The 43,771-nt window shown below is 39.6% G+C and carries 46 protein-coding genes, 3 tRNA genes, 1 rRNA gene and 2 pseudogenes; 33 read left to right on the top strand and 19 right to left on the bottom strand.

Annotated features, from left to right (window positions below; genetic code table 11):
- Nucleotides 1-634 (top strand): 4'-phosphopantetheinyl transferase family protein (locus J536_RS19805; protein WP_032063710.1); only part of this gene is annotated, 634 nt, incomplete at its 5' end.
- 167 nt (nucleotides 635-801) lie between these two features.
- Here the strand turns inward: J536_RS19805 and J536_RS19800 are convergent.
- From J536_RS19800 to J536_RS19790, 3 genes are all read right to left on the bottom strand, one after another.
- Nucleotides 802-877 (bottom strand) — tRNA-Gly (locus J536_RS19800).
- A gap of 45 nt (nucleotides 878-922) precedes the next feature.
- Nucleotides 923-998: transfer RNA gene (locus J536_RS19795), tRNA-Gly, on the bottom strand.
- A gap of 45 nt (nucleotides 999-1,043) precedes the next feature.
- Nucleotides 1,044-1,119 (bottom strand) — tRNA-Gly (locus tag J536_RS19790).
- A 230-nt stretch (nucleotides 1,120-1,349) separates the two neighbouring features.
- On the opposite strand from J536_RS19790, the gene J536_RS19785 reads away from it, so the two are divergent.
- The 5 genes from J536_RS19785 to J536_RS19765 all read left to right on the top strand — a co-directional run bounded on the left by J536_RS19785 (nucleotide 1,350) and on the right by J536_RS19765 (nucleotide 4,183).
- Complete coding sequence (locus tag J536_RS19785; protein ID WP_002114074.1) at nucleotides 1,350-1,658, top strand: BolA family protein; 309 nt, start codon at nucleotides 1,350-1,352, stop codon at nucleotides 1,656-1,658.
- Nucleotides 1,659-1,669: 11 nt separating this feature from the next.
- The gene (locus J536_RS19780; protein WP_005071964.1) at nucleotides 1,670-2,062 is read left to right on the top strand and encodes a SirB2 family protein; all 393 of its coding nucleotides are present in this window, start codon (nucleotides 1,670-1,672) and stop codon (nucleotides 2,060-2,062) included.
- A gap of 76 nt (nucleotides 2,063-2,138) precedes the next feature.
- Entirely contained in the window at nucleotides 2,139-2,981 is an 843-nt protein-coding gene (locus J536_RS19775) for a ParA family protein (RefSeq protein WP_005071966.1), read from the top strand.
- A 10-nt stretch (nucleotides 2,982-2,991) separates the two neighbouring features.
- Nucleotides 2,992-3,378, top strand: coding sequence for a hypothetical protein (locus tag J536_RS19770; RefSeq protein ID WP_005071968.1), 387 nt, complete (start codon nucleotides 2,992-2,994; stop codon nucleotides 3,376-3,378).
- A 214-nt stretch (nucleotides 3,379-3,592) separates the two neighbouring features.
- Nucleotides 3,593-4,183, top strand: coding sequence for a LysE family translocator (locus tag J536_RS19765; RefSeq protein WP_005071969.1), 591 nt, complete (start codon nucleotides 3,593-3,595; stop codon nucleotides 4,181-4,183).
- 8 nt (nucleotides 4,184-4,191) lie between these two features.
- On the opposite strand, the gene J536_RS19760 is transcribed toward J536_RS19765, so the two are convergent.
- Nucleotides 4,192-4,833 (bottom strand): DedA family protein, encoded by a 642-nt coding sequence (locus tag J536_RS19760; protein ID WP_005071971.1) that lies wholly within the window; start codon nucleotides 4,831-4,833, stop codon nucleotides 4,192-4,194.
- 194 nt (nucleotides 4,834-5,027) lie between these two features.
- Here J536_RS19760 and J536_RS19755 point away from each other — a divergent pair.
- Nucleotides 5,028-5,463: pseudogene (locus J536_RS19755) on the top strand (DoxX family protein).
- Nucleotides 5,464-5,530: 67 nt separating this feature from the next.
- Here the strand turns inward: J536_RS19755 and J536_RS19750 are convergent.
- Nucleotides 5,531-6,748, bottom strand: coding sequence for a DUF445 domain-containing protein (locus J536_RS19750; protein WP_170815250.1), 1,218 nt, complete (start codon nucleotides 6,746-6,748; stop codon nucleotides 5,531-5,533).
- A gap of 385 nt (nucleotides 6,749-7,133) precedes the next feature.
- On the opposite strand from J536_RS19750, the gene guaA reads away from it, so the two are divergent.
- The 6 genes from guaA to J536_RS19720 all read left to right on the top strand — a co-directional run bounded on the left by guaA (nucleotide 7,134) and on the right by J536_RS19720 (nucleotide 12,040).
- A complete protein-coding gene (guaA, locus tag J536_RS19745; RefSeq protein ID WP_002114136.1) occupies nucleotides 7,134-8,702 on the top strand; it encodes a glutamine-hydrolyzing GMP synthase in 1,569 nt (522 codons plus the stop codon).
- 190 nt (nucleotides 8,703-8,892) lie between these two features.
- Nucleotides 8,893-9,384, top strand: a complete 492-nt coding sequence (locus J536_RS19740) for a PadR family transcriptional regulator (RefSeq protein ID WP_032013147.1) — start codon at nucleotides 8,893-8,895, stop codon at nucleotides 9,382-9,384.
- Nucleotides 9,385-9,444: 60 nt separating this feature from the next.
- The gene (locus J536_RS19735; protein WP_002114086.1) at nucleotides 9,445-9,750 is read left to right on the top strand and encodes a DUF3861 domain-containing protein; all 306 of its coding nucleotides are present in this window, start codon (nucleotides 9,445-9,447) and stop codon (nucleotides 9,748-9,750) included.
- 156 nt (nucleotides 9,751-9,906) lie between these two features.
- A complete protein-coding gene (locus J536_RS19730) occupies nucleotides 9,907-10,854 on the top strand; it encodes a pirin family protein (protein ID WP_032013149.1) in 948 nt (315 codons plus the stop codon).
- Nucleotides 10,851-11,258, top strand: coding sequence for an OsmC family protein (locus tag J536_RS19725; RefSeq protein ID WP_002114081.1), 408 nt, complete (start codon nucleotides 10,851-10,853; stop codon nucleotides 11,256-11,258). The genes J536_RS19730 and J536_RS19725 overlap by 4 nt, the downstream gene beginning before the upstream one ends.
- A gap of 113 nt (nucleotides 11,259-11,371) precedes the next feature.
- Nucleotides 11,372-12,040 (top strand): glutathione S-transferase family protein, encoded by a 669-nt coding sequence (locus J536_RS19720; protein ID WP_032013151.1) that lies wholly within the window; start codon nucleotides 11,372-11,374, stop codon nucleotides 12,038-12,040.
- A gap of 35 nt (nucleotides 12,041-12,075) precedes the next feature.
- On the opposite strand, the gene J536_RS19715 is transcribed toward J536_RS19720, so the two are convergent.
- Nucleotides 12,076-12,690, bottom strand: a complete 615-nt coding sequence (locus J536_RS19715) for an SPOR domain-containing protein (RefSeq protein WP_032063709.1) — start codon at nucleotides 12,688-12,690, stop codon at nucleotides 12,076-12,078.
- A gap of 155 nt (nucleotides 12,691-12,845) precedes the next feature.
- Nucleotides 12,846-14,636, bottom strand: a complete 1,791-nt coding sequence (argS, locus tag J536_RS19710) for an arginine--tRNA ligase (protein WP_032013153.1) — start codon at nucleotides 14,634-14,636, stop codon at nucleotides 12,846-12,848.
- Between the two features lie 494 nt (nucleotides 14,637-15,130).
- Here argS and J536_RS19700 point away from each other — a divergent pair, with 494 nt between their 5' ends.
- Nucleotides 15,131-16,828: an NAD-dependent malic enzyme gene (locus J536_RS19700; protein ID WP_032063706.1), complete on the top strand. Its 1,698-nt coding sequence runs from the start codon at nucleotides 15,131-15,133 to the stop codon at nucleotides 16,826-16,828.
- Nucleotides 16,829-16,872: 44 nt separating this feature from the next.
- On the opposite strand, the gene J536_RS19695 is transcribed toward J536_RS19700, so the two are convergent.
- Entirely contained in the window at nucleotides 16,873-17,793 is a 921-nt protein-coding gene (locus tag J536_RS19695) for a Dyp-type peroxidase (protein ID WP_005071991.1), read from the bottom strand.
- Between the two features lie 158 nt (nucleotides 17,794-17,951).
- On the opposite strand from J536_RS19695, the gene J536_RS19690 reads away from it, so the two are divergent.
- Complete coding sequence (locus tag J536_RS19690) at nucleotides 17,952-18,578, top strand: LysE family transporter (RefSeq protein ID WP_005071994.1); 627 nt, start codon at nucleotides 17,952-17,954, stop codon at nucleotides 18,576-18,578.
- 1 nt (nucleotide 18,579) lies between these two features.
- Here the strand turns inward: J536_RS19690 and znuB are convergent, their stop codons facing one another.
- From znuB to J536_RS19675, 3 genes are read right to left on the bottom strand one after another with little or no spacing between them, the layout of a single operon-like run.
- On the bottom strand, nucleotides 18,580-19,389 hold the full coding sequence (gene znuB / locus J536_RS19685) for a zinc ABC transporter permease subunit ZnuB (RefSeq protein ID WP_032013082.1): 810 nt from the start codon (nucleotides 19,387-19,389) through the stop codon (nucleotides 18,580-18,582).
- 3 nt (nucleotides 19,390-19,392) lie between these two features.
- Nucleotides 19,393-20,181 carry a zinc ABC transporter ATP-binding protein ZnuC gene (znuC, locus tag J536_RS19680; protein ID WP_014208124.1) on the bottom strand — a complete coding sequence of 263 codons (789 nt, stop codon included), beginning with the start codon at nucleotides 20,179-20,181 and terminating at the stop codon, nucleotides 19,393-19,395.
- Nucleotides 20,154-20,651, bottom strand: a complete 498-nt coding sequence (locus J536_RS19675) for a transcriptional repressor (RefSeq protein WP_032013083.1) — start codon at nucleotides 20,649-20,651, stop codon at nucleotides 20,154-20,156. The genes znuC and J536_RS19675 overlap by 28 nt, the downstream gene beginning before the upstream one ends.
- Before the next feature lie 127 nt (nucleotides 20,652-20,778).
- Between J536_RS19675 and J536_RS19670 the strand changes: the two genes are divergently transcribed.
- The 10 genes from J536_RS19670 (at nucleotide 20,779) to J536_RS19625 (ending at nucleotide 28,955) form a co-directional block, all read left to right on the top strand.
- Nucleotides 20,779-21,618, top strand: a complete 840-nt coding sequence (locus tag J536_RS19670) for a metal ABC transporter solute-binding protein, Zn/Mn family (protein ID WP_032013085.1) — start codon at nucleotides 20,779-20,781, stop codon at nucleotides 21,616-21,618.
- Nucleotides 21,619-21,788: 170 nt separating this feature from the next.
- Nucleotides 21,789-22,187: an ATP synthase subunit I gene (locus J536_RS19665; protein WP_005072004.1), complete on the top strand. Its 399-nt coding sequence runs from the start codon at nucleotides 21,789-21,791 to the stop codon at nucleotides 22,185-22,187.
- Between the two features lie 104 nt (nucleotides 22,188-22,291).
- The gene (gene atpB / locus J536_RS19660; RefSeq protein ID WP_002114072.1) at nucleotides 22,292-23,167 is read left to right on the top strand and encodes a F0F1 ATP synthase subunit A; all 876 of its coding nucleotides are present in this window, start codon (nucleotides 22,292-22,294) and stop codon (nucleotides 23,165-23,167) included.
- A gap of 84 nt (nucleotides 23,168-23,251) precedes the next feature.
- The gene (gene atpE / locus J536_RS19655; RefSeq protein WP_000424060.1) at nucleotides 23,252-23,497 is read left to right on the top strand and encodes a F0F1 ATP synthase subunit C; all 246 of its coding nucleotides are present in this window, start codon (nucleotides 23,252-23,254) and stop codon (nucleotides 23,495-23,497) included.
- A gap of 38 nt (nucleotides 23,498-23,535) precedes the next feature.
- Nucleotides 23,536-24,006 (top strand): F0F1 ATP synthase subunit B, encoded by a 471-nt coding sequence (locus J536_RS19650; RefSeq protein WP_001024691.1) that lies wholly within the window; start codon nucleotides 23,536-23,538, stop codon nucleotides 24,004-24,006.
- A gap of 12 nt (nucleotides 24,007-24,018) precedes the next feature.
- The gene (locus tag J536_RS19645; protein ID WP_002114070.1) at nucleotides 24,019-24,555 is read left to right on the top strand and encodes a F0F1 ATP synthase subunit delta; all 537 of its coding nucleotides are present in this window, start codon (nucleotides 24,019-24,021) and stop codon (nucleotides 24,553-24,555) included.
- Nucleotides 24,556-24,601: 46 nt separating this feature from the next.
- Nucleotides 24,602-26,146, top strand: a complete 1,545-nt coding sequence (gene atpA, locus J536_RS19640; protein WP_002114049.1) for a F0F1 ATP synthase subunit alpha — start codon at nucleotides 24,602-24,604, stop codon at nucleotides 26,144-26,146.
- Between the two features lie 77 nt (nucleotides 26,147-26,223).
- The gene (atpG, locus tag J536_RS19635) at nucleotides 26,224-27,093 is read left to right on the top strand and encodes a F0F1 ATP synthase subunit gamma (protein ID WP_002114131.1); all 870 of its coding nucleotides are present in this window, start codon (nucleotides 26,224-26,226) and stop codon (nucleotides 27,091-27,093) included.
- A 30-nt stretch (nucleotides 27,094-27,123) separates the two neighbouring features.
- On the top strand, nucleotides 27,124-28,518 hold the full coding sequence (gene atpD / locus J536_RS19630) for a F0F1 ATP synthase subunit beta (protein ID WP_002114045.1): 1,395 nt from the start codon (nucleotides 27,124-27,126) through the stop codon (nucleotides 28,516-28,518).
- Nucleotides 28,519-28,535: 17 nt separating this feature from the next.
- The gene (locus J536_RS19625; protein ID WP_002114076.1) at nucleotides 28,536-28,955 is read left to right on the top strand and encodes a F0F1 ATP synthase subunit epsilon; all 420 of its coding nucleotides are present in this window, start codon (nucleotides 28,536-28,538) and stop codon (nucleotides 28,953-28,955) included.
- A 58-nt stretch (nucleotides 28,956-29,013) separates the two neighbouring features.
- On the opposite strand, the gene J536_RS19620 is transcribed toward J536_RS19625, so the two are convergent.
- The 4 genes from J536_RS19620 to J536_RS19605 form a co-directional block, all read right to left on the bottom strand.
- Nucleotides 29,014-29,610 (bottom strand): hypothetical protein, encoded by a 597-nt coding sequence (locus J536_RS19620; RefSeq protein ID WP_005804755.1) that lies wholly within the window; start codon nucleotides 29,608-29,610, stop codon nucleotides 29,014-29,016.
- Nucleotides 29,611-29,751: 141 nt separating this feature from the next.
- A complete protein-coding gene (locus tag J536_RS19615) occupies nucleotides 29,752-30,297 on the bottom strand; it encodes a glutathione peroxidase (protein ID WP_005072014.1) in 546 nt (181 codons plus the stop codon).
- Between the two features lie 120 nt (nucleotides 30,298-30,417).
- Nucleotides 30,418-31,182 carry an AraC family transcriptional regulator gene (locus J536_RS19610; protein ID WP_032063704.1) on the bottom strand — a complete coding sequence of 255 codons (765 nt, stop codon included), beginning with the start codon at nucleotides 31,180-31,182 and terminating at the stop codon, nucleotides 30,418-30,420.
- Between the two features lie 21 nt (nucleotides 31,183-31,203).
- Nucleotides 31,204-32,418 (bottom strand): MFS transporter, encoded by a 1,215-nt coding sequence (locus J536_RS19605; protein ID WP_032063703.1) that lies wholly within the window; start codon nucleotides 32,416-32,418, stop codon nucleotides 31,204-31,206.
- Between the two features lie 135 nt (nucleotides 32,419-32,553).
- Here J536_RS19605 and J536_RS19600 point away from each other — a divergent pair, with 135 nt between their 5' ends.
- Together J536_RS19600 and J536_RS19595 are read left to right on the top strand one after the other, a co-directional pair.
- Nucleotides 32,554-33,207: a TetR/AcrR family transcriptional regulator gene (locus J536_RS19600; RefSeq protein WP_081035512.1), complete on the top strand. Its 654-nt coding sequence runs from the start codon at nucleotides 32,554-32,556 to the stop codon at nucleotides 33,205-33,207.
- Between the two features lie 104 nt (nucleotides 33,208-33,311).
- Nucleotides 33,312-34,232, top strand: a complete 921-nt coding sequence (locus tag J536_RS19595; RefSeq protein WP_079380978.1) for a DMT family transporter — start codon at nucleotides 33,312-33,314, stop codon at nucleotides 34,230-34,232.
- Between the two features lie 391 nt (nucleotides 34,233-34,623).
- On the opposite strand, the gene J536_RS19590 is transcribed toward J536_RS19595, so the two are convergent.
- The 3 genes from J536_RS19590 to J536_RS19580 are packed head-to-tail and all read right to left on the bottom strand — an operon-like array spanning nucleotide 34,624 to nucleotide 37,553.
- A complete protein-coding gene (locus J536_RS19590; protein ID WP_005804750.1) occupies nucleotides 34,624-35,193 on the bottom strand; it encodes an L-threonylcarbamoyladenylate synthase in 570 nt (189 codons plus the stop codon).
- Between the two features lie 51 nt (nucleotides 35,194-35,244).
- Nucleotides 35,245-36,378, bottom strand: a complete 1,134-nt coding sequence (dprA, locus tag J536_RS19585; protein WP_032063701.1) for a DNA-processing protein DprA — start codon at nucleotides 36,376-36,378, stop codon at nucleotides 35,245-35,247.
- 20 nt (nucleotides 36,379-36,398) lie between these two features.
- A complete protein-coding gene (locus tag J536_RS19580) occupies nucleotides 36,399-37,553 on the bottom strand; it encodes a LysM peptidoglycan-binding domain-containing protein (protein ID WP_032063700.1) in 1,155 nt (384 codons plus the stop codon).
- Nucleotides 37,554-37,675: 122 nt separating this feature from the next.
- On the opposite strand from J536_RS19580, the gene def reads away from it, so the two are divergent.
- The 4 genes from def to J536_RS19560 all read left to right on the top strand — a co-directional run bounded on the left by def (nucleotide 37,676) and on the right by J536_RS19560 (nucleotide 41,118).
- Nucleotides 37,676-38,206 (top strand): peptide deformylase, encoded by a 531-nt coding sequence (def, locus tag J536_RS19575; protein WP_002114101.1) that lies wholly within the window; start codon nucleotides 37,676-37,678, stop codon nucleotides 38,204-38,206.
- Between the two features lie 43 nt (nucleotides 38,207-38,249).
- Nucleotides 38,250-38,675 (top strand): DUF2946 family protein, encoded by a 426-nt coding sequence (locus J536_RS19570; RefSeq protein WP_005804747.1) that lies wholly within the window; start codon nucleotides 38,250-38,252, stop codon nucleotides 38,673-38,675.
- A gap of 72 nt (nucleotides 38,676-38,747) precedes the next feature.
- Nucleotides 38,748-40,862, top strand: a complete 2,115-nt coding sequence (locus tag J536_RS19565) for a TonB-dependent copper receptor (protein WP_032063699.1) — start codon at nucleotides 38,748-38,750, stop codon at nucleotides 40,860-40,862.
- Between the two features lie 49 nt (nucleotides 40,863-40,911).
- On the top strand, nucleotides 40,912-41,118 hold the full coding sequence (locus J536_RS19560; RefSeq protein WP_017387367.1) for a hypothetical protein: 207 nt from the start codon (nucleotides 40,912-40,914) through the stop codon (nucleotides 41,116-41,118).
- A gap of 67 nt (nucleotides 41,119-41,185) precedes the next feature.
- Here J536_RS19560 and J536_RS19555 read toward each other — a convergent pair whose 3' ends face one another.
- Nucleotides 41,186-42,400 carry an oxygenase MpaB family protein gene (locus J536_RS19555; RefSeq protein ID WP_017482416.1) on the bottom strand — a complete coding sequence of 405 codons (1,215 nt, stop codon included), beginning with the start codon at nucleotides 42,398-42,400 and terminating at the stop codon, nucleotides 41,186-41,188.
- 86 nt (nucleotides 42,401-42,486) lie between these two features.
- Between J536_RS19555 and J536_RS19550 the strand changes: the two are divergent.
- Nucleotides 42,487-43,057, top strand: a pseudogene (locus J536_RS19550) (TetR/AcrR family transcriptional regulator).
- A 519-nt stretch (nucleotides 43,058-43,576) separates the two neighbouring features.
- Nucleotides 43,577-43,771 (top strand): 16S ribosomal RNA (locus J536_RS0104700); the annotation flags it as partial.

Here is a 43,771-nt window from a genome sequence, read left to right as displayed (position 1 = left end):
TCCTCATGCTGCACGACTTTTCTTAATTTCTCGTGTGTTAACGAAGTCTGTTTTAGCAGATAAGTTGGGTATTTCACCCCATGAGGTCAACATTCAATTACAACCTAACGGCAAACCTTTTATACAAGGTAGTAAAGCTGTTTATTTCAATCTTAGTCATTCAGCAGACGTTATTGTTCTTGCGGTGACTGAAAAAGGAGAAATAGGAGTTGATGTTGAACGGCTGGACCGTGAGTTCGATTGGATGCGTGTCGATAGTGTGTTAGCGCCAAGTGAAATTGAATGGATTCAGGAAAATGAAAGGATTGATCCATCCACTGTATATCAACGGTTTTTTCAAATATGGACCTTAAAAGAATCCTATATTAAATGTACTGGCGAAGGAATGAGTCGTCATTTAAAGAAGCTCAACTTTCATGTGTTAGCTGAACATATAGAGTTTCTCGATTCAACTCGTGATATTCAAAAGGCAGAAGAATATTATTTCCAAAGCTATGTCTATGATCATAACTTCATCTTTTCTATCTGTTTACAACAAAGATGTAGTCTAGAGCGCTTTAACTTGGATTGTTTTCAATCATTACCCTTTATATCTACGCATCGGATAACACCAATACCCTGCAAATATAACTAGATTAACTCGAAACAATTACTGGTTTAAAAATCTGAGTCTATCAATGAAATACTCGGCCTTGAGCTGAGCTATTCTCAGAATGAATATGCTGTGAATCGATAGAACGTAAAATCATGGGTCGATAAAAAGAAAAAAGCCCCAGTCTTTCGACTAGGGCCTTTTAAATTTGGAGCGGGAAACGAGACTCGAACTCGCGACCCCAACCTTGGCAAGGTTATGCTCTACCAACTGAGCTATTCCCGCATATATAAGCAGTTTTTACTAAAACTTTCTCAAAAAAAACCAATTTGGAGCGGGAAACGAGACTCGAACTCGCGACCCCAACCTTGGCAAGGTTATGCTCTACCAACTGAGCTATTCCCGCATATATAAGCAGTTTTTACTAAAACTTTCTCAAAAAAAACCAATTTGGAGCGGGAAACGAGACTCGAACTCGCGACCCCAACCTTGGCAAGGTTATGCTCTACCAACTGAGCTATTCCCGCGTGCCGCTTATAATACATTAAGCAAAACAAGGGTCAACAACTTTATGCAAATAATTATGCTGATTGCATAAAATAAAAACAGAAATGAGCATTTAGCGGTATTTTTATTGTTAAGTTGCCGAATAAATAGACATTTTGTTTGAAGTCAAAGCATACAAGAGCAACTTTTGTTTGTGTGTAGACAAGGTATACTAGGTGCAAATATACGAATAATCGTAAAAGGAAAAGCTATGAGCCTTGAACAACAGTTGATTGAACGGTTACAAACACTTGCACCTAGCCATTTGGAAGTGATCAATGAGTCTGCCGGGCACGGTGGTTATTTTCCAGGTAAGGAATCTCATTTTAAAGTGATTATAGTGAGCGACGAATTTAATGGATTGCGTTTGGTTCAACGTCATCAAAAAGTATACGCGTTAGCTTCTGATTTGATGAATCCAGGCCAAATTCATGCTTTAGCGATTCATGCTTATTTGCCAAGTGAGTGGCAAGGTCAAGCTCCTGCTAGCCCAGAATGTGCACATGCACCTAAAAGCTAAGGGTTAATTTCATGGATGCACATTTACTCACTAAAATTATTCATATGACTGCAGTAGCTGCCGCACTTATGGTCTTTGTTTTACGCGCTTCAACTCTGTTTATAGGTGTTCAAGGTGAACAACCCAATCCAGCAGGGCGTAAAGTATTAGTTGCCTTACAACATTTGTCATTTACCGTGGTTTTCATTACGGGTGCAATTTTGTTAGTCATGAAAGACTTTCAAGTACAACCGTGGTTTTACGCTAAAATTATTCTATTTTTAGTGTTGTTATCTTCCCTGATGAAAGCCTTTAAAAAAGATGACACTCTTTTGTTGGCACAGCGTCGTGCAGGTTTGGTCATTAGTGCGATTGCATTTATTGCTATTATTATCTTAGTGATTGTGAAACCTGTTTTTGCTTAATTGTTCTACATTCTTTGCCTTTTTGATTAAGCTCTAGGTTAAACTGCGTACAGTAAAATAATATGCAGAGGGAAACATGTTAACTCGTGTGGTGTTTAACCAAAAAGGCGGTGTAGGGAAATCAAGTATTACTGTAAATTTGGCTGCAATTAGTGCCAAACATGGCTTAAGAACATTGGTGATCGATCTTGATCCTCAAGCCAATTCTAGTCAGTATCTTTTAGGTGACGAAGCAACCTATTCTGCTGAAAAATCAATTTTAGAGCCAAATATCGAAAATTTCTTTGATGATGTGTTGGGCAACAATCAACAAAAGGGTTTAATCGGTAACGCATTAGGTTCAATTTTAAAAGCTCCAAGAAATAAAGATCTCGACAGTTTTGTTCATTCAACTCCTTTTGCAAAATTAGATGTGCTTCCAGCAAGTCCTACACTTGGCGCGCTTGAACATGCGCTTGAAAGTAAACATAAAATTTATAAATTACGTGATTCGATTCAAAACTTAGTTGGGCGATATGACCGTATCTATATAGACACACCACCAGCGTTTAACTTTTTTACTCTCTCTGCTCTGATTGCGGCAGATAAAGTACTCATTCCTTTCGACTGTGATGTTTTTTCAAAGCGTGCGTTACAAACATTGATTGAAAATGTTCTCGAAACGCAAGATGATCATAATGATCGCTTGGAAATTGAAGGAATTGTGGTGAATCAATTCCAATCCCAAGCAAAATTACCTCGGGAAGTGGTTCAGCAGTTAAAAGATGAAGGGTTGCCTGTACTCAATAGCATGTTACCGCCTTCGATTTTGATGAAAGAATCGCATCAGAAAAATTTACCTTTGGCCCATTTGGCACCCGAACATAAATTGACTCAAGCTTATGAGACATTGTTTGGTGAGATTGAGCCAAAACGATAAGAGAAAAATGATGAAAGGCTTATATATTGCGCCTTTGGTGGCAGCCACTTTACTCCTTGGCGCTTGTGCTACAACGGTAAAACCGACTTATGTGTCTCCGACACAATATCAATCTTTGAGCTGCCAACAGCTACAAAGTGAATATAACCGTATTCAGCAATATATCGACAATGGCGTGCAAACTCCAAAAAGTACAGGTATGGGTGTTGGTCTTGGACTCGGTGGTGGCTGGGGACGAGGTGGTTGGGGATTCGGTCCATCTATTTCTGTAAATATGGGACAGTCTTCTTCAACGAAAAACACCGAACTTTCACGTGTTTTAGGCCAACAAGAAGCAATTGTTCAGGCTGCTCAGTTCAAGAATTGTCCAATAATTGTTCGTAAAAAGGCCAATTAATAGTCAGCTTTGCATCACAATATGCTAACTAAGGCATGTTGTGATGAATAAAGTTTAGCAAAATGTTTCATAATAAAATTAATATAAATAAGTGGTTTATCAATTTTTAAGCTTCCAAAATTCTGTATTTTCTGTAATCAAAAAGCCTTATAAACTTGCTATATTTTGCCTGTTTCGTTTAAGGTGGCCCCATCTTGGATATTATGGAAACTTTATGATTGAGAGTTGGTTTTTTGTATTGGCAATGTTGGCTGTTTTGCTCATTCCAGGGCCGACAAATGCTTTACTTGCAACCGCTGCTCATTCTCAAGGTTTATCTAAAGCGTTTTGGCTTATTCCTATGGAATGGTTAGGCTATGCCTACGGTATTAGCTTTTGGGCTGTGTTTATTCATTTGGCAGCACCAGTTTGGCCTGCGTTATTGCTCATTTTACATATTACAAGTGTGGCATATGTGTTCTGGATGGCATTCCGATTATGGAAAACCACCCATTTACAACAATTTAGTCAAACTCACCGTAACATTCGCCCACGTCAATTATTCTTCTCAACCTTAAAAAATCCGAAATCCTTACTTTTTGCTGCAGGTATTTTCCCTGCCGAAACATGGAATTCGCCTGAAAATTGTCTAATAGTATTTGGTGTTTTTACATTGACGCTCATTCCAGCTGCGAGTTTCTGGATGATTTTTGGACGTGCACTATTAACGGGCCCAGTACAAAAAATAAAAGCCGATCATTTATATAAAGGATCGGCTATGTTGCTTATTTTATGTATGCTTCCAGTGGTATTCCGTTTCTTCTAAATTAAGCCTTAAGCATTGGTTTTCCGGCTTTTTAGCTTTTCACGTATAAAGCCGATGATGCCCGGTAAAACGCTAATAATAATGATGCCAAAAATAAGATGAGTGAAGTTATCTTTAACGATTGGCATATTTCCAAATAGATAGCCCAACGCCACAAAAGAAGCGACCCAACAAAATGCCCCAATCACATTATAAGTTAAGAAAAACTTATAGTTCATGCTGCCAGCACCCGCAACAAAAGGGGCAAAAGTACGGGCAAATGGAACAAAGCGAGCAAAAATAATTGTTTTGCCACCATGACGAGCAAAGAATTCTTGAGTTTTAATTAAATGCTGCTTATTAATGAATCGTGAATTCATTTCAAATACACGTGGACCGATAAAACGACCAATATGGTAGTTCACTGTATCGCCTAAAACGGCAGCAATGAAGAGTAGAGCACCCAATAACCATGGATCCATCGCACCTGTAGATGCTGCTAAAGCACCAGCTGCAAATAGTAAACTATCTCCTGGTAAAAACGGCATAACCACTAAACCGGTTTCGACAAAGATAATTAAAAATAAAATGCCATAAATCCACGTCCCGTAATTTGTAATAAACTCGGCGAGATGTTGATCAACGTGTAGAATAAAATCAAGAAGTTCCATGAGATGATTAAGTGGTAAACCGTGCTCAAATCCTAGCAGTGACCCTATAGAAAGTCAGTATAAAACATCAAAAATATACAAATTGATCATCCTGTTTGTGCAACGATATATATGGATTTTGAGTATTTAATTATCAATGTCCCAAACCTAGAATGAGCTCATCAATAAATAAGCATTTAAATAAAGGTGGCAAAATGTTTAATCCAAATGTAGTGGTCAAAAATATCGTAACGCAATCAGGCGCGGACAGTTTTATTAGTCTTATTGCTCGTCTTCTTATGGCTTATATCTTCCTTGTTGCTGGTTGGGGGAAAATTACCGGTTATGCAGCAACTGCAGGATATATGGAAGCAATGGGTGTACCAGGTGGAATTCTTCCTTTAGTTATCTTGGTTGAGTTTGGTGGTGGTTTAGCCTTGTTATTTGGTTTCCAAGCACGCTTTGCAGCTTTCGGTCTTGGTATCTTCAGTATTTTAACCGCATTCTTGTTCCACCAAGGTGGGGCTGATGCAGCGGCACAATACAATAATGGCATCCACTATGAAAAACTTAGCAATGGCAGGTGGTTTATTCTTCCTAATGCTTCATGGTGCTGGCCGTATTAGTTTGGATCATGCAATCGAGAAATAATATTCAAGACAAAATAAAAACCGGATGAGCAATTCATCCGGTTTTTTTTATTTCTTTATTTTAAAAATTAAAGCATAAATTGGATTTGCAATTCACCAACCACGAAACCAAGAACTGCGCCGACTGCAATCAAGGCCCACTCATCTTCTTTAAATGCAGGACGTAACATCCCTTCAAATTCAGAAGGTGTTAATTTTTGCATACGTTCAATGAGTGTGCTACGAATATTCATTGCATCTTCTGCATAAGACTCTACATATTTCATCGTCTCTGGAAGCTGTTGCATAATACGTTCAGCAACTTGTGATTTCATATTCTGATATTTTTCTCCGCCAATTGCATATACAACTAACGGACGAATAACCCCAGCTTGCATATCAATTTCTTGTTTGACATGGCGGTTAACCAGATCAATAACACGCGCAGAATGTGTACCCGAAAATAACTCTTCCATCATGTGACGTGAAGTTAAAAGCTGTTTAGAAATTAAAGCTGCATAGTCAGCTGCAACTTCATTTTGACGTTTAATAAACAGACCTTGCCATGTGTAACCCAATATCTTTTTGGGATAAAGTGGTCTAAACATCATTTGCAGTGCAATCCAGTCACTGAAGAAACCCACAAAACCACCAAACAAAGGTAGCATCCAAGGATATTTTCCTTGAGTGACAATCCAGCACAGCATCTGAACCACACCAATACCGAAGCCAAATACGAAACCTACATTACTGAAAAATTTAAATTCTTGTTTCCCTACACGTTTAAAAATATTGTTGAGCAAACGTTTATCTTTAAGCAAGTTGCTGATAACAAGATGTTTAATATCAAAGTATCGATTCACATCACGTTGTACTTCGCTCATGATGTGTTCAACAATTTCTGGTGCTTTGGATTGCACACGACGGATGAGTCTTTGGCGAGCAAATTCTGGCATGCCTTCCCATAAACCAGGCTGATACTCTTGAGCAACGTCACGGGTAATATCTTCAGCCGCTGCAAGTAGGGGTTTTTCTATTTCTTTGGCAATACGTTTAGGATCTAGGCGTGCAAAAATTTCTTCAGGCTTAATGAGCTTTGCTGTCATGAGCTCAACAGCAATGGTTGCCATTTTCTCGGCTTTGCGAGGCACAATGCCTTGCCAACCCAAAAATGGTTTAATACCTTTAAATTCAAGTGGTGAAAACATCATCTGGATGGCGACCACCTTGGTGATATAGCCAATTAAACCACTCATAAAAGGAATAGAGACATACAACCAAAAATGTTGCTGGAAATCTGCAATCATAGTTTGAAGCATTGTTGTTCCTTAGATTTCTATTGATTTTGATAGGGGGCAACAAGCCATAAAAATGGATAATTGTTTAAGCACAGACAAATATCGCTTATGGTATTTACCTTTCCATGGTAATGCCTGTTTTATCGGCTCATCTTAACATCAAATCCAAGACGATGTTGCATAGAATGTGATGAATTTATCAATACACATGGAGTTTTTAAGCGTAACCCATACAGTTGATAAATATAAGTAAATTTTGATTTATATCAAACAATTCAATTATAGAAATGATTCTGATATGAAAAAAATAAGATATATGATGATTTGCGGTGCGTCCAAGCGCGAAAAATGTTAAAATGGCGCGCTTAATTCTTTTGCCATTTAGTGGTTTGTCATGACTACCAATACTCAAATTACTGAAGATCGTATCCTGATTCTGGATTTCGGCTCTCAATATAGTCAGCTCATTGCACGTCGTGTACGTGAAGCTGGTGTTTACTCTGAAATGTATGCTTTTGATATGTCTGAAGAAGACATTCGTGCTTTTAAGCCAAATGGCATTATTTTGTCAGGTGGACCTGAGAGTGTGCATGAAGAAGGTAGCCCTCGCGCACCACAAGTAGTGTTTGAGTTAGGCGTTCCAGTATTGGGTATTTGCTATGGCTTGCAAACCATGTCTGAACAGTTAGGCGGTAAAGTTGAGCCGGGTACTGTACATGAGTTTGGTTATGCCGAAGTTGATATCGTTAAACGCGATCAACTGATTGGTAACTTACAAGACCGTGAAAACCAACTTCATGTTTGGATGAGTCATGGTGACAAAGTTAGCCAGATTCCAGAAGGCTTTACCATTACTGCAAGCACACCAAGCTGTCCAGTTGCTGCTGTAAGTGATGAAGCGCGTCGTTTTTATGGCGTGCAATTCCACCCAGAAGTAACACACACGGCAAAAGGTGAAGAGTTACTTGCAAACTTCGTTCATAAAATTTGTGGATGTGGCGGTCTTTGGACGCCTGAACACATCATTGATTTACGTGTAGAACAATTACGTGAACAAATCGGTAATGAAAAAGTTCTTTTAGGTCTTTCTGGTGGTGTTGACTCATCTGTCGTTGCTGCGCTTTTACACAAAGCAATTGGCGACCAGTTAACATGTGTATTTGTTGATAATGGTTTACTTCGTTTAAACGAAGGTGATCAAGTGATGCAAATGTTTGCTGAAAACATGGGTATCCGTGTTATTCGTGCAGATGCTGAACAACGTTTCTTAACTGCATTGGCTGGTGAAGTTGATCCAGAGAAAAAACGTAAAATCATTGGCCGTGAATTCATTGAGGTATTTGCTGAAGAAGCACGTAAACTTGATGGCGTGAAATTCTTGGCACAAGGTACGATTTACCCAGACGTAATCGAATCTGCTGCAAGCAAACAAGGTAAAGCACACGTAATTAAATCACACCACAACGTGGGTGGTTTACCAGAAGATTTAGCATTTGAATTGGTAGAACCTTTACGCGACTTGTTCAAAGACGAAGTTCGTAAATTAGGTACTACACTTGGCTTGCCACATAGCATGATTTACCGCCATCCATTCCCGGGCCCTGGTTTAGGTGTTCGTATTTTGGGTGAAGTGAAGAAGGAATATGCTGATATTCTTCGTCTTGCTGATGACATCTTCATGCAAGAGCTTCGTGACAGCGGTTGGTATGATAAAACTGCTCAAGCATTTGCTGTGTTCCAACCAGTTAAGTCAGTTGGCGTAGTAGGTGACGGTCGTCGTTATGCATGGGTAATTGCGCTTCGTGCAGTTGAAACAGTTGACTTTATGACAGCTCGTTTTGCACATTTGCCATACGAATTAGTTGATAAAATCTCAACACGTATTATGAATGAAATTAAAGATGTATCACGTGTTGTATACGACGTGTCATCTAAACCACCAGCAACGATTGAGTGGGAATAATTTTCCGCTGTTTATTGTTAAAGAAAAGGACGCATTAGCGTCCTTTTTTATTACTTAGCTTTTAAAGCTCAAAATTAATTTTGATAACTATCAAAGCAATAGATCAACTCTTATTACTTTTACTTGATCAAAGATATATTAAGATATATCGTAATATACATAAATTAAACACATTAGAGAATCTTTAGAGATGAAACAACAATCAGAACATCATCGTTCGGGACGCCGTGGAAGACTTTTTGAAGCTGGACGCATGAAACTTTTGGTACTTCATCTCATTCAGCAAAACCCAAAGCATGGCTATGAAATCATTAAAGAAATAAGTGATTTGGTAGGCGATGGCTATACGCCAAGCGCAGGAACAATTTATCCAACATTAACAAGTCTTGAAGAAATGAATTTGATTAATTTGCTGGATGTAGAGCGTAAGCAATATCAAATCACGGAATTTGGGAAGGCTTACTTAACTGAACAACAAGACAAGTTGAACGAGTTATTAGAAAAACTACGCTTAAGACGAGAAATCCACAGTAATGATGAATTAATCGAAATTCACCGTGCAATGGAAAACCTAAAAACAGCCTTGCGTTTGAAGTTGAACTCGGCAGGTTTACAGCAAGAGCACATTTATCAAATTGCCGAAAAAATTGATCAGGCTGCTGTTGCTATTGGGCGGCTATAAATCGACCTTAAACAAGTTGAAATTTTTCAAAGTTATTAATTTTTAAGAGAGAATTTATATATGAAACAACATCAATATCATGTCACGGTACAACACTTAAAAAATGCAAAAGGAGAAGCTTCAACTTATACTGAACGCCTTGAATTCTATGCGGGAAATCATGACGATATTTTTGAAATTGTTGAACGCTTAAAAAAAGCAGATTTTTTTGATGATGAAACAACAAAATCTTTTGGAGTTGGGCTAAAACTTTTTAGTGAGGTTATGCTTGAAAACCGTGACCACCCACTATTTCAAGAGTTTCTCCCACAATTTGGTCAATTTATGAAAAACCTAAAACAGCTCGTTAAAACTCAATCATCTTAAGCTGCTCAATGCAGCTTTAATTTTATGTAATTAACAAATGATTGTCTCATTCATAGCACCCTGTGTATTACTAAAAGACTATATTGAATAATGAGTGTATTGTTAAGATCATTACAACGACTCATTGCAAAAGCATAGGTAAAAGAGAGTAATATCATGAGCAATAATAATGATTACGATATTTCTGATTCAAAGGATTGCGAAAAATTTGCCAATCAGTTTATTCAGGAATTTCCAATTCGCTCTGCTGAAATTGGACAGGGGACAGTCATTAAGCGGGCTTTACCTAGCCGACAAAAACGAATGATTGGTGCGTGGTGTTTCCTAGATCATGCGGGCCCAGTAACTTTTCCGGCGGGTGATGGTTTAGATGTTGGTCCTCATCCTCATATTGGTTTGCAAACCTTCACGTGGATGATTGAAGGCACCATGATGCATACCGATAGTCTAGGCTCAAAACAACTGATTCGACCTAAACAAGTTAATTTAATGACGGCAGGTCACGGAATTTCACATACAGAAGTTGCACCTGATACAGAAACTCAAATGCACGCTGCTCAGCTCTGGATTGCCTTACCAGATGCTAAGCGCAACATGGATCCGAAATTTGAACATTATCCTGAACTGCCTGTTGTTGAGAAAGACGGTCTAGAGTTTACCGTGCTTGTGGGTGAATATTTGGCAACTACTTCTCCAGTAGTTGTACATACACCGTTAGTGGGTGTTGACCTCATTGCTACCGAAGATACTAAAACCCGCATTCCATTAAATCCTGAGTTTGAATATGGTTTTATGGCATTAGATGGTGTTGCCCATGTGAATGGCCATGAGTTAACGGCTGACAACATGGTGGTATTAGATACTGGTCTTAGTGAGATCGAAATTGAAGTAAAGAAAGGGAACCGTGTGCTGTTAGTTGGTGGTGAACCGTTTGAGACTCCAATTTTGCTATGGTGGAACTTTGTTGCACGTACAATGGATGATTTAAAAGAAGCCCGTGAGCAATGGATTAACCATGATGCACGTTTTGGTGAAATTCCAGATTATGTTGGTGCACGTTTAGAAGCCCCTGTTCTTCCAGATCAAATGAGAGCATCAAAATGACAGCAGTAATCGCAAGCAGTAAAGCAAAGCCCCTTGCTGAACAATGGAAGGGCGAAATCACCAGTGGTCGTCACCAATATTTTTGTGATGAGCCAGAAAAGTTAGAAGGGCAAGATCAAGGCCCAGCGCCATATGATTTGCTCACTGGAAGTTTAGCCGCGTGTACGCTCATTACTTTAAGAATGTACGCAAAGCATAAGGGTTATGATTTTGGTGAGTTTTCGGTTGAAATCGATTTTCATACCAATAGAGAACATGAAGAACATATAGAACGTCGTATTGTTTTTAAAGACTTGCCAAACGAAGAGCTTCAACAAAAAATCTTAGCGGTATGCGGTAAAACCCCAGTCACTAAAACTTTGTTACGTAGTTTAGACATTCATACTGTGCTTGTTACAGCGTAAAAATGCTATTTTGTTGAGGTGGATGATTTTATATCCATCCCACAAATGGAATAAAACAGCATGTTCAAATGCTGTTTTTTATGTAAAAAAGAAAAATAAAAGCAGGCAATAACATGATTAGTGTACACCACCTGGAATGTTCGCGATCGTTTCGAATTCTATGGGCTTTAGAAGAGTTGGGCTTAGATTATGATATTCATTATTATCAACGTCTACCTAACTATTCCGCTCCAGAAACATTGAAATGTATTCATCCTTTAGGTAAAGCTCCGATTTTGACTGATGATGAACAAGTCATCGCAGAATCAGCTGTGATTTTAGAATATTTACAGCAGCGTTATGATCAGAAGCAACAATTTAAACCTACAGAGCCACAAGATTTACAGCAGTATATTTACTGGATGCACTATGCAGAAGGTTCACTTATGCCGTTATTAGTCATGACTTTGGTCATGAATAGTGTAAACAAGCATGTGCCATGGTTAATTCAACCAGTAGCTAGAAAAATCACGGAAGGGGTGAAGGCAAATTTTGTTCGCCCACGTATGAAAGATCATATTAGTTTTTTAGAAAACTATTTGGCAGAGCATGAATATTTCGCAGGTGATTTTTCATTTGCTGATATTCAAATGAGTTTCCCACTGGAAGCTTTGCAATCACGTTTGCAAGGGAAATACCCTAATATTCAGGCTTTTTTACATCGTATTCAGCAAAGACCCGCATTTCAGAAAGCGAAACAAAAGGGAATGGGTTCTAATGAAAGGAATTGTGCTGATATTTAAAAGAAAAGGAACAAATATTTGTTCCTTCTTTATTTTCACTTGCGTTTGATCACGATTGAGTCAATGCCACTGTGTTGTAAGGTCTGCTGAGCAGCCAAGGCAGCATCTTGAGTATCATACGGTCCAGAAATAACGCGATACCATGTTTGTCCGTTTTCAGTACTTTTGACTACGTCCGCAGATAAGCCATTTAAAATGATTTCTGCACGGCGGGCATCAGCCTGATCAGGATCGTTATAACTACGAACTTGTAAAATATAGGTAGGTTGCTGAGGAGTTGTAGCTGACTGATTCGGATCAATTCCTACACTTTCAGAGGCGGCTGGTTGAGTGGTACTTGGTGCTTCAACGATCATAGCAGTGCCTTGATTTTTACTTTCAGGGATCGCTTGTTCAGGAATAGGGGTAACCTGTTGTTGAGGCAATAGGTCGTAGAAGCGATAGTCTTTATTAGTATCTTCTTCTTGATAATGTTCAGAAGTAATCTGATTTTTCGCAGGAACAGGTTGCCAAGGTTTCCAAAGCATAAGCATTACAGCGATACATAAGACCGCCAAAATAGCGACAAGTGTCCCTAACCATTTGGGAATTATGGGCTTTTTAGGCTTATTAGGTCTTTCAGATACACCGCGTTGCGTTTTGCCAAACACGTGGATTATTCCTCTGTATTTTGATTGTTTTTTAATTCGAGTTTGAGTCTCGTCTTACGATGCTAAAAACAGTGGTTTGTATTGATATTTTAACTATACAAACCACCGCTTACTATATTGCATGACCTTTAATTTGCTGTCATGCAATATATTTATTACATAGATTCTGGTGCAGATACACCAAGTAATTCTAAACCATTACGAAGCACTTGTTGTACATTGATTGAAAGCAATAAACGGGCTTGTGTAAGCTCTGCATCATCGCTTAATACTTTATGTTCATTGTACCAACCGTGGAATAGGGCAGCTAACTCTTTTAAGTAGTTACCAACCTGATGAGGTTCATATGCATTTGCAGCACGTAATACCGCGTCTGGGTATGCTGCCAGTTTAGCAAGAATCTCAGTTTCTGCATCAAGAGACAAGCGAGCTGCATGTGGACGAGCAGCGTTTACATCGAATTGTAAATCTGTGCTTGCTGCTTTTTCTAACATACGACAAATACGTGCGTGTGCATATTGAATATAGTACACAGCATTGTCTTTACTTTGTGAAACAGCAAGGTCAAGGTCAAAGTCGATGTGTTGTTCACTCTTACGCATTACGTAGTAGAAACGAGCTGCGTCATTGCCCACTTCTTTACGTAAGTCACGTAAAGTCACGAATTGACCTGAACGAGAAGACATTTGAACCATCTCGCCGCCACGCCATAAACTTACGAACTGAACTAAAAGAACAGTCAATTTCTTAGAGTCGTAACCCATTGCATCAATCGCCGCTTTTACGCGAGAAATATAGCCGTGGTGATCAGAACCCCAAATATCGATTAGGTCAGTATAACCACGTTGTAGTTTATTTAAGTGGTATGCAATGTCAGATGCAAAGTAAGTCGTTTGACCATTACGACGCTTAACAACACGGTCTTTTTCATCGCCAAATTCAGTCGATTTAAACCAGATGTTGCCATCTTTTTCATAAAGGAAGCCACGTTGGTCAAGTGTTTCTAAAGCTTCATCAATTTTTGCACTAAGCGATGCTTCACTAAACCATTGGTTGAACGTTACACCAAAGTCAGCAAGGTCATCTTTAATATCATCTAAAATGGCGTGAAGAGCAGCTTGGTGGAATACACGGTAGCCTTCACCTAATAATTGTTGTGAGTTGGCAATAAGGCCATCAATATGCTTTTCTTTATCACCAGATAACACAACTTTGTTGCCTTCGCTATCTAGCTCTTCAGCATATTGCACATCTTCTGGTACGTCTTTATAAACATGTGCAACTTCACGAACGTAAGCATCGCCATCTTTATCAATAATGCCTTGTGCGATTTCTTTAACGTAATCGCCTTGATATGCATTTTTAGGGAATACAAGGTCTTGTCCAAGTAGTTCCAAATAACGTAAATAAGTAGAAGTCGCCAAAATATCCATTTGACGGCCAGCATCATTCACGTAGTACTCACGGTCAACTTTAGCACCTGTTGCTTCAAGTAAATTAGCAACAGTCATACCGTATGCCGCACCACGACCATGACCTACGTGTAGGCTAGACGTTGGGTTTGCAGAAACAAATTCGACTTGAATCTTTTTCGCTGCATTTGCTTGGCTACGACCAAAAATTTCTTTTTGTGCTTGAATTTGATCAAGAATAGCAAAACGCTGGTCTGCATTTAAAAAGAAGTTAATAAATCCGGGTCCTGCGATTTCAGCTTTACTGATATCTGCCACTTCTGGTAATGCAGCGAGAACTTTCTCAGCTAAATCACGTGGTTTCATACCAGCAGCTTTCGAGCCGATCATGGCAATATTAGAAGCAAAGTCGCCATGGCTTCGGTCTTTGGTGCGTGTTAAGTTGCTTGTGTTTTTCCAGTCGGAAGGAAGCACCCCTTCTTGTTGAAGAGTTTGCACTGCATGGTCGAGAGCTGCTTGTATTGCCGTATTCATATCAATCGAAAATAGATGTCGCAGAAAAACGTCAAATATAGCAAATTTCCGATGACTTAGGGGAGGGGATTTAATATTCCAATAATTCTTTATGCAAATTACTGATGATTATTTTTTAAATGAATGTCGGTTGATGAATCGTCTAATTATTCTAGAAATGAAGAATTACAAGCCTTTTGGGTAATTTTAATGAATAAATTATGTGTTTAATTGAATATTATTTCCTGAGGAAATACCTGTTTCCGCTAAATCATATAATTATGGCTTTTAAAGTTGAGAAAATAAAAGAAATTTTTAAAATCATAAAAATATTAAAATACTGATTTTTATTATTTATTTTTAAACATGTTTTAACTAAATAGTGTTTAATTTTAACATCACGGTTTAAAATATCTATTTTGATCGAATTAGGCTTAAGCTTATACGCACAAAGAGTTTTAGAGACCATACAAAACGTGTTTTTCTCTACTCTAAGCTGGAAAATGAGATAGGCAATGATATCAGGACACCCAAGTAAACATCCCCTTTATATTCCATATGCAGGTTTTACACTTTTAGAGTTACCACTCTTAAATAAAGGTTCGGCTTTCACTGAAGAAGAAAGAAGTAACTTTAACTTACACGGTTTACTCCCCCATATTATTGAAACTATTGAAGAGCAGAGCCAGCGCTCTTATCAGCAATATTGCGCTTTTACTGATGATATCAATCGACATATCTATTTGCGTAATATCCAAGATACCAACGAAACCTTGTTCTATCATTTAATCGAAAATCATCTTGAAGAAATGATGCCGATTATTTATACCCCAACAGTGGGTGAAGCATGTCAGCGTTTCTCCGATATCTATCGTCGTCATCGTGGCGTTTTTATTTCATATCCAGATCGTGATGTGATTGATGATATTTTGCAAAACGTAAATAAAAATAATGTAAAAGTGATCGTCATTACTGATGGTGAGCGTATCTTAGGTCTTGGTGACCAAGGCATTGGTGGTATGGGTATTCCTATTGGGAAGCTTTCACTTTACACCGCTTGTGGCGGAATTAGTCCAGCCTATACATTGCCAATCACAATTGATGTGGGGACAAATAATCCACAATTGTTAAATGATCCGATCTATATGGGTTGGCGTCAGCCACGTATTAGTGGTGATGAATATTATGCATTTGTCGATATGGTGATTGAAGCTGTAAAGCGTCGTTGGCCAAAAGCATTAATTCAGTTTGAAGATTTCGCACAAAAAAATGCGATGCCACTTTTAGAAAAATATCGCGATAAGATTTGTTGTTTTAACGATGATATTCAAGGAACAGCAGCGGTATCTGTAGGTAGTTTGATTGCTGCAAGTCGTGCAGCAGGCAAGCAATTAAAAGATCAAACAATTGCTTTCTTAGGCGCGGGCTCTGCGGGATGCGGTATTGCAGAGCAAATTGTTGCGCAAATGGTTGCTGAAGGCCTGACTGATTCTGAAGCACGTGTACGCGTTTATATGGTTGATCGTTTTGGCTTGATTACCGAAAACCAGCCAAACTTATTGGACTTCCAACGCAAATTGGCGCAAAAAGCTGAGGTGGTTGATCAATGGGGCAATATTGAAGAAGTGATTTCACTCCTTGATGTTGTTAAAAATGCTAAGCCTACAGTGTTAATTGGCGTTTCTGGTCAACCGGGTCTCTTCACAGAAGAGATTATTAAAACCATGGCAGCGAATTGTGAACGACCAATTGTCATGCCATTGTCTAACCCAACTTCACGTGTTGAAGCTGTGCCAGCAGATATTGTGGAGTGGACTGAAGGTAGAGCGTTAATCGCAACAGGTAGTCCGTTTGCTCCTGTGAATCATCACGGCAAACTTTATAATATTTCTCAGTGTAATAACTCGTACATTTTCCCGGGCATTGGGCTGGGTGTGGTGGCATCGGGTGCTAAACGCGTTACTGAAAATATGTTAATGGCTTCAAGTAGTGCTTTAGCGAATTGCTCACCTCTACTAAAAGATCCGCAAGCTGATTTATTACCACCTTTAGGGGAAATTCAGCAAGTCTCTAAAGTGATTGCATTTGAAGTTGCGAAAGCTGCCATGGCAGATGGCGTGGCTGTAACGATTAGTGATGACTTACTACAGCAAAAAATAGATCAATCATTCTGGAAACCTGAATACCGCAAATATAAGCGTATTCCTTTCTAAGGTTGAGAACGTAAAAAGAGGAGCTTAAGCTCCTCTTTTTTATTTTAGTCTTCTAAAACTTCTTCTAATAACTCTTCGCTAGGTGCAAAGTAATATGCGCCGTCTAGTGGTGTCACGAAATGCAATAGGCGATCATGGATACCATCTCCACTTGTACCGAACATACGTTTTAGCATGGCATCAATAATGTTCAGGTCCTTGGTGTAGGCAATGAAAAATAAACCTTGATCACCTCGGCCGTCACCATAAGGCAGACTATGACGCAAGATTTCCATTTCTTCGCCTTCATCATCTTCGACAACAGTACGGGCAACGTGGGCATTTTCTGGTTTAACGTCATCATCCAGTTCAATTGACTCAAGCTTAGTACGACCCATGACATTTTCTTGAGCATCAACTTTTAGTTTTTTCCATTTTTCTAAGTTATGTGCATAGCGCTGCGCGAAAATGAAACTGCCATCAGCAAAAACTCCCGCGCTTTCTGGCAATAGGGCTGTTTCTGCGCGGTCATCTGGAAATTGAGGGTTTTCTGTGCCGTCTATAAAGCCTGTAATATCTCGGCCATCAAAATAGCGGAAGCAAACACGCTCATCAAGAACTTCCACTTTATCTTTAATACCTTCAAAAAATGCTTGGCTTAATGCAAAACAAATATCAGAACGCATACTAGCAATATGGATGAGGACATCAGCTGGTACGACTGGCATATTGAATGCGCCGTTTTCTGGTTCAAGTTGTTTAAAGCCAGCAGGAGATTGACTGTAAAGTTGTTTCCAAAGTTCTGGACCAAAAGCGACTGCTGTTTTAATTTGCGCGTCTGAATGCTGAGTAATGAGACGGTCGCGTGTTTCAAACAACGCTTCGAGTTGTTCTTTTAATTCATCAATTGATAAGTCTTTTAAACGAAGAACAATAAATCGGGCATGATCTGATGGCAACGGCAAAATGACAGATTGAGCAGTCATTGGAAGGTATCTCCTCAATTATAATTTAGTATGAGCTTTAATTATTGTGCCTGATGCGAAGAGCGGTTAGTAGTCTATTTCTTGATTTTATTGTTTGAATTCTCATCAATATAGTTTTATAAAACAGTATAATTCCACTTTTATTGTCTATTTTTACTATGTCTTTGCAAGTTTGGTTTGCCTATATGTTGGCCTGTTGGGTCATTAGTGTCTCTCCGGGTGCGGGAGCTATTGCCTCAATGTCGAGTGGTCTAAACTATGGTTTTAGACATGGTTACTGGAATGCAATCGGTTTGCAAGTTGCCTTAGTGCTTCAAATTATGGTGGTGGCAGCAGGTGTTGGGGTCTTATTTGCCACAACTCCTTTAGCTTTTCAGGCCGTTAAGTGGTTTGGCGTAGCTTATTTATTGTATTTGGCCTATTTGCAGTGGACAGCACCTGTAAAAGATATAGAAATTCAACAAGAAAAAAGAGATAAGTCTGCTTTAGCTCTGCTATTAAATGGTTTTGTGGTTAATATTAGCAATCCTAAAGCGATCGTATTTTTATTGGCGGTTTTACCGCAGTTCTTAGATTTAAGTAAGCCTCAATGGATACAATATTTAATTATGGCGGCTACTATGATTACGATCGATTTGATTGTAATGGCTGGATATACGGGGCTGGCATCCAAGGTTTTAAGATTACTTCGATCCCCTAGACAGCAAAAATATTTAAATCGGGGCTTTGCTGTGATGTTTAGCTGTGCGGCTTTATTATTGAGCACAGTTCATCAGGCGTCCTAACTTAGGCCGCCTGTGTCTGATTTTTTAGTTTTTGAGTTATAAAAATAACGGCAAAACTTAATGCCATACATAAAACGATACTAAGACCTGTAGAGATATTAAGTGCTGCACTTGACCATAAACCGACACTAACACCGAGCTGGGCTAACACGAATGCCCAAATAACCATTTGCTTTGGTGAGTTTGCCAATAGACGAGCGCTTAAGGCTGGTATTACGAGTAATGCGCCCATTAGCAAAGAACCTACGGCACGCAAAGCTAAAACTGTAAATAAGGCTAATAACAGCATAAAAATAAGGCGTTGCCAGTTTGCATTCACCCCTTCACTAATTGCGATATCTGGATCAATTGCAAACTGTATTTGTGGCTGCCAAAAACGGTAAAGAATTACGAGTGATATCGCAATAATTAAAGTGAAAACAGGAAGATCTGGCCAATCAATACTCAGTAAATCGCCAAACAAATAACTTAAAAGCTCTGGCCTTAAACTTGGAACATGTTGAATAAATAGTAAACCGCTACAGAGTAATGTCGCTGAACATAAGGCTAGCAGAGCATCATTGGGTAAACGGTTGTCATGTAAGGCCCATAAAACGCCTACCAATAAACCCGCCGTACCTGCAACACCAAGCCATAATGGAAGACTTAAAGCTCCCGCAATAGCTACCCCAAGTAGTGTTCCGTGCGCCATCGTGTCAGCAAAAAAAGACATGCGTCTCCAAAGCATTAAACAACCCAGGGGTGCGGTTAAAAATACTAGCAGAGTTCCCATAATCCATGCGGGTAACAATAATTGTAACCATTCCATCATGGCTTAAGCTTCCGGTTCTGGGTGAATATGAGGACGGTCATTATGAGGGCAGGGGTGTGCAGCATCACCGTGAGCACAATGGTCATGATGATGTTGATAGAAAACCCTTTGAGTTCCAAATATTGCCTGATATTCAGGATGTTGTTGGATATTTTCGGGCAGCCCGCTACAGCAAATATGTTTATTTAAACACACTACACGGTGTGTTCCTTGCATCACCCATTGTAAGTCATGAGAAACAATTAGGATCGCACAACCATATCGTTCTGGCAGGCTACGAACATAATCATAAAGTTCCGCTTCTGACTGAATATCTAGGCCTTGCATGGGTTCATCAAGAACTAAAATATCTGGCTGACGAAGCAGTGCACGAGCCAATAGTACTCTTTGGCGTTCCCCACCTGAAAGTTGTTGTACTTTTGATTGTTGTAACTTTGAAATACCTGTGTCTTGAATAATTTCCTGACGAAGGGCAGGGCTGCATTTTTCTAAATCAAGAAGGTCCTGAACACGTAAAGGAAGGCTGTGTGAAGGATTAAACTTTTGTGGCACATAAGCCATTTTAAGTTTTTTATGATTAATAACACGCCCGCTACTTGGTTGAAGAATACCGAGTAGAACTTTAATTAGTGTTGATTTGCCTGCACCATTGGGTCCAATTAAAGACACAATTTCATTTTGATGTAGGGCAAAATCAACTTTCTTTAATATATCCCGATCATCACGATGAACAGAAACCTGCTCAAGCTGAATTAATACAGGATTTAAGGAGTTGTGCGGCACTGTTGGCATTTCCCCGAAATTTCAATAATGCTGTGTTGAGCCACGAAGTCATCTGAAGCTGCAAGCTGGTCAAGCTGGTGTGTGAGGCCTTGAGAAGAAGCTTCTTTAACCATATGACATTCGGTACAAATCAGGAATGCTGCTTGATGGCCTTCACGCGGGTGGCAGCAAGGAATATACGCATTAATAGAAGTTAGGCGGTGAATGAGGCCTTTTTCTAATAAGAAATCTAAAGTTCTATATACAGTTGGAGGCGCAGCAGGGCGATCGGTTTGACTTTTTATACGTGCCAATAAGTCATAGGCACCCATTGGACCCGACGCATTTAAAATGAGTTCCAGAACTTCTTTGCGCAAAGGTGTAAGGCGTGCGCCAGTCGCAGAACATAAACTTTCTGCTTCAGCTAAACGGCTTGCGACATTATGGTGATCATGCACACCATGCAAAGAATCATGATGTTCATGCAAGCAGGAACTCATAGGGATAACCTCGAATTTTTAACGGAATATTAGCATGAAGCGATGCTTCATTCGATTAATCTTAGGTATTTTTGTAACTTTGTTATATTATAACATGCTTCGAGCTAATTTAAATTGATGGTCTGTCATGTTCCGTTTTTTTGTTTTCAGTATGTTCTCTCTTTTGAGTACGTTAGGGTGGAGTCAGGGTTTGGTGGTTTCTACGCACCCGATTTATCTGATTGCAAAAGAAGTCACTCAAGGGGTTGAAGAACCACAACTCTTATTAAAGGGACAAACTGGGCATGACGTACAATTAACCCCAGCGCATCGTAAAGCAATTAATGATGCTTCTTTGGTGATTTGGTTGGGTAAGGCCCATGAAGCACCTCTAAATAAATTACTAGGTAATAATAAGAAAGCAATTGCCTTATTAGATAGTGGCATCGTTTCTGTTTTGCCTCAGCGCAGTACACGTGGTGCAGCTTTACCTAACACAATAGATACCCATGTTTGGTTAGAGCCAAACAATGCGGTTCGAATTGGCTTTTTTATTGCTGCTTTGCGCTCTCAGCAACACCCTGAAAATAAGGCAAAGTACTGGAATAACGCCAATGTGTTTGCTCGTAAAATGTTGCAGGCGGCACAAGCTTACGATAGTTCAAGTAATGGCAAACCGTATTGGGCATATCATGATGCCTATCAATATTTAGAACGCTCACTAAACTTAAAGTTCGCTGGTGCTTTAACAGATGATCCTCACGTTGCACCAACAGCAGCTCAAATTAAGTATCTTAATGATAGTCGACCAAAAAATCAGATGTGTTTGTTGGCAGAGAGTTTTACCACTAAGAGTCAATATCAAAAATTAGGTAACATTACTTTTCAACCAGTAGACGAGAGCATGAATAATGAGGATGATTTCGTCACTGCATGGAAGAAACTGGCAATAAAAACTGATAAATGTGTATTAAGTACGCAAAAGTAAGATAAAAAGTAAACAAAGGCTGACTGTAGCGTCAGCACCACCTGTCATGAAAAACCCCGACTAAAGTCGGGAAAAGATTGCATGTTCAGGGGTGTAACTCTATAATGCCTGCGATTAAAAGCGATCATCAGCTAAACTTGTCAAGCATTTATGCTGTGAGTGGATAAATAATGAGCCAAACTAGTCGCTTGATTGACCGACGATTAGCAAAAGCTTTGGTCTTCTTACAAGCATGTATGATCCCTGTTTCCGCACTTGTGGCGTGGAGCATAAAAGACATGACAGCAGCATTAAGTGCGGCACTTGGTGCGTTGGTCTGCTGGCTTGCTACGGGTTATTTTTCGTGGCAATCCTTCAGAACAGCAGGTGCACGAGCATCAAAACAAGTGCTGTCTAACATGTATAGGGGCATGTTAGGCAAATTTGCAATCATGATCGTTGGATTTATTTTGATTTTGAGCAATGTTAAACCTTTATCACCGTTAGCATTGCTGTTTGGTTTTATTCTCGTTCAGGCAATGTCGTGGGTCGCTCCGTTTTGGGTGTCACGTCTACAAAAACGGGTGTAGAAACAAGAAGAATTGAAGATTTTTTGGAGGGTGGCGAGATATCGACAGTACGCCGATGTTCGTTTCCCTTCTTTTTAGTAATTGACATTGACCAGGTGTGATTTATGGCTGCTGAAGAACATGCCCTCACTTCGACAGAGTATATCAAGCATCACTTGACCAATATGACCTATGGCAAAATGCCAGACGGTACATGGAAATTGGCTGAGACTGCTGAAGAAGCTCATTCGATGGGGTTCACTGCAATTCACTTGGATTCAATGGGTTGGTCAATTGGCCTTGGTGTGATTTTCTGTTTGATGTTCTGGATCGTTGCGAAAGCTGCAAATGCAGGTGTTCCAACTAAATTCCAGTCAGCAATCGAAATGATCATTGAGTTTGTTGACTCAAGTGTCCGTGATACTTTTCATGGCAAATCACGTTTAATCGCTCCGCTTGCACTCACTATTTTCGTGTGGATTTTCCTCATGAACTTAATGGACTTGATCCCAGTTGACTGGATTCCTCAAGTTGCAGCGTTTGTAGGTGCAAACGTATTTGGTATGGACCCTCACCACGTTTACTTCAAGATCGTTCCATCTACAGATCCAAACATTACTTTAGGTATGTCTTTATCTGTATTTGTACTTATCTTGTTCTACAGCATCCGCGAAAAGGGTGTTGGTGGTTTCGTTGGCGAGTTGGCACTTAACCCATTTAACCCAAGTAATCCAGTTGCAAAAGCGTTGCTTATTCCAGTGAACTTGATTTTGGAATTGGTAACATTCCTTGCTCGTCCGATTTCATTAGCTCTCCGACTATTCGGTAACATGTATGCCGGTGAGTTGATCTTTATCCTAATTGCTTTATTGCCGTTCTGGATTCAATGGGCGTTGTCTGTGCCTTGGGCGATCTTCCACATTCTTGTAATCACGTTGCAGGCATTCATCTTTATGATGCTTACCATCGTTTACTTGAGCATGGCAAGCGAAAAACATTAATGGTATTGCCTAACTATCAAATGATGGTTGGGCTGAATTTTTTTAATTTAATTTGGTAATAACCTAACCTCTGAGGAATTTTTCATGGAACTCACTTTAGGTCTAGTTGCAATTGCATCTGCTATCTTGATCGCTTTCGGTGCTTTGGGTACTGCGATTGGTTTTGGTCTTTTGGGTGGTCGCTTTTTAGAAGCTGTTGCTCGTCAACCAGAATTGGCTCCACAACTTCAAACTCGTATGTTCTTAATCGCGGGTCTTCTTGATGCTGTGCCTATGATCGGTGTTGGTATTGGCTTGTTCTTCATCTTCGCTAATCCATTTGTAGGTTAATCATCTTAATTCCTAAATCCACTATTTGAGGAATTGCAATGAATATCAACCTCACATTGATTGGTCAAGCGATTGCGTTTGCATTCTTTGTTGCATTCTGCATGAAGTTTGTTTGGCCACCACTAATCAATGCGATTAGTGAGCGTCAGCGTAAAATCGCTGATGGCTTAAATGCAGCAGAAAAAGCGAAAGCTGACCTTGCCGATGCACAAGCGCAAGTTAAGCAAGAGCTTGATGCAGCTAAAGCACAAGCGGCTCAATTGATCGAACAAGCGAACCGTCGTGCAGCGCAATTGATCGAAGAAGCTCGTACTCAAGCTGCGGCTGAAGGTGAGCGTATTCGTCAACAGGCTAAAGAAGCTGTTGATCAAGAAATCAATTCTGCTCGCGAAGAATTACGTCAACAAGTAGCTGCTTTGGCAGTAACTGGTGCAGAAAAAATCCTGAACCAGCAAGTTGATGCAGAAGCTCATAACGCCATGCTGTCTCAGCTGGCTGCTAAACTTTAAGCGAGGCGAATTATGGCTGAACTCTTGACGTTGGCACGTCCGTATGCCAAAGCAGCATTTGCTTATGCTTCTGAGCAAGGTGCAACAGACAATTGGTCGAATGCGTTACAAGTGCTCAGTGCTGCGGTGCAAGACGAAGCATTTTCCGCTTATTTAAATCGCCCTGAACTTACTCCTGCGGAGCAAGTGAAGCTTTTTGCTAAAGTTTTAGGTGAAGATCAATCTCAAGCAGTGTCTAACTTTTTGACACTTCTTGCAGATAACGATCGTTTAATGCTGTTACCTGAAATTGAAGCAGAATATGAACAGCTTAAATCACAGAATAACAACAATGTGGATGTCGTGATTGAATCGGCTTTCCCGTTAACTGCTGAACAAGAGCAACTGTTGAAATCTGCTTTAGAAAAGCGTTTTAACAGTACAGTAACTGTTTCAGTTGAAGTTAAACCTGAGCTTATTGCAGGTGTTGTAATTCGTGCAGGCGATCAAGTGATAGATGATTCTGCGCTTAACAAGCTTGAAAAAATGCGTACTCGTCTTCTTGCATAATGCAAATGATGAAGACTGAACTAATAAAAGATTGAGGAATAGCGCAATGCAACAACTGAATCCATCCGAGATCAGTGCGCTCATTAAACAGCGTATCGGAGATCTGGACACCAGCGCGACCGCTAAAAACGAAGGTACCATTGTTATGGTATCCGACGGTATCGTGCGCATTCACGGTCTTGCTGATGCAATGTACGGTGAAATGATCGAATTCGACGGCGGCTTATTTGGTATGGCACTGAACCTAGAACAGGATTCAGTGGGTGCCGTTGTTTTAGGTAACTACCTAAGCCTTCAAGAAGGTCAAAAAGCTCGTTGTACAGGTCGTGTATTAGAAGTTCCAGTTGGTCCTGAACTTCTTGGCCGTGTTGTCGACGCTTTGGGTAACCCAATTGATGGTAAAGGCCCAATTGATGCGAAATTAACTGATGCTGTTGAAAAAGTAGCACCAGGCGTAATTTGGCGTCAATCTGTAGATGAGCCTGTTCAAACTGGTTATAAATCAGTTGATACAATGATTCCTGTTGGTCGTGGCCAACGTGAGTTGATCATCGGTGACCGTCAAACTGGTAAAACAGCGATGGCGATCGATGCGATTATCGCTCAGAAAAACTCTGGCATTAAATGTGTATACGTTGCGATTGGTCAAAAACAATCAACAATTGCAAACGTTGTACGTAAGCTAGAAGAAACTGGCGCTATGGCGTATACAACTGTTGTTGCTGCTGCGGCTGCTGATCCTGCTGCAATGCAGTACTTAGCTCCGTACTCTGGCTGTACAATGGGTGAGTACTTCCGTGACCGCGGTGAAGACGCTCTTATTATTTATGATGATTTGTCTAAGCAAGCTGTTGCTTACCGTCAAATTTCATTACTTTTACGTCGTCCACCAGGTCGTGAAGCGTATCCAGGTGACGTATTCTATCTTCACTCACGTCTTCTTGAACGTGCTTCTCGTGTATCTGCTGACTACGTTGAGAAATTCACTAATGGTGCAGTAACTGGTCAAACTGGTTCTTTAACTGCATTGCCAATTATTGAAACTCAAGCAGGTGACGTATCTGCATTCGTACCAACGAACGTAATTTCGATTACTGACGGTCAGATCTTCTTAGAAACATCATTATTCAACGCAGGTATTCGTCCTGCTGTGAACGCGGGTATCTCTGTATCTCGTGTTGGTGGTTCTGCTCAAACCAAGATCATCAAAAAATTGTCTGGTGGTATCCGTACTGCTTTAGCACAATACCGTGAATTGGCTGCGTTTGCTCAGTTCGCTTCTGACCTTGATGAAGCAACTCGTAAGCAACTTGAACATGGTCAACGTGTAACTGAGTTAATGAAGCAAAAACAATATGCTCCTTACTCAATTGCTGACCAAGCTGTTTCTGTTTATGCATCTAACGAAGGCTACATGGCTGACGTAGAAGTTAAGAAAATCGTAGACTTTGATGCTGCGTTAATTTCTTACTTCCGCTCAGAATATGCTCCGTTGATGAAACAAATCGATGAAACTGGTGATTACAACAAAGACATCGAAGCAGCAATCAAAGCAGGTATTGAAAGCTTTAAAGCGACTCAAACTTACTAAGTTTAGTTTTAGTTAAGTTTGGTTCACGGATCAACCTTCGGAAGCTCGAAAGAGCTTTCGAATACTAGGTTAAGCGTATGGCAAATTTAAAAGAAATTCGCGCCAAAGTAGCTAGTATCAAGAGCACGCAAAAGATTACTCGCGCGATGCAAATGGTAGCTGCTTCTAAAATGCGTCGTGCGCAAGAGCGCATGGCTCAGGGCCGTCCGTATGCCGATAATATGCGCCGTGTAATTGCTCACTTGGTACAAGCAAACCCTGAATACAAACACCGTTATATGGTTGACCGCCCAGTTAAGCGTGTTGGCTATATCGTAGTGTCTTCAGATCGTGGTTTGGCAGGTGGCTTGAACATTAACTTGTTCAAGAAAGTTGTGCAGCATGTCAAAGCACAACAACAGCAGTCAATTGAAGTTGAATTTGCTTTAATTGGTCAAAAAGCGGTTTCGTTTTTTAAGAATTACGGCGGTAAAGTGCTCGGTGCAACTACCCAACTTGGCGATGCGCCGAGTTTGGAACAGTTAACTGGCTCAGTCCAAGTTATGCTTGATGCATTTGATAAAGGCGAATTAGATCGTATCTATCTCGTATCAAATGGCTTCGTTAATGCAATGACTCAGCAGCCTAAAGTAGAACAACTTGTTCCTTTAGCACCAGCAGAAGAAGGCGATGATCTCAACCGTACTTATGGTTGGGACTATATCTACGAACCAGAAGCAGAAGAATTGTTAAATGGTTTGTTGGTTCGCTATATCGAGTCTATGGTTTATCAAGGTGTGATTGAAAACGTTGCATGTGAGCAGTCAGCTCGTATGGTCGCGATGAAAGCAGCGACAGACAACGCAGGACAATTGATTAAAGACCTACAACTCATTTACAACAAGCTGCGTCAAGCCGCGATTACTCAGGAAATTTCCGAGATCGTTGGCGGTGCCGCTGCCGTTTAACATTATTAAGTTTGAATTGAGGAGACAGCAATGAGTAGCGGTCGTATCATTCAGATCATCGGCGCGGTTATCGACGTCGAGTTTGAGCGCAATAGCGTTCCTAAGATCTATGACGCTCTCCAAGTTGACGGTACTGAAACTACATTAGAAGTTCAGCAACAGCTTGGCGATGGTGTTGTTCGTACCATCGCAATGGGTTCTACAGAAGGTCTTAAACGTGGCCTTAATGTAACTAGCACAAATGCACCGATTTCTGTTCCAGTAGGTCCAGCTACGCTTGGTCGTATCATGGACGTTTTGGGCCGCCCAATTGATGAAGCAGGTCCTGTAGCGACTGAAGAGCGTTTGCCGATTCACCGTCAAGCCCCTTCTTATGCTGAACAAGCAGCTTCTACTGATCTTTTAGAAACTGGTATTAAAGTAATTGACTTACTTTGCCCGTTCGCAAAAGGTGGTAAAGTTGGTCTATTCGGTGGTGCTGGTGTTGGTAAAACCGTTAACATGATGGAGTTGATCAACAACATCGCGAAAGCTCACTCAGGTTTATCTGTGTTTGCTGGTGTTGGTGAGCGTACTCGTGAAGGTAACGACTTCTATCACGAAATGAAAGATTCTAACGTTCTTGACAAAGTAGCAATGGTCTACGGTCAGATGAACGAGCCACCAGGTAACCGTTTACGCGTAGCGTTAACTGGTTTGACTATGGCTGAATACTTCCGTGATCAAAAAGACGAAAATGGTAAAGGTCGTGACGTATTATTATTCGTCGACAACATCTACCGTTATACACTTGCGGGTACTGAAGTATCAGCATTGTTAGGTCGTATGCCATCTGCGGTAGGTTACCAACCTACACTTGCAGAAGAAATGGGTGTTCTTCAAGAGCGTATTACATCTACTAAATCTGGTTCGATCACATCGATCCAAGCGGTATATGTACCTGCCGATGACTTAACAGATCCATCTCCTGCAACTACATTTGCTCACTTAGATGCAACAGTAGTATTGAGCCGTGACATCGCATCTTCTGGTATCTATCCAGCGATCGATCCACTTGACTCAACTTCACGTCAGTTAGACCCATTAGTTGTTGGTCAAGAGCACTATGAAATTGCGCGTGCAGTACAAAACGTATTGCAACGTTATAAAGAGCTTAAAGACATCATCGCAATCTTGGGTATGGATGAATTAGCTGAAGAAGATAAATTGGTTGTTTACCGTGCGCGTAAAATCCAACGTTTCTTCTCTCAACCATTCCACGTAGCTGAAGTGTTTACTGGTGCTCCTGGTAAATTAGTACCGCTTAAAGAAACGATTCGTGGCTTTAAAGGTCTATTAGCTGGTGAATACGATCACATCCCAGAACAAGCGTTCTATATGGTTGGTGGTATTGACGAAGTGATTGCTAAAGCTGAGAAACTCTAATTTAAGGAGATCATCTCATGGCGACTATGCAATGTGATGTCGTAAGTGTTAAAGAGTCTATTTACTCTGGCGCAGTAACGATGTTAATCGCGAAAGGTGCTGGTGGTGAGCTTGGTATTTTGCCAGGACATGCTCCACTTGTAACCTTGCTTCAACCGGGCCCGATTCGTGTTCAGTTGGAAAATGGTACAGAAGAAATCGTCTATGTATCTGGCGGTGTTTTAGAAGTTCAACCTCATGTTGTAACGGTTCTTGCAGATACTGCAATCCGTGCAGACAACTTGGATGAAGCGGCAATTTTAGAAGCACGTAAAAATGCTGAACAATTGCTTGCAAACCAAAAGAGTGATTTGGACTCAGCTGCTGCGTTGGCTGCCTTGGCAGAAACAGCTGCACAGCTTGAAACTATCCGTAAAATCAAAAACCGCGCACTATAATTGCCGGTTTGAGATTGAAAAAGCCACCGTAAGGTGGCTTTTTTTATACGTTGTTTTTTTAAGATTCAGTTTTTGAATCTGACTTTTCATCTCCTGCCATAATCATGGCAGCAAGCTTCACCATATCCATTTGAATGGTATTAAGCTGTTTTTCAATTTGGTCAAAATTGATTTGATCTAATTTCCCATTGAGTAATGGCATGCTAAGAGCTTGTTGGTTGGCATGTAATAAACTTTGGCGAATATTCTCAATTTCCTGACTTTTGATATCTAAAGTCAAAAGTGCTTGATTTAAACCTTCTAGTTGCTGTTTTAACGTAGTGACAGTAGTTTTTAGTTCATTCTGATTCTTATCTTGGATGGCTTGTTCAACATCAAGCTGAGTATCTTTAAGCTGTTCAACATAGTCACCAGCTTTAAGCTGTAAATTAGCAGCGTCGCGGACCATATAAAAAATATTGCCGCTTTTAAGTTCGGCTTTGTTGGGTGCAATTTCTGACTCTTGTTGTTCAATGTTTTGGTCAGCTGCCTGTTCAGCTATTTCAGTTTTTTCTTGTTCGGTAGCATGGTCTTGTGCCTGATCACACCCGAGTAAAAGCATGCCTGAGGCAAAAATTACAAAAGGAAGAAATGCGCCCTGTAAAATTTTTTTCATAACTACAAACAACATCAAATAAAGCAAATGGATACTATAGGCATAAAATATGAAGAAAGATTGTATTTTTGCAAACGAACAACACTTTGAGGAGAGCATAAAAAAGAGCGTATAAAACGCCCTTTCTCATATTTTAAAATATTATTTTGCTAACTCTGCTTCAACTGCTTTAACGATTTGTTCATCGTCTGCTGTTAGGTTTGGAGCAAAGCGAGCTACGACTTCGCCATTTTTATTAATTAAAAACTTTTCGAAGTTCCATAAAACTTCTGGAGCAGGGTTGGTTGGAATACCTAAGCCTTCTAAACGCTCACGGAAAGGACCTTCACCAGTGCGTTCCGGCTGAGCCGCTGTCAAAGTTTGGTAAAGTGGGTGCTTATCTTCGCCGACTACAGAAACCTTAGAAAATAAAGGGAAATGAACATCATAATTTAATGAACAGAACTGTTGAATTTCTTCATCAGAACCTGGTTCTTGCTCTTTAAAGTTATTTGCTGGGAAACCTAAAATTTCAAGACCTTGGTCTTTTTTTGCTTGGTAAAGTTTTTCTAAGCCTTCGTATTGTGGAGTTAAACCACATTTAGAAGCAGTATTTACGATAAGTAGAACTTTACCTTTGTATTGTTCGAGGTCAACCGTTTCGCCTGAAATAGCTTTTACTGGAATGTGATATACAGATTGTGTCATGAGTCTTTCCTAAAGATTGTAATTGATATCAAGTAACGCATTTGTTTTAACTGCTATTGAGGGGTAGTGCAATAATATTCGTGTTCAAAAAAGAAAAAGTTTTTAAAGATAAGCTGAATTCTAGTTATTTCTGATTTGGATAGGTGTTTGCCCAGTGTAACGTTTAAAAAACTCAATAAAACTTGAGCTATGTTGATAACCTAAATCGTATGCTAAACGCTTGATAGGCGTCCCTTGGCGAATCTGATGAATGGCATAAACAATTTTGGCCCGATTTCTCCATTCGGACAACGAAAGCTGAAGCTCTTGTTGACTCAAACGTAATAAGTGACGATCACTGACCGAAAAGTTTTGTAGCAACTGCTGTAAAGACTGATCAAAAAGTAATGGATCTGAAAGTTTTTCTAAAATAGGCAATAAAACAGGATGTCGTGTTTGCGGTAAATAATGCGAATATGCAGGAGCTTGTTTAAGTTGATCGAATAGAACTTGTAAAAGATGTTCTAAGTATTCAGATTGTCCAGTTTGTTTTTGCTGCTCTAGAATTTGTAAAACTAAGGTTCGAAAGAAAGGTTGGATACTAAAACATTTACAGATATCACCTAAAATAGAACAGAGGCGAGGGTGTAGTCGAATACAGATATAGTGAATTTCATGGTCAATATGAGTAGATTGATGAACAGTTTGAGGTGGAATCCAAAGACCATAGCTAGGTGGAGAAAGATATAGCTGTTCTTCAATCTCCATTTCTAATATGCCATTTAAACTGAAATTAAAATCTCCCCAAAGAGATGCATGAGGACGAACAATATCTTCTTTTTGGTATAGAAATTCATGAACTTCTATACTGTTTAATAATGAAAATTGTTGGTCCTCATTGTTCATCTATATGCTCTGACTCATATTTTAATTTTCACAAGTAGCTTTAGGATTATTTAAACCTTTCGCCAAGGTAAATGTACTCAGTAATGCTAGGACAACGAAGCTTAATACTCCATAAATTAAAGTATTTTCATTGAAATGATCAACCACATATCCCCCTAATAATGAACCTGTCGCAATCATCACCTGAAACATACCTACAAAAAGCGGCATACCTTTTTCAACAGCATGTGGTGCGTGGACAAACATCCAGATATTTGCTGAGGTAGGGAAAGCGCCAAATGCAAATCCCCATAACGCGGTTAAGACAATAGCACCAAACTCATGAACGGCAAAAAGAGGAAATCCAAAAAATACGATTGCAAAGCATGTACCCACAAAAGCTAATGTATAACGGACATTTAGATTGCCACTATATCCGGCAAAAGCATTCCCGAAAATACCTGCAATTCCATAGAGCAATAATAATGAACTAATGGTTGTCCCGTTAAAACCGGCAACATTTTTAAAGAAAGGTGCTAAATAGCTATAGGCACAAAAATGAGCGAGTCCGATCAATAAAACAATCAACATGCCACTACGTGCTTTAGGAGTGCGTAATAGTGCTGGCAAATCTTTCATATGAATTGCCGAGTCTGGTACAAGTTTAGGTAAAAAGATTAATTGTAAGATTAAAACAACTAAGCCAATGCCTGCTGTAATTCCAAAAGCACTCCCCCAGCCATAAAACTCGCTTAACCAAGTTCCAATCGGTACACCTAGAACTGTAGCAAAAGTCACACCTGCCATCACGACCGCAGTTGCTTTAGCAATAGGAAGGTGTGAGGGAGCTAATTTTCCACTTAGAGCAATGGCGGTCGCCCAGAAACCACCAATTGAAATACCTAAAATTAAGCGGCTTAACAATAAAATATGAAAGTTTTCAGCAAATGCGGTAATGGTATTGGCAATAACCATAATAGCTGTCAGCAAGATAAGTACATAACGCCGATCAAGTTGTTTTACAGATACAGGCAATAGAGGGGCTGCAATTGCTGCCATAATACCGGGTACCGTAATAATCAGACCTGCTGTACCTACAGAAATATTTAAATCTGTTGCGACACTATTTAAAACACCAACGGGTAAAAATTCACTTGTAACTAAGGCAAATGCTGCGATAGAAACGGCCAAAATGGCAAACCAGCTTCCTTGAGTGGAGGTCGTGGGTCGCGCTTTAGAGATAGACGATTGGTCCATAGGAAATCCTTACTTGGCTAAATTTGGAGTAAAGAAAGACAATTTATTAATTAACTAACGATCATTATGAAAATAAAATAGTTGATAAAAAATCGAACGTCAATTAATTTAATAACGATTGTTATAAAAATAGATGTGATCTTTATGACAAATAGGCATGAAACGAATTTAGCTGCTGCAGAAGATGCGCTGAAAAAAAAGCGCGGACGTCCTAAATGCTTTGATGAACAAGAGGTTCTGCAAAAAGCAATGTTGCTCTTTTGGGAGCATGGCTATGAAGCAACGTCTATTAGTGATTTAACGCAAGCTTTGGAAATTACAGCACCAAGCCTATACAGTGCCTTTGGTGATAAGGCGGGGCTGTTTTACAAAAGTGTTGATTATTATTTAGCTCATGAAGGATGTCCGATTGACACTATATTTGTAGAAGCAAAAACTGCAAAAATTGCTGTTGAGTTATATCTTTATGACATTGTTAAAAGATTGGTTCAGCCCAATAAGCCAGCAGGTTGTATGGTGGTCGTTGCGGCTATGAATTGCTCTGATGCCACTCAAGATGTACAGCAAAATCTATTAGATAAGCGCATAAAGACAAAAGAAAAATTATTAAAACGTCTTCAGCAAGGGGTAGAGCAAGGGGATTTATCTTCTCATGCACCTTTACAGGAAATGACTGATTTTTATACCACTGTCATTCAAGGCCTTACCATTCAAGCAAGAGACGGTGCGAGTAGCGAGCAATTACATAAAGTGGTAGGTCATGCCGTGAAAGCTTGGACATTATTCTAAAAAGGATAATGTCCTAAGTTCGATATCAATGTCGGAAATACGATATTTCAATTTATTAAGACATTCTTCAAAATAAAACCATCTTTTGTAGATGGTGTATTGCTATGAGTCAGGTCATGAAATATCACAAATGGGCGTTTATTTTTCCCATTTTGGCAGTATTGATTTGGTCTTTAAATATTGTAGTCACCCGCTATGTCTCGGATTATATCTCTCCGGTAAGTATTAGTTTTTATCGGTGGTTAATCGCTTTTATTATTTTGACTCCATTTATGTTTATGTCTGTGTGGAGACAAAGACGACTAGTCATACCCTATTTACCTAAGCTTGCTGTGTTAAGTGCATTTGGGATGGTGCTTTATCAAGGCTTAGCTTATACGGCTGCCCATTATACCAGTGCAACCAATATGGGAATTGTGAATGCATTTATTCCCATCTTTACGATCTTTGTTTCGCTTGCCATTTTAAAAGATGTGCCTAATCGCTTTGCAGTTTTTGGCAGTATTCTATCTTTTGCAGGTTTGTTATATGTCATGTCCCAAGGAAATATTAATAAGCTTTTAAGTGGTGGCGGACACCTTGGTGATGCTTTGATGATTATTGCCGTATTCTTCTATGCATTTTATGGAGTATTCCTTAAAAAATGGCAGTTGCCACTACCAATTATGACAAGCTTATACGTTCAGATTGGATTTTCTGTCATATTTCATATTCCTTTAATTCTCTGGTTTGGACTTGATGCTTTAAATGTACAAAATGCACCAAGTGCTATTTATGCAGGTGTATTTGCTTCACTTATTGCGCCTTTAGTTTGGATGTTAGCTGTTCAACAACTCGGTCCTAATAGAACAAGTATTTTTATGAACTTGGTGCCTGTCTTTACAGCAGTTATTGCAAGCGTCTGGTTGTCTGAGCAGTGGACCATTTATCATACGTTAGGTGGGATTGTTATTTTAATTGGTATCATTATGGCTCAGAAGAAGGTGAGTCCTAAAAAGAGCGAATTAATGCAAGAACAAAACTAAAGTTGCTAAAAAAACTATGGCATATTTTGAAAAAACTCATAAAAATATGCCAATTTTTTCTTAGTTAAAGTTTTTCTATATGATTTATAAATAGTTTATAGAAATAGGTTGTAATATAAATATTAAAAAAGCCGAGTAAAAATATTAATATAATTTTAATTTATAGGCAAAAAACCGCAAATTCCCTACACTTTTCATGCTTTTTTTAGAGAAATAATATATTTCTCTCATTGAATCTCTTACCACATAATAGCGGCCACTACGAAAGGCGCTCTTTTCTTTGTAAATTACCTTTTGTTCCACAGATATCCAAACCCTCTGGATGTGGTATATACCCATCCTTTTTTATGCTCAGTTATCCCTATATAACTGAGCTTTTTTTTGTTTGAAATTAGGCGCGAATAATCTCTCTGGTAAGAGCGTTAATGATTCGGCTTGGTTGTTGGCTCTGGCCTAAGTCACCATTCAGATAGTTTAATTGTGAACCAAAGTATTGGCAGGCATCCTGTAGTGAGTGTGCAGGTTCTTGTCCACTTGGGTTCGCACTAGTCGAGACAATAAAGCCATGAAAAGCATTGCATAATGCCACACATAAAGGATGTGTAGTGACTCGAACAGCGACAAGAGGATGCTCACCTTTAATCCATGAAGGAATATGTTCACCAGCAGGTAATAGCCAAGTTGTTGCTCTTTCTGAAGGTTGATGATTAGTCCAACAATCAATAATTTCTTGTTGAGTTGTTTGAGGTAGAGAAGTTAGTAGGTGCTCAACTTGGTTAATATGACCTGCTAATAAAATTACACCCTTTTCAATAGGCCTTTGCTTTAGTTCAAGAATCTTTTGAAAAGCTTGCTCATTAAAAGGGTCGCAACCTAGCCCCCAAACTGCCTCAGTTGGATATGCCAAAACTTGACCTTGTTGTAAACATTGGGCTGCTTCGGTAACTGAGGTGGTAATCATGGTAATACTCTTCCTTTCAATCAGACAGAATTGCTATTGTGCGCTCCAATACTAAGAACGACAACGTAAATACAATCCTGATTGTTGCATACATAAACCAAGTAGTTCTAGTTCCATCAGTGAAGAGGTGAGTTCTGCAACAGGCTGAGAGTGATGTAAAACAAGCTGATCAATATTTTGTCCGACCCAGTCTAAAGATTGATAAAGGTTAATTAAATGCTCAGGAATTTCTGGAGTACTAGAAACTACAGCCTCCTCGGTGGAGTTCTGTTGCTGACTTTGCCACTGAGTGGGTAAAGCAAGGTCTTCAATAATTTGTTCAGGATGATCGACTAAAATTGCTCCCTCACGAATAAGTTGATGGCAACCTTGATGAAACTCACTGTAAATATGACCAGGAATGGCAAATACAGTTTTACCTTGTTCGGCAGCTTTGTTCGCAGTGATGAGAGAACCACTTTTTAATGTAGCTTCTACCACTAACACGCCTAAACTCAAACCGCTGACAATTCGGTTTCTACGTGGGAAATGTTGTTGTAATGGAGGTGTTCCAGGCAAAAACTCAGTAATGATGGCGCCGTTTTGAGCCAAAATATGTTCTGCAAGTTTTTTATTTTGAGCAGGGTAGGTACTGTCTAAACCTGTTCCTGTCACAGCAATCGTACGTTGATGTGCTGATGCTCCTTGGTGAGCAGCTTCATCAATGCCATATGCTAAGCCACTACTCACATAAAAACCTTTTTCACTTAAATAATAGGCAAAATCATAAGCAACTTGGCGACCATGCGGGCTTGGTTTTCGACTGCCGACAATCGCAATTTGCGGTTGCAATAAAGCTTGAGCTTGGCCTTTTCCAAAAATTATAGGTGGATGGTCTGTATAAGGTAATAACTGAGTGGGATAGCCTGAGTCATCTTTCGTTAAAATAAAGTCAGTATGTTGATGGATCTGTTGAATTAGTTTTTCAAACTGAGCTAGACCTTGAGCGGTTTGAAACTCAGCTACGCGTTTTAAATGATTAGCATGTAACCCGAGATTGCGCCATTGAGATAATCCAGCAGGTTGGAGCGCCTTTTCACAGCTACCAAAATAATCGACAATCTTTTTAAAGCTGACTAAAGAGTGTTGCACCAAATACCACACTTTAAGCGTGTGGTAATGGTGTGAAGAAAGTTGAGTAAGCATTGTAAAAGGTACATCCAGCATTAATCATTATAGCGGGGTGGCTGAATGCTTGAACCAACTTTAACTGGTAAATCGCTTTCTAATACGTAGGCATAACTCAACTGATCAAAAGTTCTAAAGACCATCAGACTACCAATTTGTTGTCCTGGTAACTGTATTGGTTCTTTGGTTTTAGGATCTCGAATGGTTTCACCTTGTTGCGTAATATCAAAAACTTGTCCTACTTGAATACCTTGTGCCATACCTCGATCTAAAGTCACTACACTATTTTTGGCAGCAGTACCAATTGATCCCATTACACGAATAATTTTGCCGCCATCGGTCACCTGAGTGGCATCTACTGGATAAAATAAAGTAGGCAATGTTGCTTCTTCTTCTGGCATTACCCGATCACCACGACGTACTTCAGAATTGTAGCTATCAGTTAACTCAAGCGTGGTAATGTCTTTTTCAGAAGAGATCGCGATCCCTGAGGCAACTTGTTGTAACTCAATACCTAGACTGTGTTTTTTGCCTTTATTATCTGTGAAATAATAAGGTTCACCTTCACGATAAACTGCATAACGTTGACCATCAATTAAACCTTGTCCGCGCGCATAAATAGTCTGGCCTTTTGCCGCCAGTACACGTTGATCGGCAGTACCGACTACATAAGGAGTGTGTTGAATTGCATCGATAGGTAGAATAGTGCTGTGTTCTAACCACTGTTTGATATGTTCAAGAGGAATAACAGGTACGTTATTGTTAAGTGACTCCACACGAACTTGAGGTTGTAAATTTGTCATTTGACCTGTGTAACGGCGAATAATGCCGACACAGCCATCTCCCTCATCTTTACCGATCAATGGGCGGCCATCTAAACTACACAGCAGTAATCGATCACCAGGATAAATCCAGTGTGGATTTTTGACATGCTGATTGTTTGCCCAAATTTCAGGCCAGCGCCAAGGTTTACTCAGAAAATGACCGGAAATATCCCATAGCGTATCTCCTCGTTTTACAACGTAGACATGTGGTGCATTACTTTTAAGAGAGGGTGGATTATGGTTCGGACTAGCAGCATAAGTCTCTGCTACCGTACTGAATGCAACCCCTGTAAAAAGTGCCAAAGCAAGTAAATGCTTTTTTATCCCCAAAGCATGAAATTGAACCATGCCGTCAAAAACCTTTTTCATTATGATAATTCCTAAAAATTATGCGTGCAGATGCGTTATAATAGGCGGCTAACACACAATTTTTCGATGAAGTATTTCCTTCATTTGGTTTTTCAATCAATGGCATAAGTGAGGACGTCAGTATGGCCTTATTACCTATTTTAAGTTTTCCTGATCCCCGTCTTCGTACCATTGCTAAGCCTGTTGAAGAAGTTACTGATGAAATTCGTCAACTTGCAGCAGATATGCTTGAAACCATGTATGCGGCACCGGGTATTGGTTTAGCAGCTTCTCAGGTCGATCGTCATATTCAGCTTATCGTCATAGATTTGTCTGAATCTAAAGATGACCCTATGGTTTTCATTAACCCCAAAATAACTCCACTGACAGAAGATAAGCAGCAGTACGAAGAAGGCTGCCTATCGGTGCCACAAATATACGACAAAGTTGAGCGCCCGTCACGTGTGAAAATTGAGGCAATTAACCTTGAAGGTCAAGCATTTGAGTTAGAAGCTGATGGACTTCTCGCTGTTTGTATCCAACATGAAATGGATCACTTAAATGGCAAATTATTTGTGGATTATTTGTCGCCACTTAAACGTCAGCGTGCTCGAGAAAAAGTCGAAAAAGTTGTTCGTCAACGTGAGCGCGAAAAAGTTGCAGTAAAACGTTAAAAATTTCTATTCTTGAAACATTAATGTAGTGTGGATGTGATTTTTGGTTTTTCGTAGTGGCTTACTGCTTGCATGTGCAGCAGTATTTTTACAGGTTGCGGTATTTCTACAGCCGCTATTACCGAAGCAGTATCAAATTGCTCCGGTCTGTGAAACTATTACCCTCGCTTTGCTTAAACCTAAAGCACAAATGGAAACCATGTCACATGCCATGCATTCACATCATGAACATCCTGTTGAACAGGCTCAAGCCTCTGAGCAACATGATCATCATGATGCAAATCACCAGTGTCAATATTGTACCGTCTATGCCAATCTGGTTTTGCCACCTGAATTTGGCGTAAAAGAAGTTTTAGTCCGCATACAAGTCCGCTTAGTCGCTTATCAACAAGCATTTAGACATGTCTACTTTGCACTACAGCGACTTTTTTTACTCCCGCAAGGGCGTGCACCACCTCTATTTGCATAAATAAAAGCAATTTTTTGTTGGGGTCTTAACTGACTTCGATATCACTTTATTTATGTTTTAGAGCGTATAAAAATGCCACATTCTAAATTTTTACTACAACCTTTATGGGTTGCGATGTTTGCTGTCTCTCATTCGGGGCTAGTTTTTGCTAATTCAGAAAAAAATGATGCCGATACTAAAGCGCTTCACTCATTAGCACCTATTGTTGTTACAGCACAACAAGGCAACGATGCAAATGGCTTGATTGTACATGCAGACCCGAAACAGCCCATTCAGCCAGTGCCTGCTACAGATGGTGCAGACTACCTACAAAGTATTATGGGTTTTAACTCAATACAAAGCGGTGGAACCAATGGTGATGTGACCTTCCGAGGCATGTTTGGTTCACGCATCAAAATTCTAACTGATGGAACTGAAAATTTAGGTGCATGCCCAAACCGTATGGATGCACCGACTTCCTACATTTCACCAGAAAGTTATGATCGTATTTCTGTGATTAAAGGCCCGCAAACAGTTCAATATGCCAATACAGGTTCTGCTGCAACAGTCCTTTTTGAGCGTCAGCCTGAACAGCTCACCACAGAAAAACCTTATCGGGGTCAAGCGAGTGTCTTGCTAGGTTCATTTGGACGTATTGATCATAATGTTGAAGCGGCAATTGGCGATGAGAAAAAATATATCCGTTTAAATGCCAACCGTTCAGAGTCGAATAGTTATCAAGATGGTGATGGAAATACCGTGCCGTCAGCATGGAAAAAGTGGAATGCTGATGTAGCGCTTGGCTTTACTCCAGATGAAAACACGTGGGTCGAAATCACGGGTGGGAAATCTGATGGTGAATCGCTTTATGCTGGACGTTCAATGGATGGTTCTCAGTTTGCGCGTGAAAGTTTAGGGCTTCGTTTTGAAAAGAAAAATATCACTGATGTGATCAAGAAAATTGAAGGGCAGGTGAACTATAGCTATAACGACCATATTATGGATAACTTTAGCTTGCGTACACCACCATTAGTTGAAATGAATCATGGTGGTATGACCATGCTGATGCCAAATGCAATGGCCATGCAAGTGACACGCCGTACATTAAACTCACGTTTGGCAATGACTTCTGAATGGAACAAATGGAGTTTGATCACAGGCGTTGACTCTCAATTTAATAAACATGGCGGCAGTATGTCATCGCCAACAATGCCTTCTATGAATGTTCCATATCGTCAAGATATGCGTTTTCAATCATATGGTGCTTTTGGCGAACTCGGCTATCAATGGAACGACTTCAACAAAATGGTTGCAGGTGCACGTTTAGATCGAGTCACGGTTAAAGATGAGCGTGCTGATTCTCAAGCAAAAGGCTTTAATACTAAACTTGAAAAGACTTTACCGAGTGCATTTGTTCGTTGGGAAAATCAACATCCTGAGCATGACCTAAAAAGCTATATTGGTTTAGGTTATGTAGAGCGTATGCCTGATTATTGGGAACTTTTCTCGCCTAAACATGGTAATGTGGGCTCAACCAATACTTTTAATGGTGTGAATCCTGAGAAAACATTACAGTTAGATCTGGGCTTTCAGCAACAACGTGGTCCTTTAAATACATGGGCTTCTGCTTATGCTGGTTTGGTTGATGACTACATTTTAATGAGTTATCACCATCACTCAAGTACTGGAATGGGTGGGCATGATATGAGCCATGATATTACTGCGGGTGCCAAGAATGTCGATGCAACCATTGCAGGTGCGGAAGCGGGTATTGGATACCAATTCACTGACCGTATTCAGGCAGATTTGAGTGCTATGTATGCATGGGGTAAAAACACCACAGATGACAAACCACTCTCTCAAATTTCACCTTTAGAAGGTCGCCTAAATATTCGCTATGTGGCTGATAAATATAATTTAGGATTATTATGGCGAGCGGTTGCTGAGCAAAACCGCGTGAGTCTACATCAGGGTAATATCGTGGGATATGACTTAAAACCAAGTAAAGGTTTTTCGACTCTTTCTCTAAACGGAAGTTACAACCTTCGTAAAGATATCGATGTCTCTGTTGGTATCGATAACGTATTAGATAAGACCTATACCGAACACTTAAACAAAGCGGGTAGTGCAGGCTTTGGATTTGCGAGCGAAGAGCAGTTTAACAATATCGGAAGAAATTACTGGGTTCGTATGAGCATGAAGTTTTAATAAGCCGTAGTGAATGAACTGAAAATATTAATTTAAAGAGAGAAATGAAATGACTAATAAATTATCACCTGAACAATCTTGGTGGGGATGGAAGTTACTTATTGTGGCTTCTATCTTGAGCTTATTGTTTATGATTGTATTTTACCTAGCAATCAACAATGAACCTGACTACATGCCAAGTCAGAAAAAGAAGCAGATGATGGAGTCACACGAGCAAATGAATCACGCTGAAATGCACAGTTCATCAGCTCAATAAGTTCCTTAATATTTGAAAATGGAAGTCTAGTTAACGGGCTTCCATTTTTGTTTTTAAGTTTTAAAAGTTATTGATGCATACTCGCTAAGGTTTTTGCCTTACCTTGATTCTGATAAAGCGTTAAGCCAAGTTTTTGTATATTACGGCCTGATTTAGATAAAAACTTTTCAACTTTTGGTGAAAGCTTTGCACCATTATAAAGTAGTGAATTACGCACAATTAGATAATAAGCAAACCATGAGGCAGACTGCTGAGGCAATCCGAGTAGTTTCATTCTCTTCTTGCCAATAAAAAATTGGGTAAGTTCTAAATGTTGTCGATAAGCAAGCTTCTGCTGCAAAGAACGTAAATGTAGATATTTTCTCTCAAAAGGCTCTTTGGATAAGCTTGATCCTAACTCAACACTGCTGTGATCGGAGCGAGGGTGAGCAAACTGCATCCAGTAAAGTAACCTCCAACCCTCAGATTCAGATTGAATAAGCCATTTTTCATCAATACCCATCAACCAGCCAACATAACGCCAAAAATGTAGAAAACTCTTGGCTTCTTGTTTGGTCGGCCATACACCCAAAGCTCTAATACCGAGTAAAACTACACTGCTAAAAGCCAAATTAGTCATTGCTAAATCAAATTGATTAAGTGGAATTCCCCAAACCTCACTATTCCAACGATCAGACTTTTTTAATTGTCGGCGAACGAGTGCATGAATAAAGCGAACATAAATCGTTGAAGTAAAACCTGCGCTTAAACGGACAAGTCCTTGAGGTTCAGTAATATCGACCCACCATTTTGTGGTTTCAGCTAAACGAGTACCCGCCTGTTTCTTTAATGCACCCGTTAAAATTAGCGGCTGATTAAATCCCGGATATAAATATCCCGCCATTAAGGATAGATCTCTAAGAATAAAACCATTATTTATTCCTAAACGATGAGTAAATTTAACAGCCTCATCAATTTGACGCTCATCTAACCATCCAGGCTTTTGTTCAATGTAATTAAAGAAATTTTCTAACTCGGTAGGTATAGGCTCAGATAGATTATCGCGGCCTTGAAATAATATCTTCTCAAAAATCATGCGGTGATCTTTGGGATTTTGCATAACCCAATCAATCACCTGATCCATTTCAATATCCCCTTCATAAAGAGCATGTTGTAAAGACATATATTCCGTATAGTTTGGTTGTACAGGTTTTTCACAACAGATATTTAAAAACTGAGTAAAAAAATTGCTGTCTTGCATGTCATTAAAAGAAGCAAGTCGAGTCGGGCTAATCATTTGCATATCGTTACTTACTTATTGAACTGAATAATAAATAGGCTAATATGAATAATTATTCGCATTCAATTCGCATTTAACGAATAAAAACGATGAGAAAAGCCCCACAGCAACAGCGTTCAAAAATTATTGTTGACCATATTTTAGAGGCGACACAGCAGTGTATCGCTCAGTATGGATTACTACATACGACGACGCCTAAAATTGCAGAGAAATCTGGAGTAAGTGTTGGGTCGATTTACCAATACTTTGAGAATAAAGATCAAATCATAGAAGAACTATTGCGCCGTAAAAGCGAATTGCTGGGGCTACAACTTAAAGAATTAGTTGTGCGACAAGGAAATATTCCTTTAGAGCTGCTCATTCCCTTAGCAATAGAGTTGGGATTTAATGCATTAAAAGCCGATCATGGATTTTTTATAGAAGTGCTGAAACACTGGCATGACTATAGTCATTCGCAAGCTGCTCAGATTTTAGAAAAGCATTTTTTTGAAGTAGGGCTATATACATTCAGTAGAAATCCTCATCAGTGGGACTTCGAACAGGTAAAGCATAAATCCTTTGTAATTATTAATAGTACGCTTTTTACGATGATGCGATATGTAAGCCAAAACAATTTTCTTATCTCAGAACAACAACTTAAACGCGAATTATCGAGCATGATACTGGCTTATTTAAGTCAAAAATAAAAAATTAAAATAATTATCAATATAAAACAATAGCTTAATTCGTGTGGTGGTTTAAAAGTAAACGCTCAAGTCATTAATTTTTAATTTTCGCTTGCAAAGGGGATGAGATGGTCTATAATGCACATCCATCGGCGGTGATGCAGATAGAAACTTGTTGAAAAACAGTTACTTGTGATTAAGTTGGTTGCTTTAAGTGATGAATTTGATGGTAAGTTGGTTTGAGAGATAAGTTTTAAAAATATCGAAATTACCTGTTGACTTTTAAGAGATTAAGAGTAATATAGCCGACCTAGCTTGCTGGTGACGAACCAGGAAGAAGATCATTAAGAGAATTGAAGAACAACTTGTGTGGATTTTTACTGATTGATTAATCGAAATAATTTTCATTGATTGATTGGTTTAAATTACTCGAAGTTTATTTGAGCGAAATTTAAGTCAGTAATTGATGAGCCAGAATTGGCACCTTGTCTTTAAATAAGGTGCAAAATGATTTTAACTGAAGAGTTTGATCATGGCTCAGATTGAACGCTGGCGGCAGGCTTAACACATGCAAGTCGAGCGGAGAGAGGTAGCTTGCTACTGATCTTAGCGGCGGACGGGTGAGTAATGCTTAGGAATCTGCCTATTAGTGGGGGACAACATTTCGAAAGGAATGCTAATACCGCATACGTCCTACGGGAGAAAGCAG

The organism is Acinetobacter sp. 809848 (assembly GCF_000581275.1).
In the GTDB taxonomy this organism is placed as follows: domain Bacteria; phylum Pseudomonadota; class Gammaproteobacteria; order Pseudomonadales; family Moraxellaceae; genus Acinetobacter; species Acinetobacter pittii.
This window is presented reverse-complemented; position numbering and strand designations above follow the sequence as displayed.

Excerpts from the sequence above, each read along its gene's own strand:
- J536_RS19590 (WP_005804750.1), bottom strand. The coding sequence starts at position 35,193 with ATGATTACCACCTCAGTTACCGAAGCAGCCCAATGTTTACAACAAGGT.
- J536_RS19690 (WP_005071994.1), top strand. The coding sequence starts at position 17,952 with ATGTCTTTGCAAGTTTGGTTTGCCTATATGTTGGCCTGTTGGGTCATT.
- def (WP_002114101.1), top strand. The coding sequence starts at position 37,676 with ATGGCCTTATTACCTATTTTAAGTTTTCCTGATCCCCGTCTTCGTACC.
- atpB (WP_002114072.1), top strand. The coding sequence starts at position 22,292 with ATGGCTGCTGAAGAACATGCCCTCACTTCGACAGAGTATATCAAGCAT.
- J536_RS19615 (WP_005072014.1), bottom strand. The coding sequence starts at position 30,297 with ATGACACAATCTGTATATCACATTCCAGTAAAAGCTATTTCAGGCGAA.
- J536_RS19675 (WP_032013083.1), bottom strand. The coding sequence starts at position 20,651 with ATGAGTTCCTGCTTGCATGAACATCATGATTCTTTGCATGGTGTGCAT.
- J536_RS19740 (WP_032013147.1), top strand. The coding sequence starts at position 8,893 with ATGAAACAACAATCAGAACATCATCGTTCGGGACGCCGTGGAAGACTT.
- atpE (WP_000424060.1), top strand. The coding sequence starts at position 23,252 with ATGGAACTCACTTTAGGTCTAGTTGCAATTGCATCTGCTATCTTGATC.
- J536_RS19765 (WP_005071969.1), top strand. The coding sequence starts at position 3,593 with ATGATTGAGAGTTGGTTTTTTGTATTGGCAATGTTGGCTGTTTTGCTC.
- J536_RS19605 (WP_032063703.1), bottom strand. The coding sequence starts at position 32,418 with ATGGACCAATCGTCTATCTCTAAAGCGCGACCCACGACCTCCACTCAA.
- J536_RS19720 (WP_032013151.1), top strand. The coding sequence starts at position 11,372 with ATGATTAGTGTACACCACCTGGAATGTTCGCGATCGTTTCGAATTCTA.
- J536_RS19730 (WP_032013149.1), top strand. The coding sequence starts at position 9,907 with ATGAGCAATAATAATGATTACGATATTTCTGATTCAAAGGATTGCGAA.
- J536_RS19610 (WP_032063704.1), bottom strand. The coding sequence starts at position 31,182 with ATGAACAATGAGGACCAACAATTTTCATTATTAAACAGTATAGAAGTT.
- J536_RS19695 (WP_005071991.1), bottom strand. The coding sequence starts at position 17,793 with ATGACTGCTCAATCTGTCATTTTGCCGTTGCCATCAGATCATGCCCGA.
- znuB (WP_032013082.1), bottom strand. The coding sequence starts at position 19,389 with ATGATGGAATGGTTACAATTATTGTTACCCGCATGGATTATGGGAACT.
- J536_RS19580 (WP_032063700.1), bottom strand. The coding sequence starts at position 37,553 with ATGAAAAAGGTTTTTGACGGCATGGTTCAATTTCATGCTTTGGGGATA.
- dprA (WP_032063701.1), bottom strand. The coding sequence starts at position 36,378 with ATGCTTACTCAACTTTCTTCACACCATTACCACACGCTTAAAGTGTGG.
- atpG (WP_002114131.1), top strand. The coding sequence starts at position 26,224 with ATGGCAAATTTAAAAGAAATTCGCGCCAAAGTAGCTAGTATCAAGAGC.
- J536_RS19595 (WP_079380978.1), top strand. The coding sequence starts at position 33,312 with ATGAGTCAGGTCATGAAATATCACAAATGGGCGTTTATTTTTCCCATT.
- J536_RS19565 (WP_032063699.1), top strand. The coding sequence starts at position 38,748 with ATGCCACATTCTAAATTTTTACTACAACCTTTATGGGTTGCGATGTTT.
- J536_RS19775 (WP_005071966.1), top strand. The coding sequence starts at position 2,139 with ATGTTAACTCGTGTGGTGTTTAACCAAAAAGGCGGTGTAGGGAAATCA.
- J536_RS19560 (WP_017387367.1), top strand. The coding sequence starts at position 40,912 with ATGACTAATAAATTATCACCTGAACAATCTTGGTGGGGATGGAAGTTA.
- J536_RS19700 (WP_032063706.1), top strand. The coding sequence starts at position 15,131 with ATGATATCAGGACACCCAAGTAAACATCCCCTTTATATTCCATATGCA.
- J536_RS19785 (WP_002114074.1), top strand. The coding sequence starts at position 1,350 with ATGAGCCTTGAACAACAGTTGATTGAACGGTTACAAACACTTGCACCT.
- J536_RS19770 (WP_005071968.1), top strand. The coding sequence starts at position 2,992 with ATGAAAGGCTTATATATTGCGCCTTTGGTGGCAGCCACTTTACTCCTT.
- J536_RS19620 (WP_005804755.1), bottom strand. The coding sequence starts at position 29,610 with ATGAAAAAAATTTTACAGGGCGCATTTCTTCCTTTTGTAATTTTTGCC.
- J536_RS19725 (WP_002114081.1), top strand. The coding sequence starts at position 10,851 with ATGACAGCAGTAATCGCAAGCAGTAAAGCAAAGCCCCTTGCTGAACAA.
- J536_RS19780 (WP_005071964.1), top strand. The coding sequence starts at position 1,670 with ATGGATGCACATTTACTCACTAAAATTATTCATATGACTGCAGTAGCT.
- J536_RS19645 (WP_002114070.1), top strand. The coding sequence starts at position 24,019 with ATGGCTGAACTCTTGACGTTGGCACGTCCGTATGCCAAAGCAGCATTT.
- atpA (WP_002114049.1), top strand. The coding sequence starts at position 24,602 with ATGCAACAACTGAATCCATCCGAGATCAGTGCGCTCATTAAACAGCGT.
- J536_RS19750 (WP_170815250.1), bottom strand. The coding sequence starts at position 6,748 with ATGATTGCAGATTTCCAGCAACATTTTTGGTTGTATGTCTCTATTCCT.
- J536_RS19650 (WP_001024691.1), top strand. The coding sequence starts at position 23,536 with ATGAATATCAACCTCACATTGATTGGTCAAGCGATTGCGTTTGCATTC.
- atpD (WP_002114045.1), top strand. The coding sequence starts at position 27,124 with ATGAGTAGCGGTCGTATCATTCAGATCATCGGCGCGGTTATCGACGTC.
- J536_RS19760 (WP_005071971.1), bottom strand. The coding sequence starts at position 4,833 with ATGGAACTTCTTGATTTTATTCTACACGTTGATCAACATCTCGCCGAG.
- J536_RS19555 (WP_017482416.1), bottom strand. The coding sequence starts at position 42,400 with ATGCAAATGATTAGCCCGACTCGACTTGCTTCTTTTAATGACATGCAA.
- J536_RS19625 (WP_002114076.1), top strand. The coding sequence starts at position 28,536 with ATGGCGACTATGCAATGTGATGTCGTAAGTGTTAAAGAGTCTATTTAC.
- argS (WP_032013153.1), bottom strand. The coding sequence starts at position 14,636 with ATGAATACGGCAATACAAGCAGCTCTCGACCATGCAGTGCAAACTCTT.
- znuC (WP_014208124.1), bottom strand. The coding sequence starts at position 20,181 with ATGCCAACAGTGCCGCACAACTCCTTAAATCCTGTATTAATTCAGCTT.
- J536_RS19670 (WP_032013085.1), top strand. The coding sequence starts at position 20,779 with ATGTTCCGTTTTTTTGTTTTCAGTATGTTCTCTCTTTTGAGTACGTTA.
- J536_RS19665 (WP_005072004.1), top strand. The coding sequence starts at position 21,789 with ATGAGCCAAACTAGTCGCTTGATTGACCGACGATTAGCAAAAGCTTTG.
- guaA (WP_002114136.1), top strand. The coding sequence starts at position 7,134 with ATGACTACCAATACTCAAATTACTGAAGATCGTATCCTGATTCTGGAT.
- J536_RS19735 (WP_002114086.1), top strand. The coding sequence starts at position 9,445 with ATGAAACAACATCAATATCATGTCACGGTACAACACTTAAAAAATGCA.